Annotated in this window: 42 protein-coding genes (1 of these 42 only partly in view); 25 read left to right on the forward strand and 17 right to left on the reverse strand. The window is 47.3% G+C overall.

All coding sequences use genetic code 11. The annotated features are described in order from the left end of the window. Positions 1-82: 82 nt before the first annotated feature. The 3 genes from FEM33_RS16245 to FEM33_RS26420 form a co-directional block, all read right to left on the reverse strand. Positions 83-970 (reverse strand): sulfite exporter TauE/SafE family protein, encoded by an 888-nt coding sequence (locus FEM33_RS16245; protein ID WP_139013059.1) that lies wholly within the window; start codon positions 968-970, stop codon positions 83-85. A gap of 167 nt (positions 971-1137) precedes the next feature. Beyond that, positions 1138-1593 (reverse strand): RrF2 family transcriptional regulator, encoded by a 456-nt coding sequence (locus FEM33_RS16250; RefSeq protein WP_139013060.1) that lies wholly within the window; start codon positions 1591-1593, stop codon positions 1138-1140. Between the two features lie 20 nt (positions 1594-1613). Continuing rightward, positions 1614-1751 carry a hypothetical protein gene (locus FEM33_RS26420; RefSeq protein ID WP_161597157.1) on the reverse strand — a complete coding sequence of 46 codons (138 nt, stop codon included), beginning with the start codon at positions 1749-1751 and terminating at the stop codon, positions 1614-1616. 94 nt (positions 1752-1845) lie between these two features. Here FEM33_RS26420 and FEM33_RS16255 point away from each other — a divergent pair, with 94 nt between their 5' ends. The 3 genes from FEM33_RS16255 to FEM33_RS16265 all read left to right on the forward strand — a co-directional run bounded on the left by FEM33_RS16255 (position 1846) and on the right by FEM33_RS16265 (position 6455). Continuing rightward, complete coding sequence (locus tag FEM33_RS16255; RefSeq protein ID WP_139013061.1) at positions 1846-2268, forward strand: transposase; 423 nt, start codon at positions 1846-1848, stop codon at positions 2266-2268. A gap of 64 nt (positions 2269-2332) precedes the next feature. Beyond that, a complete protein-coding gene (locus FEM33_RS16260; RefSeq protein WP_229214272.1) occupies positions 2333-4837 on the forward strand; it encodes a PIG-L family deacetylase in 2505 nt (834 codons plus the stop codon). A gap of 73 nt (positions 4838-4910) precedes the next feature. Further along, positions 4911-6455, forward strand: a complete 1545-nt coding sequence (locus tag FEM33_RS16265) for a sulfatase family protein (RefSeq protein ID WP_139013062.1) — start codon at positions 4911-4913, stop codon at positions 6453-6455. 65 nt (positions 6456-6520) lie between these two features. On the opposite strand, the gene FEM33_RS16270 is transcribed toward FEM33_RS16265, so the two are convergent. The 8 genes from FEM33_RS16270 to FEM33_RS16305 all read right to left on the reverse strand — a co-directional run bounded on the left by FEM33_RS16270 (position 6521) and on the right by FEM33_RS16305 (position 16941). Beyond that, a complete protein-coding gene (locus tag FEM33_RS16270; protein WP_139013063.1) occupies positions 6521-7243 on the reverse strand; it encodes a thioredoxin domain-containing protein in 723 nt (240 codons plus the stop codon). Between the two features lie 75 nt (positions 7244-7318). After that, positions 7319-8965, reverse strand: a complete 1647-nt coding sequence (locus FEM33_RS16275; RefSeq protein ID WP_139013064.1) for an arylsulfatase — start codon at positions 8963-8965, stop codon at positions 7319-7321. A 419-nt stretch (positions 8966-9384) separates the two neighbouring features. Further along, positions 9385-10959 (reverse strand): arylsulfatase, encoded by a 1575-nt coding sequence (locus tag FEM33_RS16280; RefSeq protein WP_139013065.1) that lies wholly within the window; start codon positions 10957-10959, stop codon positions 9385-9387. Beyond that, positions 10956-12347 carry a sulfatase family protein gene (locus FEM33_RS16285; RefSeq protein ID WP_139013066.1) on the reverse strand — a complete coding sequence of 464 codons (1392 nt, stop codon included), beginning with the start codon at positions 12345-12347 and terminating at the stop codon, positions 10956-10958. Before FEM33_RS16285 ends, FEM33_RS16280 begins: the two co-directional genes overlap by 4 nt. 12 nt (positions 12348-12359) lie before the next feature. Next, on the reverse strand, positions 12360-13607 hold the full coding sequence (locus FEM33_RS16290) for a mandelate racemase/muconate lactonizing enzyme family protein (protein WP_161597158.1): 1248 nt from the start codon (positions 13605-13607) through the stop codon (positions 12360-12362). Between the two features lie 36 nt (positions 13608-13643). Beyond that, positions 13644-15077: a sulfatase family protein gene (locus FEM33_RS16295; protein WP_139013068.1), complete on the reverse strand. Its 1434-nt coding sequence runs from the start codon at positions 15075-15077 to the stop codon at positions 13644-13646. 39 nt (positions 15078-15116) lie between these two features. Continuing rightward, positions 15117-16544 (reverse strand): sulfatase family protein, encoded by a 1428-nt coding sequence (locus FEM33_RS16300; RefSeq protein WP_139013069.1) that lies wholly within the window; start codon positions 16542-16544, stop codon positions 15117-15119. Between the two features lie 7 nt (positions 16545-16551). Beyond that, on the reverse strand, positions 16552-16941 hold the full coding sequence (locus FEM33_RS16305) for a hypothetical protein (protein ID WP_139013070.1): 390 nt from the start codon (positions 16939-16941) through the stop codon (positions 16552-16554). Between the two features lie 588 nt (positions 16942-17529). Between FEM33_RS16305 and FEM33_RS16310 the strand changes: the two genes are divergently transcribed. The 15 genes from FEM33_RS16310 (at position 17530) to FEM33_RS16380 (ending at position 42298) form a co-directional block, all read left to right on the forward strand. Next, positions 17530-20607: a SusC/RagA family TonB-linked outer membrane protein gene (locus FEM33_RS16310; RefSeq protein ID WP_139013071.1), complete on the forward strand. Its 3078-nt coding sequence runs from the start codon at positions 17530-17532 to the stop codon at positions 20605-20607. A 33-nt stretch (positions 20608-20640) separates the two neighbouring features. Further along, positions 20641-22101: a RagB/SusD family nutrient uptake outer membrane protein gene (locus tag FEM33_RS16315; protein ID WP_139013072.1), complete on the forward strand. Its 1461-nt coding sequence runs from the start codon at positions 20641-20643 to the stop codon at positions 22099-22101. Positions 22102-22175: 74 nt separating this feature from the next. Next, complete coding sequence (locus FEM33_RS16320; protein ID WP_139013073.1) at positions 22176-23711, forward strand: sulfatase family protein; 1536 nt, start codon at positions 22176-22178, stop codon at positions 23709-23711. Between the two features lie 283 nt (positions 23712-23994). Next, positions 23995-24573 carry an RNA polymerase sigma-70 factor gene (locus FEM33_RS16325; RefSeq protein ID WP_138282391.1) on the forward strand — a complete coding sequence of 193 codons (579 nt, stop codon included), beginning with the start codon at positions 23995-23997 and terminating at the stop codon, positions 24571-24573. 104 nt (positions 24574-24677) lie between these two features. Continuing rightward, positions 24678-25661, forward strand: a complete 984-nt coding sequence (locus tag FEM33_RS16330) for a FecR family protein (protein ID WP_139013074.1) — start codon at positions 24678-24680, stop codon at positions 25659-25661. Positions 25662-25898: 237 nt separating this feature from the next. Further along, on the forward strand, positions 25899-29378 hold the full coding sequence (locus FEM33_RS16335) for a TonB-dependent receptor (protein WP_229214273.1): 3480 nt from the start codon (positions 25899-25901) through the stop codon (positions 29376-29378). Positions 29379-29402: 24 nt separating this feature from the next. Then, entirely contained in the window at positions 29403-31187 is a 1785-nt protein-coding gene (locus FEM33_RS16340) for a RagB/SusD family nutrient uptake outer membrane protein (RefSeq protein ID WP_139013075.1), read from the forward strand. A 161-nt stretch (positions 31188-31348) separates the two neighbouring features. Then, entirely contained in the window at positions 31349-32236 is an 888-nt protein-coding gene (locus tag FEM33_RS16345; protein ID WP_139013076.1) for an NmrA family NAD(P)-binding protein, read from the forward strand. Positions 32237-32248: 12 nt separating this feature from the next. Then, a complete protein-coding gene (locus FEM33_RS16350) occupies positions 32249-33163 on the forward strand; it encodes a helix-turn-helix domain-containing protein (protein WP_139013077.1) in 915 nt (304 codons plus the stop codon). Positions 33164-33289: 126 nt separating this feature from the next. Beyond that, a complete protein-coding gene (locus FEM33_RS16355; RefSeq protein WP_229214274.1) occupies positions 33290-33991 on the forward strand; it encodes a type 1 glutamine amidotransferase domain-containing protein in 702 nt (233 codons plus the stop codon). A 285-nt stretch (positions 33992-34276) separates the two neighbouring features. Beyond that, positions 34277-35182, forward strand: a complete 906-nt coding sequence (locus FEM33_RS16360) for an NAD(P)/FAD-dependent oxidoreductase (RefSeq protein WP_139013078.1) — start codon at positions 34277-34279, stop codon at positions 35180-35182. Between the two features lie 208 nt (positions 35183-35390). Continuing rightward, on the forward strand, positions 35391-36212 hold the full coding sequence (locus tag FEM33_RS16365; protein ID WP_139013079.1) for an alpha/beta fold hydrolase: 822 nt from the start codon (positions 35391-35393) through the stop codon (positions 36210-36212). Between the two features lie 146 nt (positions 36213-36358). Beyond that, the gene (locus FEM33_RS16370; RefSeq protein ID WP_139013080.1) at positions 36359-36907 is read left to right on the forward strand and encodes a hypothetical protein; all 549 of its coding nucleotides are present in this window, start codon (positions 36359-36361) and stop codon (positions 36905-36907) included. A 418-nt stretch (positions 36908-37325) separates the two neighbouring features. Continuing rightward, complete coding sequence (locus FEM33_RS16375; protein WP_139013081.1) at positions 37326-38561, forward strand: SGNH/GDSL hydrolase family protein; 1236 nt, start codon at positions 37326-37328, stop codon at positions 38559-38561. 278 nt (positions 38562-38839) lie between these two features. Beyond that, positions 38840-42298, forward strand: coding sequence for a PVC-type heme-binding CxxCH protein (locus FEM33_RS16380; RefSeq protein WP_139013082.1), 3459 nt, complete (start codon positions 38840-38842; stop codon positions 42296-42298). Positions 42299-42440: 142 nt separating this feature from the next. Here FEM33_RS16380 and FEM33_RS16385 read toward each other — a convergent pair whose 3' ends face one another. Then, entirely contained in the window at positions 42441-43364 is a 924-nt protein-coding gene (locus FEM33_RS16385) for a hypothetical protein (RefSeq protein WP_229214275.1), read from the reverse strand. Between the two features lie 274 nt (positions 43365-43638). After that, entirely contained in the window at positions 43639-43992 is a 354-nt protein-coding gene (locus FEM33_RS16390) for a winged helix-turn-helix transcriptional regulator (protein ID WP_139013083.1), read from the reverse strand. A 123-nt stretch (positions 43993-44115) separates the two neighbouring features. Between FEM33_RS16390 and FEM33_RS16395 the strand changes: the two genes are divergently transcribed. The 3 genes from FEM33_RS16395 to FEM33_RS16405 all read left to right on the forward strand — a co-directional run bounded on the left by FEM33_RS16395 (position 44116) and on the right by FEM33_RS16405 (position 46945). After that, on the forward strand, positions 44116-44526 hold the full coding sequence (locus tag FEM33_RS16395; protein ID WP_139013084.1) for a DoxX family protein: 411 nt from the start codon (positions 44116-44118) through the stop codon (positions 44524-44526). Positions 44527-44627: 101 nt separating this feature from the next. After that, complete coding sequence (locus tag FEM33_RS16400; RefSeq protein WP_139013085.1) at positions 44628-46517, forward strand: PAS domain S-box protein; 1890 nt, start codon at positions 44628-44630, stop codon at positions 46515-46517. A gap of 17 nt (positions 46518-46534) precedes the next feature. Continuing rightward, complete coding sequence (locus tag FEM33_RS16405; RefSeq protein WP_139013086.1) at positions 46535-46945, forward strand: response regulator; 411 nt, start codon at positions 46535-46537, stop codon at positions 46943-46945. A gap of 57 nt (positions 46946-47002) precedes the next feature. Here FEM33_RS16405 and FEM33_RS16410 read toward each other — a convergent pair whose 3' ends face one another. Then, entirely contained in the window at positions 47003-47686 is a 684-nt protein-coding gene (locus FEM33_RS16410) for an MCP four helix bundle domain-containing protein (protein ID WP_139013087.1), read from the reverse strand. A gap of 287 nt (positions 47687-47973) precedes the next feature. On the opposite strand from FEM33_RS16410, the gene FEM33_RS16415 reads away from it, so the two are divergent. Further along, a complete protein-coding gene (locus FEM33_RS16415) occupies positions 47974-48948 on the forward strand; it encodes a hypothetical protein (RefSeq protein WP_139013088.1) in 975 nt (324 codons plus the stop codon). A 63-nt stretch (positions 48949-49011) separates the two neighbouring features. Continuing rightward, positions 49012-49380 carry a hypothetical protein gene (locus FEM33_RS16420; protein WP_139013089.1) on the forward strand — a complete coding sequence of 123 codons (369 nt, stop codon included), beginning with the start codon at positions 49012-49014 and terminating at the stop codon, positions 49378-49380. Positions 49381-49852: 472 nt separating this feature from the next. Here FEM33_RS16420 and FEM33_RS16425 read toward each other — a convergent pair whose 3' ends face one another. Further along, positions 49853-52594, reverse strand: a complete 2742-nt coding sequence (locus tag FEM33_RS16425) for a PQQ-dependent sugar dehydrogenase (RefSeq protein WP_229214276.1) — start codon at positions 52592-52594, stop codon at positions 49853-49855. A gap of 610 nt (positions 52595-53204) precedes the next feature. On the opposite strand from FEM33_RS16425, the gene FEM33_RS16430 reads away from it, so the two are divergent. Together FEM33_RS16430 and FEM33_RS16435 are read left to right on the forward strand one after the other, a co-directional pair. Continuing rightward, complete coding sequence (locus FEM33_RS16430) at positions 53205-54461, forward strand: M14 family zinc carboxypeptidase (RefSeq protein WP_139013090.1); 1257 nt, start codon at positions 53205-53207, stop codon at positions 54459-54461. 403 nt (positions 54462-54864) lie between these two features. Beyond that, positions 54865-55815 carry an aldo/keto reductase gene (locus FEM33_RS16435; protein WP_139013091.1) on the forward strand — a complete coding sequence of 317 codons (951 nt, stop codon included), beginning with the start codon at positions 54865-54867 and terminating at the stop codon, positions 55813-55815. A 192-nt stretch (positions 55816-56007) separates the two neighbouring features. Here the strand turns inward: FEM33_RS16435 and FEM33_RS16440 are convergent, their stop codons facing one another. Continuing rightward, on the reverse strand, positions 56008-57144 hold the full coding sequence (locus FEM33_RS16440) for a metallophosphoesterase family protein (protein WP_139013092.1): 1137 nt from the start codon (positions 57142-57144) through the stop codon (positions 56008-56010). Positions 57145-57435: 291 nt separating this feature from the next. Further along, positions 57436-57671, reverse strand: the 3' portion of a protein-coding gene (locus tag FEM33_RS16445; RefSeq protein WP_229214277.1) for a hypothetical protein. Its footprint extends 139 nt past the window's final position; only the last 236 of its 375 coding nucleotides appear in the window; its start codon lies beyond the right edge, outside the window; the stop codon is at positions 57436-57438.

Here is a 57671-nt window from a genome sequence, read left to right on the forward strand (position 1 = left end):
TACCACCAAAACCGGAATGCGGATCAAACCGGCGCGGAAACCGGCTGCATGAATGTAATTTCAAATCAGCGGATCTGAGGTCTTAAATAACGCCCGTGCTTTGAAGGATAGTCCGTAAACTCAGACCAATGACCAGAATTCCGATACTGAGCATCAATGCCTTGCGGTTGATTTTTCCAACCAGAAGTGCTCCAAACGGGGCAGCAATCACGCCGCCGATGATGAGGCCCAGAACGACCTGCCAGCTGTTGATTCCGTTGAAGATCAGAAAGGTAACGCCGCTCGAAAATGTAATAATGAATTCGGCAGCGTTGACGGAGCCAATGGTGTAGCGCGGATCACGGCCCTGGCCCAGCAGTGTGGAAGTGACGATCGGCCCCCAGCCTCCGCCGCCCACAGAATCAAGAAATCCGCCTGCGGCCGCCAGGATGCCTATGCGTCTGGTTTTATTCTTGACCAGTTTTTTCTGAACGGCCTTTCTGATGATTACAATGCCGAGAACAAGCATATAAAAGGCAATATAAGGTTTGATCACATTTCCGTCAATGACATCGGAAAGCAGATAGGCACCGGTAACCGAACCCGCCACGCCGGCAATCAGTAAACTTTTGAATAACTTTTTATTGATGTTTCTGAATTTGAAATGGGAAATCGCGGAAGCGCCTGTCGTAAACATTTCAGCCACATGAACGCTTGTGCTGCTGACCGCCGGGGAAATGCCCATACCCAGCAGAAAAGAGGTGGAAGTAATGCCGTATGCCATTCCCAAAGCCCCGTCAACAAGCTGCGCCGCCAGCCCGACCAGCAGGTACAAAGCAAAGTCACTGTCCAGAAAAGACCTGACCGATTCATTGTCAGTCAGAAAGGCACTATTGAAAAACAGGATACCAAAAGTGATTAAAAGAAGCCCGGCAGGTACTATATACCATAATTTTGAAACGGGCCTGAGCGAAAGGACTTTTGAAAACATGAGTTCTGTATGGCAGATTGTACGTACAAAAGTAACAAAACTATTTAATCTACAAATTTTATAGACTTGCTAGTTGACACAATTTGCTCGTAAACACGTTTTTTATGCAGGCTTCCGGAAAGTACAACACGACTTTCAGAAAGTAAACAGGACCAGAAAAACAGAACTTAACTTACGCTGCTGCTGTCCATGTTCATTCTGGATTCACTCTCCGCTTTCAGCACGTCTGCCAGCGTCGTATTATCAAGAACGGCCAGGTTTGCATCCCGCCATTTTGCCAGTACGCTTCTCAGGCTGCAAGTTTCCTCCTCTTTGCAATCATCGCATTTGCCGTAAAAAAACATGGACACGCATAGTGCCGGTGCAATGGGCCCGTCGATGATCCTCAGCACTTTTGAAAAACTTACTTCTTCGGGCGGAATGCGCAGCATGTATCCACCGCCCTTTCCTTTCTGGCTTTGCAATACTCCGTTGTTCCTCAAATCCAGCAGGATAGCTTCCAGAAACTTTTTAGGAATTCTTTCCTGCATGGCAATTTCAGAAATAAGAACCGGTCCCTTTGCGTATCTTTCTGCCAATACTTTCAGGGCTTTCAATGCGTATTTTGCTTTTTTCGATATCATATATCAAATATATAGGAATTTTAAATTGCTTCATGTACATATCCTGATGCATTTCCGCCTGCATGCACGCCGCTCCCGGCCGGCCTGTTTCCTCGTGTGCCGCTGCCCTGCTTCCTTGCCTGCGTTCCTGCAGGAAACCGGATTACAGCCAAGATCATTCCGCCTTATTATTATACTAATTTGATAGACTTTATATTCTTTATTCCAAAATGTTCGTAATTTCAGGCCTGAGTACTTATAGAAATCAGGCGTATGCTTTCAAATGATGTTTTAGAAATTTACAGGAACGAACAACTGGCGGCTGAAGCATTTAAGGAATACCGGTTAAAAAAAGGAGTAATCTGTAAAAAATGCGGAAGCAGCCACCATTACTGGTTATCGCCAAAACGGCAGTTCCAATGCAAAAGCTGTAAGTTCCGGACCACCCTGCAAAGCGGAACATTACTGGAAGGCAGCAAGTTACCGGTTTCGTATTTTTTCATTGCATTGTATTTGCTGAAAAGCAGCGACAATAACCTGACGGTTGCCCATCTGCAGCAGCAAACCGGCCATAAATACAGCGAGCCTTTGTACGATTTTCTCAGGAAGATAAAAGGCCAGCTGAAAACCGGGGAACAGAACGAGCTACTTGCTGCTTTTTCGGAAGCAGCCGGCAAAATACGCCTGATGCCATGACAACCCTGCATTCCAATCCTATGACAACCGCTTTTACACCATGGCTCCAACCGGTTCGGAATCTATGAAAACACTTTTTTACCGTTATTTTTTACTTGTAACTGTATTGACCGGAATGGCAACTTCTAAAAATATCTGGGCGCAGGTTCCGTCGGGCGCTTCATCTTCAGAAATTCTTCAGGGCATTCAAAAGCTGAAAGTACTCGGAAATATCCTGTACTTCGGAGCGCATCCCGATGATGAAAACCCGACTTTCATCGCCTACATGGCCAATGAAAAACACTATAATACTGCCTACTTTTCACTGACACGCGGCGACGGAGGACAAAATGCAATCGGTACCGAAATCAGGGAAAACCTGGGCATACTTCGAACGCAGGAGCTTTTGCAGGCAAGAAGGATTGACGGCGGGCATCAGTTTTTTTCCAGAGCCATAGACTTCGGATTTTCCAAGAGTGCAGAAGAGGTTTTCACGATCTGGGACAAGGAAAAGCTGCTTTCCGACGCGGTCTGGATCATTCGTAAATTCAGGCCGGATGTGATTGTAACCCGGTTTCCGCCGGATGAAAGAGCAGGCCACGGGCAGCATATTGCTTCGGCAATGCTGGCCGAGGAAGCTTTTGAAGCAGCAGCAGACCCGGATCGTTTTCCCGAACAGCTGAAATACGTAAAGCCCTGGAAAACAACCCGACTGGTATGGAATGCAGGCATGTGGTGGAACCAGCGGCGCGATGAAGTGGATGAAAAAGACGCCAGGGAATGCCTCCGGATTGACCTCGGCACTTTCAATCCGCTGCTTGGAAAATCATACGGAGAAATTGCAGCAGAAAGCAGAAGTGTTCACAAGACACAGGGCTTCGGAACGGTTGGCTTCCGCGGCAGCCTGACCGAATATTTCAAGCATGTGAAAGGTGAAAAAGCAACGGACGATTTGTTCAGCCACATCGACACAAGCTGGGGCAGAGTCAGGAACTCAGGAAAGATAAACGCGCTGGTTACCAAAGCAATCCGTTCTTACAACTGTATCAATCCTTCGGCATCGGTTCCTGCATTGCTGGAAATCAAGTCCGAACTTGAAAAATTGCCGGACGGCTACTGGAAAGCGGAAAAGCTGAAAGATCTGAATAAAGTAATTCAGGAAGCACTGGGATTGTTTTTGTCGGTAAAATCAGACGATTACACCTACACGCCGGGTGAAAAGATCCGCATTACAGTTGAAGCAACAAACCGTTCTCCGGTTCCTGTTATTATCAAAAAAGTGCATTTTCCGTTTGAAGGCAAGGATACTTTAACCAGTATTAAAATCGTAAATAACGAAAAAACCGAACTTTCGGGCACCGCTGTAATTCCGCTGGATACAAAATATTCGCAGCCCTACTGGCTGGAAAAAGAAAGCGGCCCCGGCCTTTTTGACGTCAGGAACCAGCAGGAAATCGGGATGGCGGAAAACAGACCGGTGGCAGAAGTCGGCTTTGAACTCGAAATCAATACGCATCAAATAAGGTATGCCGTTCCGGTTGTATTCCAGAAGACAGACCCGATTCTTGGAGAAATTTATCAGCCGGTTTCTGTAACTCCGCCGGTCTTTGTTGCGCTGGACAACAAAGTTTATGTATTCAATGAAAATAAAAGTAAAAAGGTAAAAGTGAACGTAAAGTCCGGCGCCGAGAATCTGACGGGCACATTACAACTGAAACTGCCGGACGGGTGGCACGCTGAACCCTTTTCCGTTCCGGTAAATCTGAAAGCGAAAGGAGACGAGCAAAATGCTGATTTTGAGCTGTTCCCGCCTGCTTATGCGGACGAAACTGAAATCAGTGCCGTTGTAAATGTGGCGGGCAGGGAATATAATCAAAGCCTCAATGTAATCAGTTACGCCCACATCCCGACGCAGATCAGTTTTCCGAAGGCAAAGGCAAAGGCGGTCAAGGTAGAAATCCATAAAAACGGCCAGCTGATCGGCTACATCAAAGGCGCCGGCGACATGGTCCCGGCAAGTCTGCAGCAGATCGGCTATGAAGTGATCCTTTTGGAAGACCATGATATTGCAGCCGAAAAACTGCAAAGGTATGATGCTGTCATTATAGGCGTAAAAGCGTATAACATGGTGGAAAGACTCAAAATCATTAACCCGATCTTGCTGAAATACGTTGAAAACGGCGGAAATCTGATCGTTCAGTACAATTCGGATCAGGGTTTGTTGATGAAGAATTTCGGCCCCTACCCTTTTACCGTTTCGAGCAAACGGGTTACCGTGGAAGGTTCGGAAGTGCGGTTCCTGAATAAAGAATCCAAGGCACTGAATTATCCCAACAAAATCACGCAGAAAGACTTTGAAGGCTGGGTTCAGGAACGCAGTCTGTACCAGCCCGAAAACTGGTCGGACCAGTACGAAACAGTCATTTCCTGCAACGATCCGGGCTGTGAAAAGCTGGACGGCGGCATACTCATCGCCAAGTACGGCAAAGGCAACTACGTATACACGACCATGAGCTGGTTCCGCCAGTTGCCCGCCGGAGTGCCAGGCGCATACCGCGTATTTTCAAACCTGATTTCATTGGGAAGATAGCTGGCTTTTAGCGATTAGCGGTTAGCTGCTAGCGGTCAGATCAAAAAATCCTTCAACCAAACCCGTTTTATCCATGCATTCAAACAACGTCTTTGCCAGACACGCATTCCTTCTGATTTGCCTGTTTCCTTCATTATTACAAGCCCAAAGCGTCCAAAAAGACCGTCCGAATGTTATTTTTATTTATGCGGATGATCTGGGTTACGGAGATTTGAGTGCATACGGCGCAACCAAAATCAGCACGCCCAACGTAGACCGGCTGGCGCGCGAAGGAATGCTTTTTACCAACGCACATACGACGTCGGGAACCTGTACACCGTCCCGATATGCGTTGATGACTGGCCAGTATCCGTGGCGGAAACCGGGCACAAACATCCTTCCCGGCGACGCGGCATTAATCGTCCCGACAGAAAATGCGACTTTGCCTTCAGTTTTCCAAAAAGCAGGCTACAAAACAGGCGCAGTCGGCAAATGGCATCTGGGATTGGGTGAAAACGGCAAGAAGATCAACTGGAACCAGCCCATAGCAAAAGGCCCGGATGCTGTCGGGTTTGATTATTCTTTTATATTTCCGGCTACCGGCGACAGGGTTCCAACTGTATTTATTGAAAATCAGGAAGTTGTCGGCTTAGAAGCTTCCGATCCGATTGAAGTGAATTACCAGCAGAAAATAGGCACTGAACCCACCGGAAAGGAAAACCCCGAACTGCTGAAACTGCATGCTTCTCCGGATCACGGCCATAACAACACGATCGTGAACGGCATCGGAAGGATCGGATTTATGACCGGCGGGAAAAAAGCGCGCTGGACCGATGAAGAAATCGCGCATGTTTTTGCGGATCGTGCAGAAAATTTTATTGAACAACACAGCAAGCAGCCTTTTTTCCTGTATTTCTCGCTTAATGACATTCACGTGCCGCGCATGCCGAGTACGCAGTTTAAAGGTAAAAGCGGCCTCGGATTACGCGGCGACGCCATTTTGCAGCTGGACTGGACTGTCGGCAGAATCCTGAAAAAACTGGAAGCACTGGGCATTGCCAAAAACACGCTGATCCTTTTTTCAAGTGACAACGGGCCTGTTCTGGACGACGGCTATGACGACGGCGCCGTAACGCAACTGAACGGACATAATCCGCGCGGGCCGCTACGGGGCGGAAAAAGCAGTGCTTTTGAAGCGGGCACAAGGGTTCCTTTTCTTGTAAGATGGCCGGGCGTTGTCAAGCTGGGTACCAGATCGGACGCGCTGGTTTGCCAGATGGATCTTATTGCGTCGTTTGCTTCCTTTTTCAATCAGAAACTGTCGCAGGAAGATGCGCCGGACAGCCAGGATTTGTTTGCCGCTTTTACCGGAAAGTCTGCCAATGGCCGTGAAATACTTGTGGAACAAGGCGGCGGTTTTTCGCTGGTAAAAGGTTCCTGGAAATACATTGAACCATCCGAAGGGCCGAAAGTCCAGAAACTCACCGGAACCGAAACGGGCAGAGATTCGCTGCCGCAACTGTATGATCTGAAAAACGATATCGGTGAAAAAACTAACCTGGCCAAGACGCATCCCGAAATTGTAAAAGAGCTGGCCGCTGCATTGAAAAAGATCAGGGAAGACGGCAGAAGTCGATGATTACGCAAAAAATTCCCCGATCTGAATTACAGGCCGGGGAATGAAAAAGACTGTTTCTGCCTTCATTACAATGCCTGTTCTTTCAGGATCTTCTCAATTTCTGCTTTGCTGGCACCGCCTTTTTTCTCCCAGATGGCCTGATTGTTCCGGTAAAGGATCAGCGTCGGAAGGCCCACTACGCCCAGTTCTTTCACCAGCGATTTGTTCTCGTATGCTTCGATTTTGATGACTTTTACATTTGCCGCCTGTTCCGTTTTAATCGAATCAATCGTTGGGTCCAGACGCTTGCAGCCCGGGCAGTAACGCGATCCGAAATCGACCAGAACCAGTTTGTCGCTTTTTAAGGTGGCCGTGTATTCATCCAGCGAAAGCCCTTTTCCTACGGTGGAAATAACCGGCCGGCCCAGACCGATCCATTTGCTGAGGCCGCCGGGAATTTCAGTAACGTCTTTAAAACCTGCTTTTCTCAGATCCTCAGCCAGTATGCCGCTGCGCCCGTTGCCAATGGAATAGATAAAAACCGGCTTGTCTTTATTCAGTCCGGCACTTTTCTTTTCAAAATCCGCCTGATCGGCAATGTTGAAACTGACGGCACCTTCAAGATGATTCTGTACATACTCTTCCGGCAGGCGTGCATCCAAAATTTGTGCATCCTTGCCGGCCGCTTTCAGCTTGGCTTCAAATGCTTCAAAGGACAGCAATTCTCTTTTTGGTGCTTTTTGTGCAAATCCGGTTGTACTCAGAAACAAGGCAAAAAACAGTACGGATAACAAGGTCAGATTTTTCATTCGCTATGGATTAAAATGTTGGAAAATTATTTTTGGAACATACCTAAACCAATAAACTCACTGGCATATACGTAATCAAAGACCCAGCGCCGCCTGCCGGTTGGGACGCTGGACAGGCGCTCCGATCGGAGTTGCAGGTTTGATCTTTTCATAATCCACAACGCCTGTCTTTTCAGCCCAGCGGAAATAATCGGCTGACAATTCGTTTACAATATCCGTCCTGCCTGCAGCCAGGTTGCTCGTTTCACCCCTGTCGTTTTCCAGATCGTACAATTCCCACGCATAAGAAGGATAACTGGACACGATTTTCCATTTTCCTTTTCTCACTGCCCTGTTTCCCGCACGTTCCCAGAATAACGGCTCGGCCCGTTCCACCTGCTCCGTTTTGCCCGTAAGTACCGGCACAAGGCTTTTTCCCGGAAGCGGGTTCGTGTTCACGCCGGCATTTGTTGCAGGATAGGCAGCTCTCGCCAGCTCATAAAACGTAGGTGCAAGATCGATCAGATGTCCCGTGCCTTTCACAATGCTGTTTGCTTTGATCTGTTTCGGAAACCATGCGATAAATGGTGCACTGATGCCGCCTTCATGCATGTTGTTTTTATAGCTGGAATGCGGCGTATTGGAAACATATGCCCACGGCTGATCCTGATACACATACGAACCGGCTGTTCCGGCAGGACCAGAATTGCGCTGCGGCTTGCGTGGCGAAGCACCCGAATAGCCTCCCTGCGCACCATTGTCAGAAATAAAGACGATCAATGTATTCTGGTCTTTTTGCAGGGCTTTCAGTTTATCACGCAGCTTTCCGATGTTCTGATCCACGCGGTCGACCATAGCAGCATAGATTTCCATTTTGGTTTGCCAAAGCTGTTTTTCGTCATAAGGCACATTTTCCCACGGCACAACTTCGGAATCCCTGCCGGCGACCGACTGTTTCGGATCGGCAATGCCGAGTTCGATTTGCCGCCTGATGCGTTCTTTTCGCAGCGAGTCCCAGCCGATGTTGTAGCGGCCTTTGTATTTGGCAATATCGGCTTCATGCGCCTGCAACGGCCAGTGCGGTGCGTTGAATGCAAGGTACAGAAAGAAAGGCTTTGAAGTTTTGCTTTGCTCGTCCAGGAAAGTAATGGCATGATCCGCAATTTCGTCCGTCAGGTATTTGTCAGGCGGCAAATGGATGCGTTTGTTGTTCTCGACAAGTTCAACCGGAGGTGCCTGGCCGTATTTCCCGATATCAAAATAATTGCTGGCTCCGTTGATAAAACCGTAAAACCGGTCAAATCCCCGCTGGTTTGGCCAGGCCAGACTGTCATTTCCGACGTGCCATTTTCCGCTCAGAAGCGTACTGTAACCCGCATTCCGCAAAACCTCCCCGAAAGTAAGCGACTCTTTATTCAGATATCCCTGATATGCAGGCAGGCCGAGGTTTACATTGAAATAACCCACTCCGGCCTTGTGCGGATACTGGCCGGTAATCAGCGAGGCACGCGTTGGCGCACAAATGGAATTGTTGTAAAATTCACGGAAACGGATGCCCTCAGCCGCCAGCTGATCCAGATTCGGCGTTTTGATCTCGGAACCGTAAGCGCCGATATCCGAGTAACCCAGATCGTCCACCATAATCAGGATGATATTCGGCCGGGAATCATTTGCCTGTTTTTTCTGTGCATGAGCCTCAGAAAAACCCATTAAAGCAAGGAAAGCAGATACATATATTTTCATAGGAAGATTAAGAAAGTTAAAGCCGTAAACAGTCCGGAAGACTGCATGTAGAATGCAGCTGAAAACAGGAAATATGCTGAACGCGGAGCGGCAAAAAGTGCCTTACCGGATCAACAACAGCTATTTTGAGCGAATGGAATAATTGCAGAAGAAGCCACCATAAAATCAGCTGAAGTTATCTTTTCAGAATTGGAATTCATAACCGGAAAAATTTAAAATACCTGAGCATAATCCGCCGGTGGCTGACAGATTACTCTATTAAATTGATAGACAAAGTAAAGACATAGTCGTCATATAAAAAAGGGAATACCGATAATTTTTAAGGCTTTGTTTTATGAATACTTTCTCTCCGTTGACGCTGAGGTTTTCTTACTTGCTGGAACTTCTCTTTTCAGTTAAAAAAAAGTCATGAAAGCGCCTTACTTGATTGAATCCCAATCCGCCACGCCTACTTTCTGCGCCCACATAAGAAATTCCTTTTCCAGTTCTTTTACACGTTCCGGATGCTTTTTTGCAAGGTCCTGCGTTTCGGTCCGGTCGGTTTCAAGGTTGTACAATTCCCATGGCTGATGAATTTCCGAAACCAGCTTCCATTTTCCTTTCCGGACGGCGCGACTGCCTTCATGTTCCCAGAATAAAGTTCTTTCAGCGGATTGGCCCGGGTTCCTGAATGTTTCCAGCAGACTTTTTCCTTCATTCGGAATCAGCGTTTTTCCATGAAAATTCAACGGATAAGTCACTTTTGCAAGGTCCAGGAAAGTAGGCAGAATATCAATCAAATGGCTCGTCTGATCGCTGTATGTTCCGCCTTTGATCAATTTGGGAAACCATGCGATAAACGGCGAAGCAATTCCGCCTTCATGCGTGTTCTTTTTGAAAAGGCGAAAGGGCGTGTTGCTTACATTTCCCCATTCCGGATAATAGCTGTCGATGGAAGCAACCGAGCCCGGCGTTCCGTTTTTCTGCGTCACATAATCCCAATCTTTCACCGTATCCGCACTGCCGCCATTGTCCGAAACAAAAAGGATGAGCGTGTTTTTATCCTTTTTCAATGCTTTCAGTCTGGCAAGCACTTCGCCGATTCCGCGGTCCATCCGGTCGATCATGGCTGCATATATCGCCATCCGTAAATCCCAGCTTTCCTTTTCGGCAGCTGAAAGTGATTCCCATTGGTCTGCCGGTGAATAGGGTTCGGACAGTTTCCAGTCATTTCTGATAACACCGAGCTTTTTCTGTTTTTCAAAACGCTGCTTCCTGATTTCCTTCCAGCCTTTCAGGTACTTTCCTTTATATCTCGCAATATCCTCGGGCAAAGCCTGGATCGGCCAGTGCGGCGCGGTATAAGCCAGATACAAAAAGAACGGATCGGAACTGGTTTTCAGCTCATCGAGCGACTTGATGGCAAAATCCGTGATCGCCTGCGTAAGATAAACCGAAGTATCCTGCCGCTGGATTTCTGTTCCGTTCAGCATGAAAGTTACCTTCCGGCCGTCATTGTAAATCGGCTCCGAGTTGAAATAACTGCTGCCGTTGTTCTGCATGGTAAAAGATTGGTCAAAACCCCGGTTATTCGCAAATGCCGACGGCACAAGCCCGACGTGCCATTTCCCCGATACAATCGTCCGGTACCCTTTTGTTTTCAGAAGCTGTGCAATCGTGACGCTGTTTTCGCTCAGGAAACCCTGATATGCCGGCAGGCCTTTGTCCTGCACCATATCGCCGATCCCGGCCTGATGCGGATACAATCCGGTCAGTAAGGCAGCGCGTGACGGACAGCATCGGCCGCTGTTATAGAACGACGTCAGCCTCAATCCTTCTTTTGCAAGCCGGTCCAGATTGGGCGTACTGATCTCCGAACCAAAACAGCCCAGATCGGAAAAGCCCAGATCATCGGCAAGGATGAGGATGATGTTGGGGCTTTCGTCAGAACTTTGTGCATGAATCTGTCCTGAAAGCAGGAACAGAAACAATGCGTAAAAAGCAGCTTTTCTCATTGTCCGGCCTTTTTTGCCCTTGCGGCACGTTTTGTAATGTGACTGTTGTCGGCAGGCATGCGCTGCACGAGTGCAGTCGGTGTTTCGCCTATGTTCTTTTCATACGCTTTCCATGCAGCAAGCAGTTCTTTTATTTTTTCAGGATTGGTTTTTACGAGATTGTTCTTTTCGCCTGCATCCGTTCTGAGGTTAAAAAGAAGCGTGTCCGTTGCCGGAACCAGTACAACATCGTTTTGCCTGATATCGGCCTGCGGCAAACGCAGCTTCCAGTCGCCTTTTCGGAATGCTTCGATGATGCCGTTGGAATAATATGCAAACTCCGTTCCTTTCCGCTTTCCCGTCCCGAACAAAACCGGGCTGATATCCTCTCCGTCCAGCTGTTTCTGTGTTTGTGTTTTCTGGCTGCCCGTCAGGCTGATGATCGTCGGATATAAATCAAGCTGTGTCGCCAGATCGTCGTAAACGCTTCCCGCTTTGATCTTTCCCGGCCAGTACGCCAAAGTCGGGACGCGCTGCCCGCCTTCGAACGTAGTGCCTTTTCCCTGACGCAACGGACCCGCCGAACCGCCTTCCACATCAAAGATCAGCCAAGGGCCGTTGTCGCTGGTGAAAATGACCAGCGTATTTTCTTCCAGTCCGTTTGCCTTGATGGATTTTACAATTTCACCCACGCTCCAGTCCAGTTCCTCAATGACATCGCCATACAGTCCTCTTTTCGATTTTCCCTCGAATTCCGGTGAAGCGTACAGCGGCACGTGCGGCATATTATGCGTTACATACAGGAAAAAGGGCTGATTTTTATTCTGTGCAATAAACCGCGTTGCTTCTTTCGTGTACGTTCTGGTTATGTATTTCTGATTGACTTTCATGCTGTCCACCTCGTTTCCGCGCAGATAAACCACGCCCTGCATATCGTTGCTGTACGGGATTCCGTAATATTCGTCGAAGCCATTTTGTAATGGTAAAAACTGCCTGTGATGCCCCAGATGCCATTTTCCGAAAATGGCCGTTTTATAGCCATTGCCTTTCAATGCTTCCGCAATCGTTACTTCGTCGGACGGGATTCCGGTAAAGCTTTCAGGAAAAAACACGTGTTCAATGCCCATTCTTTTGGGGTAACGCCCGGTAATCAGCGCAGCCCGCGTGGGGCTGCATACCGGAGACGCTGAGTAAAAGGAAGTAAGTTTCAGACCTTTGGCTGCGAGGTTGTCAATATTCGGCGTGCGGATATCCGTTGCGCCGAATGCGCCTATATCGCCGTAGCCAAGGTCGTCGGCCAGGATTACGACAATATTCGGCTTGCTCTTTTGCTGGCCGGATTGGGCAAAGATTATACCTGCCGTCAGCACCAGCAGGAATGTATTAAAGATAGTAAATATTCTTTTCATGTTTTCAGTTGGTTAAACAGCGTATTTTCTGATCAGCTCGTAATTCAGTTCATGGCCGAGGCCGGGAGTTTCGGGTACATGAATGTATCCGTCCTTGAAATTCTCAACCGGGTTCAGCAGTTCTGCGCGCCACGGCACTTCACCGTATGCATATTCCAGGATGGAAAAATTGGGAATGGCAGCACAAACCTGCACACTCGCTGCCGTCGAAACCGGCCCGCTCGGATTGTGGGGCGCCACGGTGATGTTACCCGCTGTTTCGGCCTGCGCAGCAATAAAACGCAGTTCCTGTATGCCGCCGCAATGCTTTACATCCGGCATAATCATGTCCAGCGCTCTTGTATTGATCAGTTTTTCAAAGCCTTGCCGTCCAAAAATAGATTCTCCGCCTGCCGAAGCCTGCATGATTGCATCGGTGATTTCTTTGGTGTCGCCCGGATACTTTTCCGGATCAACGGCCTCTTCAAACCAGTAAAGATTAGATGGTTGCAGACGTTTTGCCGTGGCAATCGCAAGTTTTTTATCCAAATGGCTATGCACATCAATCAGCAGGTCCGTTTCCGTCCCGATCGTTTTCCTTACGGCCTCAATGCAGTTCACAGCATAATCCAGGTCGGATGCAATCTGTTTTTCATCAGCGGTTTGTAATGGCTTCATTTCGTCGAAAGGTGCCAGCTTCACGGCTTTAAATCCGTTTTTCATGGCACTTTCCGCATTGGACTGAAATGACGAAACGAGCCTTCTGCCATTTGCATCGCGTTCGTTAGTGGCGCGATTTATATTGGCATATACTTTCAGTTTTTCCCTCAGTTTTCCGCCCAGTAGATTATAAACCGGAACGCCGAGCGCTTTGCCGTTCAGGTCCCACAATGCCTGCTCGATTGCGCTGAATGCGGTAATTGCCACTTTTCCTTTTTGCGCCGCTTTCTGCAGACCACGCTGACGGAATTGTTCTACGGCAAACGGAGATTCATTTTTTACCAGTTCAAAAAACGCTTTCAGTTCCGTTTTCAACTGATTTTTCCCGTCCGTAACCGATGCCGAAAATCCATGCGATGCTTCGCCGAGGCCGCTGATTCCTTTATTGGTTTTCAGTTCGATAAAAAACCAGTTACCGCGTGCATTTACCTTGATCTCGTGCACGTCCAGCGCAGTTACGACCAGTTTTTCATCCGATTTGCTTCTGTTTTTAGCAAAAACATCAGTCCATGCCAATGCAGGCAGCAGGCTTGCAGCGTTCAGGAAATTTCTTCTGTTCATCGTTTTGTTTTCGATCATCAGGATAATTTGAAAAGATCAGGGGGCAACGGCTTTCGGTTCAATGGGCAAGGGCAGATAATCGCGGTTCAGGATCATCCATTCCTGCAGAAGTGTTTTCAGCCGGTGTTCCGTTTCACGGATTTCAGGCTTTCCGGCCAGATTGTCGGTTTCATCCGGATCTTTTTCTTCATCATAAATCTCGAACATCGGACGGCGCTCTGCAAAAAGCAGTCTGTCGTATTTTTCTTCCAGTTTGCCTTCGGTGTGTTTCTGTTTCAGGTCAAGCCAGAAAGGCTGTGCGGCAAAATCGACCGGATGATAAGGAATTTGCCAGATGGCGTTGTAAATCAGTTTGTATTTCTTGTTAAAAACCGTCCTGCCCAGATCAAAATCGGCTGAATTATAAGGAAGGTTCTGTCCATGCGCCCCGCGAACGGCATAAATGTAGTCGTGGCCTTCAAATGCAGCGCCCTGAAAGGAAGGCACTAGGCTTTTTCCTGTTATCTCCTTTGGAATGGCAATGCCCGCCATATGCAGTAAAGTAGGCGCAATATCGATACCCGAAACCAGCGCATCGCTTGTTTGTCCGGCTTTGATAAGCTCCGGATGGCGCATGATCAGCGGCACATTCAGGCCCAGATTATAGAGCGTTCCTTTTCCTCTCAGCAATGCACCGCCGTTATCCCCAATAAAGACGACCAGTGTATTTTCAGTCAGCCCGCGCTTCTGCAGATCATCCAGCACACGCCCGACATCTCCGTCCAGCCGCTGGATTTCACCGAGATAGGAAGCAAAATCTTCCCGAAGCTGCCTGGTGTCCGGCCAGTGTTTCGGCAAGGAAATTTCGTTCGGGTTGGGCTCAAATTCCTTTGCATTGAAAACCCGGTGCGGATCGCTGTAACCGACCTGCACAAAAAACGGCTTTCCTTTCGGCGCCTGATCCAGAAATTCCGAGTATTGCTGATAAATGCTGTCGCGGTTTCCTGTTGTTTTCAGGTAATCAACCCGGTTTTTAAAGGTTTCCAGATCGTATTTTTCAAGAATATCCACCGTCTCGGGTACACGGCGGTTGCCGTCCAGATGAAAGTTGCGGCCCAGAATTCCCGTATGATACCCGGCTTTCCGGAGCAGCTCCGGATATGCCATAACGGATTTATCAAGCGGTGCCGAAAAGCGTGTCATCTGAATGTCCAGTGTATTGCGGCCGGTCATGATCGCTGCACGGGACAGCACGCATTGCGGCGCGGTCGTGTAGGCACGGCGGTACAGAATGCCTTCTTTTGCCAGCTTGTCGATATTCGGCGTTTTGATTTCGGGGTAACCATAACTGCCCAGAAAAGGCGCACTATGGTCGTCGGACACAATCAGGACAATGTTCGGAGGCTGCGGCTTTTTCTTCTGCGCCTGAACGGCCGGCGCAAAAACGGCCAGCAGCGATAAAGCCGTAACGGTACTTTTAAAGATGTTCATTTTTGTAGAATGGTAAATTGGACACTGGATTTGAAGTCTTTATTTCGACTCTTGTTTTTTGGCATACACTTTGTCAATGGCTGCGCCTTCATCACCTTGCTGCTTCATCCATGCTTCCAGTTCTTTTCTGAATTTCGTGATCATTTGCCTGTATGCAGGATCACCGGCAAGATTGTCCAGCTCAAAAGGATCTTTTTGTATATCGTAAAATTCCTCGGGCGGACGGTTGACAAAGCGGTTTGTCAGCTTTCCGGAAGTTGAATCCGTTTCGGCTTTTTCAGTCCAGGAAAACCATACCGTATTGCGGTCCGGCTTTTCACGGTTCATCATAAAGCGATTATAATACGCAGCGCCCGGCGACAGGTTAAGGATCAGTTTGTAGCGGTTGTCACGAATGCTCCTGATCGGGTACGGATCGCCTTCGGGAATGTTGTTATGGATGCCGAAAGCATAGTTTCTGGCCACTTTGCTTTTTCCCGAGAGTACAGGCAAAAAGCTTTTTCCATCCAGCCCTGGCATTGCTTTGCCGCCTGCCATTTCGATCAGCGTCGGTGTAATGTCTTCATACTGAACCATAACGCTTGTTTCCGAAGAGGCTTTTACTTTTCCCGGCCATTTCACGATCATCGAACTTTTTTGTCCCGAATCCCAAAGGTTCCATTTCGCACCGGGAAACTGGGCGCCTTGTTCGCCCAGAAAAATAACAATTGTGTTCTTGTCCTGACCCGTTTCGCGCAGCAGACCGGTTATTTCACCCACCTGGTTATCCAGCCGCCGGACTTCCGCAAGGTACTTGACGTACTGACTTCTTGTAACGGGCGTATCCACCCAGTCGGCGGGCAATTGCAGCTTGTTCTTGTCAAGCTCGGTCGTATCGCCAGATGTCCACGGCGTATGCGGGTTAATGCTCATAACAAAAAGGCAATAAGGTTTTTCACTAGCCGTCATGTACTTTTTCACATCGTCCAGCCGGTAATCGTCCGTCGGCGATACGCAGTTTGGCTCGAACCCTTCGATGATGTCAAACGGAAAAACGCTTTTGGGCTTTGTAACATGATCTTTTCCCGTCAAACCGACGCGGTAACCCAGATCAGCCAGATAATGGCCGACGCTTTTCAGATGGTCATAAACGGGTTTGTGGTTTTGAAAAGAACCGTGGCGCACCGGATAAAGCCCGGTGAAAAGCGACGCACGCGTCGGTACGCACATGGCTTCCGAAGCATACATATTGCTGAATTTCAAACCTTGTGCTGCAAGATTATCAATGTGCGTCGTTTTGAGATTTTGTCCGCCATAGCAGCTCAGTTGCCTGCTGTCGAGGTCATCGGCCATGATGATGACCATGTTTGGCTTTGCGGGATTTTGCTGTATTTCAGCCACCGGCTTTTGAGAAATACGGAACGCAAGCAAAGCAAAAGCCGGCAAAAGAACGGGTAACGACTTTCTGGCAATCGGAAGAAAATGCATATCGGATTTAAGCTACTTGTGATATTCGCCGGCTCAATGCGGTTGTACGCATTCCTTTCAGGTATTTTGTCTTCTCTTCAATCGGGATTTTGAAAGATACATCTACATCCGCTCCTACCTGCACTTTGAATGCTGAAATGGCTTCCCTGAGTTGCTTGCGGGAAATTCCGCTGTATTCGAGCTGTAATAACCGGGACCTTCCGGAATCGGATTTTTTAAGTTTCCAGTACTTCGGATGATTTTCGCCGATCGGCTGCCGGAAATCCGTATCGTTTTTTTCTTTGATCAGAAACTCAAAATCCAGCGCTACTTCATTTCGGCTCCTGGTAAACCTTCCCCGGACAATAATTTTGGCGACTCTGCCCCCGCCCACGTAAAATGCTTTTTCTAAAACCATAGGACTCCTGCTAATGGAATATCATGTTTAAAACGGCATTCCGGCAAATGGGTGGTTCAATGCGGAACATTAATCTATTAAACTTATAGACAAAATAAATTTAAAGAGTTTGAAATTGCAAAAGGAAAGTGGGAATGCAGTGGAATTATGTTTTTGGGGATTGTCATGAATTGTTATTTATAGTCATGAATTGTCATGAATTGTCATGAATTGTCATGGGTAGTTATGTATTGTCATTTTTTGTTGGGATTGTTATTTGTGGTGGAGGATTGTCATGAATGTCATGAATTGTATTTATAGTCATGAATTGTCATGGGTAGTTATGTATTGTCGTTTTTTGTTGGGATTGTTATTTGTGGTGAAGGGCTTTTTCTGATGGATGGGTTTTGATTTTGGGTTATTTTCAATAGCTGCAAACAATAAGCTGAATATCAGTTTTTTATATCAAAACATATTGAAATCCGGATAAACAGTTATTTACAGATTTGGATTGTTTGCGTGAAATCTCTTTACTTTGTCTATATAATTAATAGAGTTAATAGTTTATATCACCACAATCATTCATGTATTCAACCCTGTTATAAAACCATGTTGAAAATAACTTTACGACGATTTGACGGAACTGGTTTTCGATGGTCCTTACTTCTATCTGTAATCGTTTCCCTTTATGGCTACGGACAATCCGTAACTGTTACCGGTCTGGTAAAATCCCAAAATGAACAGGCAGCGATTCCCGGGATTAACATTCTGGTAAAAAACACGTTAACCGGAACTGCAACGGATGCGCAGGGAAAGTTTACGATCAATGTATCGCCGGACGCTGTGCTTGTCTTTTCAGGAATCGGTTTTCTTTCGCAGGAAGTGCCGGTAAATAACCGGAGCACTATTGATGTGACTTTGCAGGAAGACACCAAACAGCTTAACGAACTGGTTGTCATTGGCTACGGCGTGCAGAAAAAAAGTGACCTGACCGGCTCCGTATCTTCCATCTCGGAAGCGCAGTTCAAGAAAACGCCGGTTGCTTCGCTGGATAACGGCTTGCGCGGACGGGCTGCGGGCGTGCAGGTTACAAGTACTTCCAATCAGCCCGGCGGCGCTACGAGCATCCGCATACGCGGCAGCAATTCGGTCAATACCGGCAGCGAACCGTTGTATGTGATCGACGGGTTTCCGGTTTTTAATGACAACAGCGCCACAGCGGGCGGCGCCACGGTCGGCCCGAAGCTGAATGCACTTTCGCTCATCAACCCGAATGATATCGTATCGATTGAAGTTCTGAAAGACGCTTCTGCTGCCGCCATTTACGGTGCACGCGGTGCAAACGGCGTGGTGCTGATCACCACTAAAAAAGGTCAGGAAGGTAAAATGAAAATCGACCTGAATGCATATTACGGCGTCCAGAAAGTTTCCAAAACGCTGCCGCTCCTGAATGCAACTGAATACGCGCAACTGGTGAATGATGCCAACGGAAAAGTTATTTACACGCCGGAGCAAATCGCTTCTTTCGGCGAAGGCACCAACTGGCAGGATGAAATTTTCAGGTCTGCGCCGATGCAGAATTACCAAGTTACGGCTTCGGGCGGCGATGCAAAAACAAAGTATTCGCTATCGCTCAACTATTTTGACCAGGCCGGGATCATCATCAACTCCAATTTTAAGCGTTACTCGGCCCGCTTCAATTTTGAAAAGCAGGCTAATACCAAATTGACGCTCGGCTCCAATCTGAGTATCGCCAATACCAATGCCAATCAGGCGCTGAGCAGCACGGGCGGTGGCGAAGGAACGCAGGGCGTGATCGTTTCTGCTCTGGATTTTAACCCGATCCTGAAAGTACGGAATCCGGACGGTACGTATGTCTTGGAAAATGACCGCGGCATACCCATCGGAAATCCGGTTGCAACGGCGCTGGAACTCACCAACAAATCGGTCAGCACGCGTTTTCTTGGAAATGTTTTTGCCAACTACAAAATTCTGGACGGTCTGGAATTCAGGACGAGCGTCGGTGCGGATATTACCAATACGGGAGAAAAATACTATGCGCCGCGCACGATTCTTGCGGGTGCAAGTGCGCAGGGCATCGGTCGTGCCTCGACGGCAAGCGGCACTTCCTGGCTGAACGAAAACACGCTTACGTACAACAAGTCATTCGACAAACATGCCCTTACGGTTCTTGCCGGTTTTTCGGCGCAGAAGTACACGCGCAATCTGCTGACTTCCGCTGCGTCGGGTTTTGTCAATGATTTGCTGGGCGCAGACAATCTGGGTTCGGGTGCGATCATCAGCTCACCCGTAACCAACGTGCTGGACTGGAGCCTGATTTCCTACATCGGCCGCATCAATTACGGTTTTAATGACAAGTATTTGCTGACCTTAACCGGCCGCGCAGACGGTTCTTCCAAATTCGGGAACAACAACAAATACGGATTTTTCCCTTCCGGTTCCGTTGCATGGAAATTGTCCGAGGAGGAATTTATCAAAAACATCAGCGCCATTGACGAACTGAAACTGCGTCTGAGCTATGGAAAAATCGGTAATCAGGAAATTAACAGTTATCAGTCACTCGCCGGCCTGGCGGGTGCGAGTTACATCATCGGCGACAAGGTTATGAAAGGGTTTCTGCCGGGCAACATTTCCAATCCGAACCTGAAATGGGAAACGACGGCACAAACGGACCTGGGTCTGGACCTTGGCCTTTTCCGGAACCGTCTGAACCTGACTTTTGATGCCTATTACAAAAAAACAACCGACATGCTCCTGAACATCAATGTTCCGTGGTCAACCGGATTTTCGACGGCACTGCAGAATATCGGAAGCATTGAAAACAAAGGAATCGAGTTAGGCATTCAGGCCAATGTGCTGACCAAAGACCTGAAATGGAACATCAACTTCAACATTGCGGCCAATAAAAACAAAGTGCTGGACCTTGGCCCAGTTTCGCAGATCCTGACGGGTGAAATCAACGGTTATCTGAAAATCAATGATCCCGTAGTGATTGTGCCGGGCAGGCCGCTCAACTCGTTTTACGGTTATGTAAGCGACGGCATTTTCCAGAATGGTGAAAACATTGCAGCCAGTGCACAGAAAACAGCCGTTCCCGGCGACAGGAAATACAAAGACCTGAACGGCGACGGCGTGCTCGATGCAAAAGACCGCACGTTTATCGGCAATGCACAGCCCAAATTCTTCGGCGGCTTCACCAACGATTTCAGTTACAAAGGTTTTGATCTGAGCGCATCGTTTAATTATGTTTACGGAAATAAAATCCTGAACAGCACGCGTGCAGACCTCGATTTGCCAACGGGACAAAAGAACAGTTCGGCACGCGTAAAAGACCGCTGGACGCCGACAAACCCGAGTAACACAATCCCGAGAGCGACATTGAACCGCGCATTTCTGTTCTCCGACGCACAGATTGAAGACGGTTCGTTCCTGAGATTAGGCTCGCTTTCGCTCGGATATAATTTCCCGTCTTCATGGCTGTCAAAAACCGGCATAAGCAATGCAAAACTGTATGTTTCAGGTCAAAACCTGTTTATAATCACCCATTATACCGGCTTTGATCCGGAAACAAACCAGTCGGGGCAAAACAACATCCTGCGCGGGATTGATTCTGATTCCTATCCCAATTCAAGATCCTTTCTGGTGGGTGTAAACCTCAGCTTTTAAGTAAAGCACATCATTATTCTATCCATTTATCCGATGAAAAAAATCATATATCTTCTCATTTCACTGCTGGCTACAACATCCTGCAAAGACTTCCTTCAGGAAGACCCTGCTTCGCTGATGGTGGACAACAGCTTTTACAAAACAGAAGCCGACGCTGATGCCGCAATTGTAGCCGTTTACGACGGTCTGAACGATCAGTCAAGCATATTTTACCGGGGCATTTACCTCCTGGCCGAACTGCCGACCGACAATGCGGAATGCGGACAGGGCGTTGCCAATGCTAATATTTTTGCACTTAAAAACTATACATACGGACCCGTAAACGACCGTATTTACGTGCTGTATACCGCGGTTTACAAAACCATAGCCAGCGCCAATGTCGCCATCGACAAAATTCCGTCCATACCTTTTGCCGATGCCAAGAAAAACAGGCTGGTCGCGGAAGCAAGGTTTGTACGCGCATTGTTGTATTTCAATATGGTGCGGTTATTCGGCGATGTTCCGCTGGTTCTGAATCAGGTTACGTCACTGGATGAAGTGAATACGCCGAGAACGCCTGCTGCAAAAGTTTACGAACAGATCATCGCCGATCTTGAATTTGCTGAACAGAACCTGGATGCAACCAATGCAACGGGAAATCAGGGAAGGGCTACCAAAGCAGCTGCATCGGGCTTACTTGCCAAAGTTTATCTGACGTTGAAAGATTATCCGAAAGCTCGGGACAAAGCGAAACTGGTCCTTGATGACGCCCAGTTCGGACTGCTGGAAAGCTATTTTGACATTTTTACACCGCAGAACCGGTTTAACAAAGAGCTGATTTTCGCCATTCAGAACAAGGGAAATACGGGAACATCCAACGGTTTTGCGATGGCATTGTTCCTGCCGAGATCGACCATTCCGCTTGCAGGCGGCGGAACCGTTGCGGGTAACAGCGCGGACGTTCCTACGGAAGAATTTTACAACAGTTTTAAAGCGGGTGATTTAAGAAAAGACCGTACTTTTTTCACGGAATACGATGCAGGCGGCGGAAAAGTGACTTTCAGGCCGCATTGGTACAAGTTCTTTGATCCATCGTCTATCGCCAACCTTTCCGAAGGAACGCTGAACTTCCCGATTCTCCGCTATTCCGACATGCTGCTGACTTACGCCGAAGCATTGAACGAAATAGACGGGCCTTCCGCTGAATCGCTGGAAGCTGTCAACAAGGTGCGCCGCAGAGCGTACGGTAAACCGTTGGCTACTGCCAATGCGGCTGTTGATTTGAAAGGTTTGACCAAAAAAGCCTTGCAGGACGCCATTCTCGAAGAACGCCGATGGGAATTCGGCTTTGAAAATCACCGCTGGTTTGATCTGGTACGGACCGAAAAATTGCTGAACATATTAAAGGAAAAAGGCTACACGGCCATCAAGGATTACAATATTCTGTACCCGCTGCCGCAGCGTGAACTGGATGTGAATAAAAACCTTGTGCAGAATCAGGGTTATACCAATTAGTATTTTTTGGAGCAATGCGTTTCTGAGTTTATTCAGAACGCATTGCTTATTATCTGAAATCCATTTTTTTATCCATGAAAAAACTGACCTTCATCGCGTTCTGTTTGCTGAGCCTGTCTTCCGGCATTTTCGCGCAGACCAAGGAACGTCCCAACATCATTTTCATTTTCTCGGACGATCATGCTTATCAGGCAATCGGCGCTTACGGAAACAAACTTGCAAAAACGCCGAACATTGACCGCATTGCCAGAGAAGGCGCTTTGCTGACGAACAATCTCGTTACAAATTCCATATGCGGGCCCAGCCGCGCCACGTTGCTGACCGGAAAATACAGCCATATCAACGGGTACAGAAATAACGACCGAACCAAATTTGACATCACGCAGCTACTGTTTCCTGACCTGCTGCAAAAAGGCGGTTATCAAACCGCGTGGATCGGAAAACTGCATCTGAACAGCCTTCCTACGGGTTTTGATTACTGGAATATTCTGCCCGGACAAGGAATTTATTACAATCCCGAATTCATCACTGCCCCGAACGATACCGTCAGAAAACAGGGCTATGTAGCGGATATTATCACGGAATCTTCATTGGACTGGATCAACAAACGCGATCAGAAAAAGCCGTTTTTTCTGGTGGTCGGCCAGAAATCGGTTCACCGCGAGTGGCACCCGGATTTGCAGGATCTCGGCGCATACGACGACATTGACTTTCCGCTTCCTGAAACGTTTTACGATAATTACGCCGGCCGGTCAGCAGCAAAAGATCAGGATATGAGCATTGAAAAAACGATGCGCCTGAAAGAAGACCTGAAAGTGCATCTGGATTATGAAAAAGTGCCGGGTTACAAGTTTTTCTCCGATGAAAAAAAGAAAATCTTCAAAGATTATTACGACAAGATCACCAAAGAATTTGACGATAAAAAACTGACCGGCAAAGCCTTGACCGAATGGAAATACCAGCGTTACATCAAGGATTATCTCGCGACGGCAAACGGTCTGGACCGGAACATCGGCAAAATCCTGGATTATCTGGATAAAACCGGTTTGTCTAAAAACACAGTTGTCATTTACGCTTCCGATCAGGGTTTTTACATGGGCGAACACGGCTGGTTTGACAAGCGTTTTATTTATGAGGAATCGCTCAAAACGCCTTTTGTAATCCGTTATCCGGGCGTTATCAAGCCGGGCACGAAAGTGGATCAGCTCGTTTCAAACATCGACTGGGCGCCGACGGTTCTTGATCTGGCCGGAGCCAAAATTCCGGCCGAGATTCAGGGAAAATCGTTCCTGCCTTTGCTGGATAAAAATGCCAAACCAAATACGCCGTGGCGGGAAGCTGCTTATTATCATTATTACGAATTTCCTTTCCCGCACCACGTTTACCCGCATTTCGGCGTAAGGACGAAGCGCTACAAACTGGTGAGATTTTACGGCGGAAACGATTCATGGGAATTGTTTGATCTGGAAAAAGATCCGCGCGAGCTCAAAAATGTTTATGCCGACAAGTCCAGTGAAGCCATTGTAAAAACGCTTAAACAACAGCTAAAATCGCTGATCATAGAGTACAAAGACGATGAAGCGCTGAAACTTTTCGACAGCCCGATTTGAAGCTGCCGAATTGCTGCCAGCTTGCGGCAATCAATCGGCAATAAATGCCCGCCTGATTAAGCCCATCAAACAGAAAGCTTTTTATACAAACCGAAGTCCGCTTCCATTGTATCGAAAGCTTTTCTTTTTTAATCTATCTTACCTTTCACTTCTTACAAATCTCATTTTACATACTAAATCCTGACCTGAATTATTTCTAATTTGATCATTATATAGTTCGGCACGCTGTCTTTTGCTGATGTAAGGATAATTATTTCATTCAATAATCCTAAAAACCGCCACAATGCACTTGTACAGCACTTATTCCGAAGAAGCTTTGATGAAGCTGATTTGTCAATGCGACGAAGAACTTGCTTTTCGTGAGCTGTACCGGCGTAACGTGCGGTTACTTGTACATACCGCCATCCGCAAAACGGGCCTGAAATCAACGGCGGAAGACCTTGTGCAGGAAACTTTTGTGAAGTTCTGGCTGGGCCGGCATAAGTTCGACATTCAGAAAAATATTCAGGCTTACCTGAACGGCATGCTGAAAAACAATATCATCAATTATTTCCATCAGGAACAAAAGAAAAAAACCATCGCTTTTCACGACGATGAAGAAGTGCTCGACAATGAAACCAGTGAATATCTGGAATTCAATAACCTGCACGAATTCTATGAACAGTCGCTGCTCAAACTTCCCCAGAAATGCCGCGAGGTTTTCATCCTGAGCCGCAAAGGTTACTCGCTGAAGGAAATCTCGGCTTCCATGCAGATTTCCGAAAAAACCGTGGAAGCGCACATCAGCAAAGCGTTGAAAATACTCCGTGTGGAAATGAAGGATTACATTGCATTTGCCGTGCTGTTTCTTCCTGCGATTTGAGTTATACAATTTTTTAAAAAAATATTCACATTAGACTAAGGGTTCGGAAGCAATTTTGCAGACTGTATTGTTGAAACTGATTATAAGTGTAAAACCTACACCTAATGAAGCACCCGATACCGTCACCCGAAACGCTGCATAGATACCTTTCCGGTACATGCACCGAAACCGAGCGTCAGCTTGTCAATGAATGGTACCGGCAACTGGAATCCGAACATGCAGCGGAGGCGGATACGGACGAGGAAGATTTGTACGGCCGTATCCAGAATCGTATTGCTGAACAGGAAAGCGGAGAAAGCAGAGTCGAGCTGTTTGTCGTATTCCGTAACTATGCACTCCGAGTCGCAGCGGCACTTTTCATCGGATTGGGAATCCTTTATTTTTTCTATTACAAGCCTTCTGAAAATCTTTCTTACATTCAAAATACAGTTCCAAACCAGGTTAGCTTTCACAATCAGGACAAAAAAATCATACGCTATATTTTGCCGGACAGCACGCTGGTCTGGCTCAATCCCGGTGCAAGGATTTCTTATCAAAAATCCTTTTCCGTACGTAATGTGCAGTTTTCCGGAGAAGCTTTTTTTGACGTGAAGCCCGACAAATCCCGGCCGTTTACGATTTATTCCGGCGAGCTGAAAACGCGTGTGCTGGGCACCAGCTTCCATGTCCGTGCCAATGCCAATGATAAAACATGCAGTGTTACCGTAGCCACGGGCATGGTCGAAGTGGGCACTGTGAAAAAAGGCAAACCGGTTATTCTGCGCCCCCGACAGCAAGCGGTTTTTGCAAAAAAAGACCAGAAAATGACCGTTCAGACGCTTCCTGAAAAGCCGTTTTACAATGAAAGCTGGGAAGCGGTATCGCTTGTTTTTGACGAAATACTCATGTCGGAAGTGGCGGAAAAGCTCAACCGCATTTTCCAAGTAAACATTGAATTTGAAGATCCCGCTATAAAAAAGTGCCGCCTGAAAGTGGATTTTAATAACCAGCGGTTGCCGGAAATCCTGGAAATGATCGATGCCTTGCTGGGGACAACTTATCAGATGGAAGGCGGAAAAATTACGCTTCGTGGTGAAGGCTGCCACTAGATCCGGCCTTGCTGTAACAATACAAAACCTGTTATTTACACCTAATTCCTAGCTCCGATGGTTACCTGAAACGCCGATTAGAAGACTTTTTTAATCAAAAATAAAATCAGGAGCGGGCAAACACTCCTGACGTAAACGGATTAAAAAATATCCCGGAACATGCAGTTCATTAACTCGCTGGCAGGCAGTTAAGCAGGATCGCTATTGCTAACATTTTAACCAATTCACTGTAAACTTATGAAAAAACATTATCATCCACGGCATGGATTGCTACCCAAAATCATGCGTCTGACATTTTACCAGCTAATGTGCATAGGTCTGTTCTCGGCAATGGCTTTTGCACGCAATTCGCCGGCACAGGAGCTTCTGAACAAAGATGTTACGATGGAGCTGAAAAATGTAACCCTGAACAGGGCATTACAGAAAATCGAACAGGAAGCGAAGGTGAAATTTGCTTACAGCAGCAACTTGCTGAGCCTTAAACAAACCGTAAGCATTGAAGCGCGTCAGGAAAAACTTGAAAAAGTGCTCAACAAACTGCTTACGCCGCTTGAAATCGGTTACAGCGTCCGGAATAACCAGATTCTTTTATCCAAAACTTCCAGAAAAACCAGCGCGCAGGAAACACCCTCGGAACCCGCCGCAACGCAGGCTCATGCCGAGCTGACCATCAAAGGAACCGTGACAACGCCGGAAACCAGCGAACCGCTGCCGGGCGTAAGCATCATCCTGAAAGGAACACAGCGCGGAACCACAACGGACGTATCGGGCAATTTCCAGCTCGATGTTCCGGATGGCAGCGCCGTGCTGATCTTTTCGTTTGTGGGTTATTTGTCTCAGGAAATTACAGTCGGCAACCGTACTTCGCTGAATGTGGCGCTGCAGCTGGATACAAAAGCTTTGGACGAAGTCGTGGTGGTTGGCTACGGAACGCAGAAAAAATCCACGCTGACCGGCTCGATTGCTTCGGTAAAAGGAAGTGAAATCGCAGAAAATCCGGTTCCCAATATTTCCAATTCTATTGCAGGCCGCGTGGCTGGCGTAAGCATGCGTCCAAACGGAGGCCAGCCCGGAAGCGACTCGCCGCAGATCTACATCCGCGGCATCGGCACCACGGGAAACAACAAGCCGCTCGTGGTTGTGGACGGCATTATCCGCGACAATATCGGCCAGATCGACCCGGGTTCGATTGAGACGGTGACGGTACTGAAAGATGCAGCCGCAGTGGCGCCTTACGGTCTGGGCGGCGCAAACGGCGTGCTTCTGATTACCACCAAAAAAGGCGCAGCAGGCGCTCCTACCCTGTCTTTCAGCAACTATTACGGCACGCAGACGCCCACTTATTATCCCAAGCTGCTGAGTGCGCAGGATTACATGCGGCTGAAAAACGAAGCTTATCTGAACGAAAACCCGGCGGGCACGGAACTTCCTTTTGCACCGGATATGGTCGAAAATTACATCAACCTCAACCGCGAAGATCCCGACCGGTACCCGATCAGCAATACGAAGGAACTGGTGAACATGAAAGCGCCCATGCAGAATTACACGCTGCAGCTGAGCGGCGGAAGCGAACGCATCCGGTATCAGGCCGGACTGGGTTTTCTGAAACAGAACGGTATGTTTGATCCGGTGAAATATGCGCGTTACAGCTACAATATGAACATCACGGCGGAAGCAACCAAAACGACCTCTGTTTCCCTTTCGCTGATCGGATCAGTGGAACGTGTTTCTTCGGTGGATACCGCGGTTTCCGCAGGCAATCTTTTCAGGAACGGCTTCAAGTATATTCCGATCCGAAGTTTGTATTACAGCAACGGGCTATGGGGAGAATTTGCAGGCAATTCGCCGGTGGGCATCCTCAATGCGGGTTACACGCGCAATACGAGCAACACGCTGCTCACGACTATCGCCATTGAACAAAAGCTGCCGTTTATCAAAGGACTTAGTATAAAAGGAACATTCAGCTACGACCCCAACCAGCGCACAAAGAAGGGTTATCACAAACCTTTTTACTACTACACGCAGGACCTGAACACAACGCCTTACACGTACAAACGGGAAATTTCCACTTCCGAAGGCGGTGCGGCGGCATTTTCCTGGCTTGCGCAGCAGTTTATCAAAACTCAGACGTTTACATATCAGGGTTACCTTAATTACCATAACACATTCGGCAAACATGACGTTACCGGCTTGCTGGTTGCCGAGGCGCGGAACAATACGTACGAGCTGTTTACGGCACGCCGCAACAACTTTGCCGTGGATGTGGACGAGCTGAACATGGGCAGTTCCAACAAAAACGATTTTGACAACGGCGGAACCTCTTCCACCGGCAGCCAGATCGGATATGTGTACCGCATCGGCTATGCGTATGCAGGCAAGTACTTGCTGGAAGCATCGGGCCGGTACGATGGCCATTACTACTTTGCGCCGGGCAAAAGATGGGGTTATTTCCCGGCATTCTCGGCAGGCTGGGTTTTATCGGAAGAAGGTTTTATCAAACAGATCAACTGGATCGACAACCTGAAAATGCGAGGCTCATGGGGAAAATCCGGGAACCTTGCCGGAACCGCTTTTCAGTATCTGACTGGTTACAACCTCAACGGAAATGCCTATGCTTTCGGCACGGGTTCCATGGTGCAGGGCGCCGTTGTCCCGAACGAACCCAATACCAATATCACCTGGGAAATCGCCACAAAAACAGACATCGGTATGGAAGCATCTTTCTGGCGCGGACTGCTGACGCTCGAAGCCGATTACTTTCATGAAAAACGGACGGACATGCTGCTGCCTCCGGCCGTGAGCGTGCCGGTGGAATACGGACTGGCGCTTGCAGATGAAAATGGCGGGATTATGGAAAACAACGGTTTTGAAGTCAGTGCGGGTACTAACTACAATTTCCAGAACAATCTGCGGCTCGGGATTACGGCAAATGTGAGTTTTGCCAAAAACAAAATGATCAAGGTATATGAAACAGCCGCGACCCGCAACAACCCGAACAGGAGCCGCACGGGACGTCCGCTCGGAACACAGTTTGGTTATAAAACGCTCGGGATTTTCAGTACTGAAGATGACACCAATGACGACGGCATCATCAATTCCGCCGACGGTTACAACATCACGCAGTTCGGAACGCTGCATCCCGGCGATATCCGCTATGCCGACATCAGCGGGCCGGCCGGCGTTCCCGACGGCAAAATTGATTCCAATGATGAAACCGTGATCGGAAATCCGGTTTATCCGTTCCTCAGCTACGGACTGAATGCCAATGCAGGCTGGAAGGGATTTGACCTGAACCTGTTTTTTCAGGGATCGTCCATGGCCGATCTGGATATCCGCCAGTTCCAGACGATTCCGTTCAACAACAACAACAGCAATTCCAGCTACGAATATTACGACAACCGCTGGACGCCGGCTACACAGGATGCGCGTTACCCGCGTGCTACGCAGGCACCTTATGCGAACAACACGCAGCTTTCCGATTTCTGGATGCAGAACATGAATCATATCCGGCTTAAAACGGCCATTATCGGCTACACGCTTCCGTCCCGTCTGACCAAATCGATCAAAATCCAGAACGTGCGGGTTTATGCTTCGGGACAAAACCTTTTTACGCTCAGCAAAATGAAGTTTATGGACCCGGAAGTGGGTTATACCGATCGTGAAACCGCTTATCCAAACCAGAAAATCTATGTTTTCGGGCTTAACGTGACATTCTGATTTATCAAAAGCATTGAACAAACTATGAAAAATATCAAACAGCTCATTTTTGCCACGGCACTGGGAATCTGCTTTTTTACCACTTCCTGCAAAGAGGATTTCCTGGATAATCAGATCAAAAGCCGGCTGACGGATGACATTCAGTGGGCATCGGAAGGGAATGCGGACCTTTTCCTGAACGACATTTACAGTGCGCTTTCCAATAAATGGAATTCACCCGATAATCTCGACAACTTTACCGACAATAACGACGCAGGATTTTACTGGAAATCGTACAGCTGGCGGCAGGGAATCGTGGACCCGGCCGTAAACCTCGGCACGCCGATGGACCATGCAAACGGCAATGCTACGGATTACGCAACGTGGAGCGCAGGCTTTCTGAAAATCAGAAAATGCAACCTGTTTATCCAGAAAGTGACCGAAAACAAAGCCAATTTCTCCGAAGCCTACATGAAAAAACGCTTTGACGAAGTCCGGTTTCTTCGCGCTTATTATTACTCCGAAATGTTCATGCATCTGGGCGGTCTGCCGATTATCACGGATGTGCTGGACAGAAATACGATGACAGAAGATGAACTGTACCGCGAGCGGAGCACGTTTGAGGAAACTTTCAATTTTATCATCAAAGAACTGGATGAAATCGTAAACAATAATGCACTGGCAGTAAAATACAACGCCGGCGATGCCGATGCAGGCAGGGCAACGCTCGGTGCTGCACTGGCTTTGAAAGGATGGCTGGAACTGTATACGGCGAGCCCGGCATTCAATACGGCGACACCGCCGGTAGGAAGCGATCCCAACAAACTGGTCGCATTCGGCAATTTTGATCCGAAAAGATGGGAAAATGCAGCGGCTACGAACAAAAAGTTTATGGATACGTTTGGCGGGCAGTACGGTCTGTTCCCGGACATCAATGCGCTTTGGTGGGAGAAAAATGAATACAACCCGGAAATCATCTGGGACAGACAAATCGTTCCGGTGATTATGGGTTCCAACTATGAACAATATGGCGGCCCGGTATGGATTGACGGGGTATATTACACGTGGGGAAATTACTGTCCGACGCAGGAACTCGTGGATCAGTTTGCCATGGCCAACGGAAAACCCATTTCAGATCCGACTTCGGGATACGATCCGCAAAACCCTTATAAAAACCGGGAAAAGCGTTTCTATGATTTTATTGTGTACGACGGCGCACCTTACAAACAGGACTGGATGGCGAAAGTGGATACCATTTATACGCGGATTGACAAGGTGAGGCCTTCCAAAAACCAGATTGATTTCGGAACGGACGATGTCGGAAATACGGGTTATTATTTCAAGAAAAAGATCAATCCGCTGAAACCGAGAGGCGGTGCGGCGAGCGGACAGAATTATGTTTACTACCGTTATGCCGAGGTTTTACTCAATTACGCCGAAGCCCAGAATGAAGCCAAAGGCCCGGACGCAAGCGTCTATGCAGCGATCAACGCCATCCGCAAGCGCTCGAACCTGCCCGATCTGCCGGCCGGCCTGACCAAGGATACCATGCGTACCGCCATTCGTCGCGAAAGGCGTGTGGAGCTTTGCTTTGAAACCAAAAGATTTTACGACATCATCCGCTGGGCTATTGCGGAAGACGTCATGAACAAGGATTTCCACGGCATGAAAATCACCAACAGTTCGCCGAATGACAACAAAGGCAAATGGATTTATGAAGTCGTCGGGCTGAATCACCCGCACGTTTTTACCAAGAAAATGTACATGAACCCGATCCCGCAGCCGGTTATTGACCAGAACAAGAAGATTCTGCAGAACCCGGGTTACTGATTTCCAAAGCTTATTTTTCATTAAAAAAGCTTGTTGTGCTTCCGGTCATGACAAGCTTTTTTATTTTCAGTTTATAACAAACCACATTTGGCTACAGCAATCATTGATCAGACTAAAGGCAATTGTCCGGCGCTGCGCAACTTTGCATAAAAAACAGAAAAATGAAAATCATAATAACAGGTTCATTGGGAAATATAAGCAGGCCGCTCACCGAAGCACTGGTGCAAAAAGGACATGCCGTTACGGTAATCAGCAGCAAGCCCGAAAAGCAGAAAGACATTGAGGCAATGGGTGCAACAGCCGCAATCGGCTCGCTGGAAAATGAAGGGTTTCTTGCCGGTACCTTTGCGGATGCGGATGCCGTTTATTGCATGGTTCCGCCCAATTATACCGCTCCCGATCAACTGGCCTATTACCGCCTGATCGGCAATTGCTATGCGGAAGCCATCACGCAGAGCGGCGTGAAGCGTGTCATTCATTTAAGCAGTTACGGCGCGCATCTGGAAAAAGGCAGCGGCATAATCCTTGGCTCGCATCAGGTTGAAAACATTCTGAACGCCGTTCCGGAATTGGATATCACGCATATGCGGCCCGGCTATTTTAACTATAACCTGTTCAGCTTCATTGGAATGATTAAGCATGCCGGCATGATGGCGGCCAATTACGGAGGCAACGACCGGATCATTCTGGTTTCCCCGGCTGACATTGCTACGGCCATTGCGGACGAACTGGAAACGCCGGTTACGGGCATGAAAGTACGCTATGTAGTAAGTGAAGAGCTTACGGGAAATGAAATTGCTGGAATTTTGGGCGAAGCCATTGGAAAGCCGGATTTAAAATGGGAAATTATATCCGACGAACAGATGCTCAACAACCTGCTTTCACACGGCATGCCGGAAACGCTTGCCGGAAAAATGGTGGAAATGTTTGCCAGCATCCACAGCGGCGCATTGTCGGAAGATTATTTCCGGAACAAACCGGCCGAAACGGGAAAAGTAAAGCTGAAAGATTTTGCCCGTGAATTTGCCGCAGCCTTTGAACAAAAATAAAGTGATTTTGCCATGACCAACATGCAGCCGTATACGATCCGGACGATCCGTGAATTTCATCAGTTCAGAAGATTGCCGAAGCCCGAACATCCGCTGATCAGCCTGATCAATTTTGCGGACATGAAGATGCTGAAAAAGGACGAACCGAAAAGTTTTGTAAACAACTTTTACTCCATTGCGCTGAAACGGAATTTCAATGCAAAGATGAAATACGGCCAGCAGGAATATGACTTTGACGAAGGCATCATGATCTTTATTTCGCCCGGACAGGTTATTTCAATCGAGGCGGATGAAGAAATCCGGCATTCGGGTTGGCTGCTGCTCGTTCATCCCGATTTCCTCTGGAACACGCCTTTGGCCAATGCCATGCGGCGCTACGAATATTTCAGCTACTCGGTAAGCGAAGGTCTGCATTTGTCGGAAAAAGAGGAAAACACGATTATCGGCATCATGCAGAACATCGAGCAGGAATATCATGCCAGTATCGACCAGTTCAGCCAGACGGTCATGATTGCCCAGCTTGAACTGCTGCTGACTTATTCGGAGCGGTTTTATCACCGGCAGTTTATTACCAGAAGAGTCGCCAATCATCAGATCCTGAACCGTCTGGAAACCAACCTTGCAGATTATTTCAACAACGGATCGCTGGTAAATAAAGGTTTGCCTACGGTTCAGTTCATTGCTGATGCGCTGAACGTTTCGCCCAATTACCTGAGCAGCCTGCTGAAAGTACTGACGGGCCGGAGCACGCAGCAGCATATTCACGACAAACTGATTGAGAGCGCCAAGCAAAAATTATCGACTACGAATCGGACGGTCAGTGAAATCGCCTACGAACTGGGTTTCGAACATCCGCAGTCGTTCAGCAAGTTGTTCAAGACAAAAACGAATGTATCGCCGCTGGAATTCCGGCAGTCGTTCAATTGAGAAAAGGGATAAGGGAAACAGGAGAAAGGAATAAGGGAAGATTTGGAATGATGATGGGCATTTGGGCTGGAATGATATTTTTCCGCCAGCATCAGACTTTAACATGTTCATTAAAATTTCAAGGTTATGAAAAATATACTGATGATTCTGACTTCGCACGAGGATATGGAAAATACGGACAGTAAAACCGGTGTCTGGCTGGGGGAATTTACTGATCCTTATTACGAGTTCATCGATCAGGGTTACAAAATAGAGCTGGCAAGTCCGCAGGGTGGCAAGCCGCCGGTTGATCCGATGAGCCTGCTTACTGAAAATATTACGGCTTCCAACCGCAGGTTTCAGGATGACCAAGCGGCACAGCATGCATTTAACAGCACAAAGCGGCTGGAAGAAGTGGATGCTTCGGCGTTTGATGCCATTTTTTATCCCGGCGGCCACGGCCCGATCTGGGATCTGGCGACCAATCATACAAGCGGACGTATGATACTGAATACATTGGATGCGGGAAAGCCTGTGGCTGCTGTTTGCCACGGCCCGGCCGCACTGCTCGCTGCCGAATTGCTGAGACCAAGTTTTCTTGCCGGCAAAAGGGTTACCGGTTTCACCAATACAGAAGAAACGTTATCGCTTCGGGCCAGCAATGTGCCTTATGAACTGGAAACCCGTTTGAAAGATAACAATGCCGATTTTCATTCTGCAACCATTCCGTTTACAGCGCACGTTGAAGTGGACGGACTTCTTGTAACCGGGCAGAATCCGTTATCCGCTGGTCCGGCAGCCAAAGCTTTGATTAAAATCCTGGAAGGCCAGCCGGTCGGAGTAAGCTGATCAAAACAAAGCATATGAAGCATTTCAGCAGAAAGCAGCCATCCGGCTGCTTTTCTGTTTTGTATTAAAATCCATCGATAAATAAAATGACGCATGACAGATTTCAGATTTTGGTACAGTAAACCGATTCTGCCAGCATGCCGGAATGAACGGAAAAACACGTCCGAAGCAACTGCTTTTCTTTAAATGCAACAATGTTGCAAATAAAAAAACTTTCATTAATTTTACGGCATTACATAAAAGCTGGCGGCCTTCTGCTGCCTGCCGGATTAAAGCAGTAAGAAAATGAACAGAACAGATTTTGAAGTGATTATTGTCGGCGGAAGTTATGCCGGCCTTTCCGCTGCCATGAGCCTCGGCAGGTCACTCAGACAAGCATTGGTGATCGACAGCGGAAAACCGTGCAATGCGCAGACACCGCATTCACATAATTTCCTGACGCATGACGGTGAAACACCGAAACAGATTGCAGCTTCCGGCAAATCGCAGGTAGAGAAATATCCGACCGTGCATTTTTATGACGGAATGGCTGTAACCGGAAACCAGACGGAAAACGGGTTTGAAATTACAACTGCCAGAGGGGACCGTTTTACTTCCAGAAAACTCATTTTCACAACCGGGCTGAAAGATCGGATGCCTGAGCTGGAAGGTTTTGCGGATTGCTGGGGAATTTCCATTCTGCATTGTCCGTATTGTCATGGTTACGAGGTTAAAAATGAAAAAACCGGCATTATCGGAAATGGTGATGCGGGGTTTGAAACAGCCAAAATGATCCTGAACTGGACCAAAGACCTGACCGTATTCACCAACGGAAAATCAACATTCACGCAGCAGCAGGCTGAAAAACTTGCCAGGCACGGAATCGGCATTGTTGAAAATGAAATAGCTGCTTTATCGCACGAAAAGGGAAAAATCCGGCGCATTGTTTTTAAGGATAACAGCGAGTCCGCCGTTTCCGCCATCTATGCAAGGCCGCCGTTTGCACAGCATTGTGACATTCCGGAACAGCTTGGCTGCGAACTTTCTGAAAATGGCTTGCTTAAAGTAGACCTGTTCCAGCAAACCACCGTGCCCGGCGTTTATGCAGCAGGTGACAATTCCAGTTTCGGAAGAGCTGTTTCCGTATCAGTTTCGTCCGGAGCCATGGTTGGCGCTTTTGTCAATAAGGCGTTAATTGATGAGGCATTCTGAGTAACGCCGCCGTAAAACATAGCAAAAAATAGCCTGTTTCAGCCATAGAGCCCAGCCTGAACGCGGACTTTGAAGTTACGGTATCCGGGTCGGGTGTGGAAATGACAAAGAATGAAATGCATTATACGCAGACGGTATTTTTTGGTTTGGGACAAAAGCATATCTTTAAAAGTTTAGTAACAGACCACCATCAAAAAACCCAAACAACATGAGCAAGATCACTGTAAAAGACGGCACCGAGATTTATTACAAAGACTGGGGAACAGGACAGCCCATTGTTTTTCATCACGGCTGGCCATTGTCCGGAGACGACTGGGATGCACAAATGATGTTTTTCCTGAAAGAAGGATTCCGGGTTATTGCGCATGATCGCCGGGGACACGGACGGTCCGGCCAGAGCGCGGAAGGACATGAAATGGAAACCTACGCAGCAGACGTTGCCGAGCTTGCAGAAGCACTTGATCTGAAAGATGCCATTCATGTCGGACATTCCACCGGCGGTGGCGAAGTGATCCGGTATGTTGCCAAATACGGACAGGGCCGCGTTGCAAAAGCCGTGCTGGTCAGTGCAGTTACGCCTGTAATGGCACAATCCGAAAGTAATCCGGACGGCATTCCGATGTCCGTTTTTGATGAAATCCGCGAAGGTACCGCCACGCAGCGGCCCCAATATTTCCAGGATTTTACAATGGCTTTTTACGGCTATAACCGCGAGGGTGCGAAAGTTTCGGAAGGCATCAGACATAACTGGTGGCGCCAGGGAATGATGGGCTCCATCAAAGCACATTACGATTGTGTCAAGGCTTTTTCGGAAACGGATTTCACCGAAGACCTTAAAAGCGTGGATGTGCCGGTGCTGATTTTGCACGGCGAAGACGATCAGATCGTACCGTTTGAGCTTACGGCAGTAAAAGCGGCAAAACTGGTCAAAAACGGCAAGCTGATCTCCTACCCCGGCTTCCCGCACGGCATGCCGACCACGGAAGCGGCAACCATCAATGCGGATATTCTGGCATTTATTAAATCGTAACAAGAAAACATGAATTAAACCTAATAATCAGAAAGCTGTCATCTATATTGACAGCTTTCTTTATAAATAAACAGTCTAATTCGGCTTTTAACATGACGTCTGATCATAAAAGGTATTCAGGAAAAAAAACGGTTCTGCAGTCCTACATGGATGAATACCTTGTGGAATGTCCGAAATGTAAACAGGCGGCATTTGTAAGGACAGACAAATCTTATCATTATAAAGATGCGAAGCTGACCTGCTACCATTGTCATTTTGTTGAAAAACGAAGTGAAAGAATCAGGTATCAAGTAATCGTGAAAAGAAATTGTGACAATTGCGGAAATGCCATTGAGGAACATATCCCGAATAATAATCAGAAAGTAAGTAGCATCCTTATCTCATGTCCACATTGCGGCATTGTCAGAACTTTGCAGCCGCGCAATGAGGAATATTTTATCAAATACAACAGTTGCGGCGTATCCGATCCGATTTTCGGATTACCGTTATGGCTGCAATGTGAAGTCAAGGGAAATGCTTTTTGGGCATTGAACAGAAGGCATCTGAATGAAATCCAAGATTACGTGTCATCGACATTGAGGGAACGGCTTACAACGAATTACACGACCATGGTTAAAAAGCTGCCCAACTTCATCAAAGACCGCAAAAACAGAGCAGCAATCCTGAAAGCGATCGGCAAACTTTCCGTAAAATAGAACGCTCGCATCCAATAACAGTTCCCGGTTTAACAATCTCGTTTTCTGAAATACATGCGCATTCAAATCCCGGCCTGAATCCGGAATTTAAACAGGATCAGATTTTCAGACTAAATTTTTCCTGCCAGAATATTTATTTCTCCTGCACATCCCGCTCTTCCCGGTTCAGGAAACTTTATACAAATGTAATTCCATGAATGCAGCCCAGCTTCACTCCGGAAATAATCAACTAGATAACGAACAGTAAAAATAACCGAATAATCCTTTTTTTACTGTAATCCTTGTTTGCAGCCCGGTTACGCCTGCTTATGCGCACAAAGGAATTTGACGGATAAGAAAATCAGTTTGCGCATGTAAGCAACAGTTCAGTAAACGGGCTGCCAACGATCAGTAAAATCATTACCTAAACCCAAAATGCATGAGAAAGTTACCGGCTATGTATAGCCTCGTTTTATTGTTGTTCATTACATTCCTTTGCAATCCGGCCCGGGCCCAGAACCAGCCGGCAAGTACATCCGTCGACAAAGCCGGATTTGATTTAAAAAATGGCGACCGTGTTGTGTTTCTCGGCAATTCGCTGTTTGAAAACGACTTCCAGTTTGGTTATCTGGAACTTGCACTGACTACGCGTTTTCCTGACCGCAATGTAACCTTTCGCAACCTTGGCTGGTCGGGAGATAATGTCTGGGGCGATGCCCGCAGCACGTTCACCAATCCGCCTACTGCCTATCAGCATCTGATGCGGAACATTGCCGATGCCAAACCCACCGTCGTTTTTCTCGGTTACGGCGGCATTGAAGCGCAGGAAGGAGAAGCCGGCCTGGCCAATTTCAGGAACGGCCTGAACAGCCTGCTCAATAAAATAGATTCGCTGGGTGCGAAAACCATTTTGCTGTCAACAATCCCGGTATTTTCGGAAGACACATCCATTAATCTTTCGAAGCGCAACGCCGATCTGGAACTGTACAGCAATGCCATTTCCAAAATCGCAGCCGAACGCGGCAAGCAGTTTATTGACATTTACAAACCTGTTCAGGAAATCAGTAAAAAGGAAAATATCATTGAAAACGGCGTTCACCTGAATGAAACCGGATATTATTATCTGGCCAATGTGCTGGAAAAAGGATTGGGCCTGAAAGCAGAGAAAGAAACAGCCGCCATCACTGTTTCCAAAAAGGAAACAGTTGCTTCCGGCAATGCCAAAATGCTTGGCTCGGGCAATGATCTGAAATTTACGATCCATGAAAAGTTCCTTCCGCTTCCGGCTCCGGCATCAGCTGCCAAAATGCCTGATGATGCGCCGGTACTAAAAGTTACCGGTTTGAAAAAAGGCTTTTACACGCTCACTGCCAACGGCATCCAGATTGCCACAGCTTCTGCCGGTGACTGGGAAAAAGGGGTCGAAATAAAGCAGGGCCCGTCTTATACACAAGCGACTGAAATCCGGGAAATGATCAATCAGAAAAACGAGCTTCATTTTTTTCAGTACCGGCCCATTAATGAAACATACATCATCGGATTCCGTTCCTACGAGCAAGGCAAACACGTTAAAGATCTTGAAGATCAGAGTATTCTGATTAAATATCTCGAAGGGCAAATTGCTCTGAACCGCATGCCGAAGGAGACAGTTTACCAGCTTAGTGTTTTGAAGTGAAAAAAGGGACATGAGATGGTCATGGATTGCCATGGTCAGGTGATAAGTGACGTGAATTGGTTATGGGTTGTGATGGCCCGTATGACTATAAGCGTGAGTGGAGTTGGATTATTGGGCAGTGTAAAGTTTGATTTTGCTTGATTTGACAGTCATTAACACACATCAGGCAAGGTTAAATTAAATTTCAAGAACAAAACGGAAAGAAAAACATCATTTAATAACAAAGCAAACTGCTAAAAGCTAAAAGCCAATAGCTAGCAGCCAACCGCAAGACAAACATGAAAGCAATAAATCTATTTTACGGAACCCTGATTTTGCCGCTGATCGTGCTGATGACCTCATCGGTAAACCAGCGAAATGTATATGAAGATCCGGATCCTGCCAAGGAACTTGCTTCCTTCAAGGTGGCCGAAGGTTTTGAAGTGTCGCTTTGGGCAGCAGAGCCTTTGGTGGCAAAACCGATCCAGATGAACTGGGACGCCGATGGCCGCCTCTGGGTGGTAAGCAGTACCGCCTATCCGCACCTTAAAACCGGTGAAGTGGCCAATGACAAAATATTTGTCATTGAAGATACGGATAACGACGGCAAGGCCGACAAGACGACCATTTTTGCAGAAGGCCTGACCACACCGACCGGCATCCTTCCGGGCGATGGCGGCGTATATGTTGCCAACTCAACCGAAATACTGCATTTTGCCGATACCGACGGTGATGGAAAAGCGGATAAAAGACGCCGTATCCTGAGCGGCTTCGGTACCGGCGATGCGCACCATCTGATCCATACTTTCAGATGGGGGCCGGAAGGAAAGTTGTATTTCAACCAGTCCATTTACATTTTCAGCCATGTGGAAACGCCTTTCGGCATTAAAAGACTGGAAGCAGGCGGCGCCTGGCAGCTGAACCCGAAAACGCTGGAACTGGACGTGTATTCCAGAGGACTTGTGAACCCGTGGGGACTTCAGTTTGATCAGTGGGGACAATCTTTCATGACAGATGGCGCCGGCGGAGAAGGCATCAACTATGCATTTCCGGGTGCTACATTTGTGACTGCACAGGGTGCCGAAAGGATTATCCGCGGCCTCAATCCCGGCCAGCCGAAGCACAGCGGACTGGATGTGGTTTCGGGCAGGCATTTGCCGGATGCATGGCAGGGAAGAATGATCACCAATGATTTCCGGGCAAACCGGGTGAACAGTTTCAAGCTGAGCGAACAGGGAAGCGGCTTTTCATCCAAACAAATGGAAGACCTGATCTGGACAGATGATGTTGCATTCAGGCCGGTTGACATTAATGTAGGCCCGGACGGTGCCATTTATATTGCCGACTGGTACAATCCGATTATCCAGCACGGAGAAGTGGACTTTTTTGATCCGCGCCGCGATCAGGAACACGGGCGAATCTGGAAAGTAGTGGCTAAAAACCGTCCTCTCGTAAAAACGCCGAAACTGAACAAGGCTCCTGTCAGCGAGCTGCTCGAATCTTTGAAAGTACCGGAAGACCTTACACGCGCCAATGCAAGACAGGTGCTGAAAGAACGCGGCTCGAAGGAAGTAATTCCGGCATTGCAGGCCTGGGTTGGCAGTCTGGACAAAAAGGATAAAAACTATGAACACCATCTGCTGGAAGCACTTTGGGTATATCAGGCACTGGATGTTGTGAATGAGCCGCTGTTACTGAACGTGATCAACGCTGAAAGTCACAATGCGCGTGCAGCCGGCTTGCGTGCGCTGGAATTCTGGCATACCCGAATTGCCAATGTACCGGCTATTCTTGCCAAAGCCGTGAAAGACAAACATGCGCAGGTCAGGCTGGAAGCGGTTATTGCACTTCGTAAAACCAAAACGCCGGAAGCAGCACGCGAAGCACTTTCTGTTCTTGACTCCCAAATGGACGAGTTTCTGGACTTCGCGCTTTGGCAGACTGTCCGTGAACTGGAACCGGTATGGGTATCGCGCGTGAAAACACAGCCTGATTTTCTGGGCGATGCCAGAAAGACGGTTTATGCTCTGAAATCTGTGAGTTCGCCAGATGCAGTTTCACAACTGATTAGTTTATACGGGAAAAACCAGGTTCCGGAAGAATATCAGAAAGATGTGCTCAGTTCCATTGCCAAATATGGCCAGACTGCAGACCTGAACATGCTGCTTGACCTGACGGTACAGAACAAGGACAAAAATGTGAATGCACAACTGGCAACCTTGGTGGATGCAGCCAGCCAGCGGAAAGTAAATCCGGACAAAAACCCTGAACGCATTGCTGAATTTATCGGAAACGAAGATGAAACGACGAGTTTCAGCGCCATTCGCCTGGCCGGTTTATGGAAACTGCAACAATTGAACGGCCGCCTGACCAGCCTTGTCCAGACCGGAACACCCGGCACCAAAAAAGCGGCATTGGGCGCGCTGGGCATGATCGACAGGGAAAAAGCAATAAAGCTCATAACCGAAATGACAGGCCCGAAAAACACGCCTGAAGTACGCATCATTGCAGCTTCGCAGCTAGCCGCTTACAATCCCGCCGAAGGCGCTCGCATTGCCACGGAACTGATGCGGACTTTGCCGGCGGATACCGATATGCGTGATCTTTTCATGGCATTCATCCCAAGCAATCCGGCAGCAGCGGCATTGGCTGACGCGATTGCAGCCAATAAAATCCCGGAAGCAACCGCAAAAATCGGAAGACAGCTAGTACAGACGCGCGCGGGCTGGACACGTCAGCGAATTACGGAAATTACGGCACTCAACAAAGCACTGGAAGCTTCCGGCGGAACGCTGCCTGTTCAGAACATGCCTCAGGAACTCAGTGACAGGGATATTGCAAGCCTGGCCGCAGTAGTGGCGGATAAAGCGGACCCTGCAAAAGGCGAACTCATTTTCCGCAGAGCCGGCACAAGCTGTACAACATGCCACGCCATCGGCGGCGCGGGCGGACGTATCGGCCCCGATTTGAGCAGCCTCGGCACCAGTTCACCGGCAGAAACCATTATCCGTTCCATTCTTTATCCAAACCTTTCCATCAAAGAAGGGTACGACCTGAAACGGGTAGTCAAGAAGGATGGCTCCGAATTGATGGGTTATCTCATCAGCGACGGTAATTCGGAAATCACTATACGCGACGTTACCGGCAAGGAAGTTTCCGTTGCCAAAAGTCAGGTTCAGGTGATGGAAAAAGTTCCGGGATCGCTGATGCCTCCGGGACTGACTGCCAGCCTGAGCAAGCAGGAATTTGTGGATCTTGTCGGGTTTCTTTCCAAAATGGGAGAATCGGGCGACTTTCGAGTGTCAAATACACGCTTTGTAAGAAACTGGGAATATGTAAGTGCTGATAAACAAACGGCTGCCAAAATGCTGAGCACCGGATCTTTCATGACCGGAAAGGGAGCAAAAGTAACTACGCAGCCGATTTACAGTAAAGTAGCCGGCACGTTGCCGATGGACGAAATCCCGGAAATGGTAAATGAAAACGGCAAACGTTTCAGCATGGTCCGGTTTGAAATTGAAATTTTGACCAAAGGAAATGTAAACCTCGGCTTTAACTCGACAGACGGCATTACGGCCTGGATTGACAAAAAACCGGTCAAGCTAAGCGAAAACGGCATCGTTGCTGATCTTCCGCAAGGAATTCATGTTTTTACCCTGGCCATTGACCGGCAGTTGTTCAGGCAGAATGCGCTGAGCGTGCAACTGCAGGATGCAGAGAACGGAGGTGCGCAAACGCGTCTGGTTATGGGAAGATAAACTGAAAACGGAAGTATTCTTTAAAAAAACAGCCCTGACAAAGCAGCATGCAACCCGTTTGCTGCCATGTCAGGGCTATTTTTATATTGTTATTTTGTAGCTGTTAAATTTAAGCTGTCAGCTGATCGCTTAAAGCTAACAGCTACTTCTTCCTTTTGAATTTGGGCGGCTGAATGTACAGGTCGAAAGTCATGGCGAAGCCGGAAGTGCGGAGCGGAACAGCGCCTTCAATCAGTCTGGTACTTAAATTTTTTCTATACCCGGCCGAAACTTCCATTCCGATCAGACTGCCCAGTTTTCTGTTATAGGTTATGCCCATATCCACATCCACCCGCCTGCACACGTCAGGAACTTCGCTTGCCCAGTGATTTGTATAATACGTTCTTGTAACGGATTCAGCTTTCAGATAAAGAATATCGTTTGCCGAAAGATTTCTCCGCCAGGCTATTTTCTTTGGAAGCATGATTTCAAGACCGGCGTTTTCAGCATAGTTATGATTATAGATCAGAACAGGCAGAATAGTCAGTTTATAACTTTGATTAAACAAAATACCAAAACCCAGTTCCTTGTTCAGCGACTTTTTCCGGAGATAGGAAGCGGACAACGTATAATTGACCGGAATTTGTTTCAGAGACAATTCGGCTGTATTTCCGCTTTTATTGAAGTGCGAAGTTGCAATCAGCCATGAGCTGCTGTCCAGTCTGATCACCGAATTAATGTCCACCGCGTAAGAACGCAGGTTCCAGTTACTCATCCTGCTGATCGGGTTTTCACCCGTTGTTTTCAGTTCAAACTGCTCGGTACGATAGCTTGGGCCCATCAAAACCGTCACCTTTTCGCTGTGTACAACCGGCAGCCATACTCTTGCGAAATATTCCTCATGCGTGTACCGCCGGGAACCGGCATTCGGGAAACTGTATACTTTTCCCGGAGCATGCGTATTCCTGAAAGTCAGCCATTTGGACGGCGCCATGCCGGACAGTCCGGGTTTCAGTGCCTGGCAAAAAGCGTCAGCATGCAACAGGCAGCAGCAAACGGCGGCCGCTTTCCAGTAGCGAAACAGCATAAGGTTATGTATTGAATGGAAAATTCTTTAAAAATGTACGCGCATTTCAAAAAACCCCGAACTTTGAACGGAACCAATGAGATTATGCAGCCTGATTTTATCTGCCAATGATCTTTCCGGTATGCTGCGTGAACATTGTTTGTTTGCAATTAAGTTCCTGACAACAAGCGTCTGAACCCAAGCAAAATTCGCAACGTTCATCCGGGTACACGGAACTGTACAAAATCCTGCATGCTGACTAACCGGCATAAACTTTTTGACAGACCATCATTCGTTAATCTGCCTTTACAGGCTTTCCGATGATCAGATTGCGGTGTGCCAGTCCCCAGAAGTGCAGTTCTTCCATTACCTTTTCAAGCGACATTCCATGTTCCGTAATGGCGTACTCCACGGTAGGCGGAAAAGTATCATAAACATTTCTCGTGATCAGCTTATTGGCTTCCAGATTTTTCAGTTCTTTCGACAGCGTTTTATCGGTTATACCCGGAACCGCCTTTGAAATCTGCCCGAAGCGTTTTTTACCCGTCGATAACGCAAACAGGATCAGCAGCTTCCACCTTCCTTCCAGTACTTCCAGCGCATCTTTGATGGAAAGCGCATTTTTCGGACATCCGCCTTTGGTCAACATTCTTGCTTCTTGAATATAAGGTTTTTACGATACTATCCAACTGGATAGTGCTATCCGGAATGGAAGTACTACCGGGCGGAAAGCAAAGATAAATACGTTTGCATGACAAAAATTTATACTGACATGACCAAACAAAAAAAATCTTCAGGAACAATGCATTATGCGCTTTGGACAGCACAGGTATTACTTGCCGGCAGCCTGGCCTGGGGAGGCATGATGAAACTCTTTTATCCCGCTGAAAAATTATCTATCATGTGGCCGTGGACCGGCGAGGTCTCTGCCGCGCTGCTGAATTTCACCGGAGTCATTGATCTCCTGGCAGCAACCGGACTGATACTGCCTGCGCTGATCCGTATCCAGCCGAAACTGACGCCGGTTACAGCATGCGGGGTTATTATACTGATGGTATGCGCAAGTACTTTTCATATCCTGAGAAATGAAAGTCAGGTCATCGGGGCGAATGTTTTCTTTGCCATTACTGCCGCATTTATTGCCTGGGGAAGATTCAGGAAAGTCCCCGTTTTACCCAAATAACAGATTGTAAATGGTGGATTGTAAAAACTGTAAAAATGGCTGTTTGGTAGAAAGCACGCCTTTATTAATTTTGGCTGATTAATTACAGCTGAAAATAGCCGATGTTCACGAAATGGAATTTGTTGCTTGATAGTATCGCGGATGGCATTCTGATGCTCGACAAAGATGGCTATATCACCTACTGTAACCCGATGGTTACGCATATTACTGGCTATGAGCAACATCAACTGCTTAATCAATCATTTTCAAAGTTAAACGATGAAGAAGCCGACAGCATCAAAACGGAATATGTGCTGAACATGGCTTTCAAAACGGGCCGGTTCGTATCAGAAGGCTGGAAATCCCAAAAAGAGCATGGCCGTTTCTGGGGACAGGCGATTCTGGCGCCTATGTTTGACGATGCACGGGAATTTCAGGGCTACAGTTGTGTTTTGCGTGACAACAACGAGAAGAAAAAAGAAGAAATAAGCCTGCGGCAAAGTGAAGAGCGCTACCGCCTCATGGTGGAAGGCGTAAAGGATTACTCCATATTCATGCTCGATACGGAAGGCCATATTGTTACCTGGAACGATGGAGGCAGGTACATTCAGGGCTATTCTGCCGGCGAAATCACAGGCAAGCATTTTTCGGTTTTTTATACTTCGGATGACCTTGCCAGTAAAAAGCCGGAAATGGAACTCCGGATTGCCAGAGAATCCGGTATGTATCAGGAAGAAGGCTGGCGGGTAAAAAAGAACGGTTCTGTTTTCTGGGCAAGTATCGTACTCACTGCGCTCTATAATGAGCATAATGCACTGATCGGCTTTTCGAAAGTAACCCGCGACTTGTCCGAACGCCAGCGGAATGCCGAATCGCTGCGGGAAAGTGAAGAGCGCTATCGTTCCATTGTAGAGCAGGTCAGCGACTATGGAATTTTTATGATGGACGAAAAAGGCAGGATCGTGAGCTGGAACGAAGGTGCAAAAAGGATCAAAGGATATGACGCGCAGGAAATTATAGGCAAGTATTTTTCTATATTTTATCAGGAAGAAGATATTCTCAACGGCAAGCCGGCTTATGAACTTACCGTGGCAAGAGCTGTTGGCAAATATGAGGAAGAAGGCTGGAGGCTGAGAAAAGACGGAGAACGTTTCTGGGCGAACATTGTCATTACGGCCATTTACAATACGGACAAAAACCTGATAGGCTTTTCAAAAGTTACAAGGGACCTGACCGAAAGAAAAAAAACGGAACAGGCACTTAAGGAAAGTTACCAGAGTTCTCGCCAGCTGGCCAGAGAGCTGACTGCCACCAACGCCGAGTTGTCGGCTGCCAATCAGGAACTCGAACAGTTTACTTCCATTGTTTCCCATGATCTTCAGGAGCCGGTCCGGACGCTGAAAAGCTTTCTGCAGCTGATGAACATGAAGCTGGATCAAGGAAAGTTTCAGGACCTGAAAACGTATCTTGAAAAGTCGATCAATGCTGCAAACAGGATGAAGGACCTGATTGCCAATCTGCTGGATTATTCACAGATCAGTAAAAATGAACTGGTTAAAGAAAAAATAAGTGTAACCAATCTCATCGATCATGCGCTGCAGAACCTGAAAGGTTCCATTGATGCCTCAGATGCCAGGATTACAGTGGCAATTGATCCGGCAATCCGGGATATCGAGGCTGACCGCATCCAGCTTGTTCAGCTTCTTCAAAACCTGCTGAGCAATGCGCTGAAGTACACCGACGACAAGGTGCCGCAGATAACAATCCGGTGCAAGGCGGAAAACGGATATGTCAAATTTGAAGTAGCCGATAACGGAATCGGGATCGAACATCATGATCTGAGCAAAGTGTTTGATGTTTTCAGAAGGCTGCATACCGTAAAGGATTATCCGGGAACCGGAATGGGACTGGCCATTTCCAAAAAGGTAGTGGAACGTCATCAGGGGCAAATCTGGCTCGAATCGGAACCGGGACAAGGAACGACTTTCTATTTTACAATCAGGGAAAGCTAGGATAAACGATTTGGAATATGCGAAAATACAGGATATTGATTGTGGAAAATGATGAGGACGAGCTGTTCTTTATGAAGGAGTCTTTTAATGAGTCCGGTTTGTTTGATATCATCGGCGATGTAAAAAACGGAAATACATTGTTCGAATGGCTTTCGGGCAAGCCAGCCGAGGCTTTGCCCGATCTTATTTTGTCAGACCTGAACATGCCGGGCAAAAACGGCTATGATATTCTTGCCGAAATCAGGGAAAATGAACACTATGCCCATATTCCTGTTGTAATTACTTCCACTTCCTCCATAAAGTCAGTAATGGAAAAATGTCTTCAGATGGGTGCTTCGGATTACCTTGTAAAGCCGGAAAGCTTTATTGACTATTCATCCTATGCAAAAGATTTGTACTACAGGTGCAGTTTGAAGGTCCCGGACTGACCTTTGCATTTTTGATTTAGATATTTATAACCAAACAATAGATATCAAATACGCACTTTAATTCAAATGGAACAGCTCTGATTTGCGGTCGATCAACGTTTCATTTTTAATCAGTCCCAGAATAACCAGTCCGACAACCACACATACAGCAATGAGCAGCATGAAAATAATGAATCCGCCGGCCGCCTGGCGATGTGCGCTCTTGACGGCTTTTCTTCCGATATCCGACTGAATGTCTGCAATGGCGTGCAGTGTGGAAACGCCATCCTGAAAAATTTTCCCGCCCTGGTTTTCAAACAGCACAATGGCCTCTTTACGCCTGCTGGTTTGTTCCAGCTGCAGAACCGAATTTTCCAGCTTTACATACGCCGTCATATCCGCCTTGAACACATCCAGTTTTTCTTCCTCTGCACCGATCAGCCGGGTCTTTTCAAAACTGCTGATCAGGCTGTCGCTTTGCGCATTGTCTTTTACAAGCTCCATTTTCAGCTCCTGAATCATTAAGGGAGACTGTCCGGTCAGAAAACTTTGCATCAGCAGCCTTTTGCGGTGAAAAAGTTCGCTCAGATGGACAAGGTCCACAGCCGGCTTCAGCCTGTCTGCATACACCGATTCTATGCTTTGCTCCATGTACTGAATAGCCTGGATCATACTCAGCGAAGCCAGCGCAACAACAACCAGAATACCGGTCAGCAGTGCGGCTGCTTTAACTTTCTGACGGATGAAGTAAGACCATTTCATAGCTTCGGTTCATTTAAAAAGAGTAATGGATTGATACTGAATCAGGTTAATAAATTTTATAACAACTTCATAAACAAGTGAACATCATATTAAAAGCTTCAAGCTGACTGCCAACAGCTGTTTGATGTTTATGCAAACGGGAAAAGATCCGAACGGTGAAAACCGGGAATAAAGTAACCGGCCCGGGCACGGATACTTTCGGCCTGCTTTCACTCTTTCTTCCATAAAGTTTGTTAATTATCTTTATAATTGTAAATTTACAACTGTAAAAATTAGAAAACAAAGGTATGACCTATATAAGTGCTCAGCCGCAACTCAGTAATTCCTGGGATGACATCTGTTATCCGGTTCATCCGGTTTGGCTTGCCGACATCCTGCCTGATTATGACATTATGGCTACGGATCGCCAGCAGCTGATTGTCGGGGAACCTCATCACGGAAGAAAAACGGTTTTTGGCATCCAGAGCGCCGATTACGCCATTATTCCCAACATACTGATCCGCGAAGTAGTTGACAAACTGTTTTCAGATTACTCCCTGCAGATCAAACACACCACGACAGGCGAATTCAGCATCAGCATTATATTTCCTCAGGAACTTTCAATCGGCGGTGAACGCCTTCAGCGAAGCATGATCCTGACCAACAGCTACAATGGAAAAACGCCGTTCAGCATACAGGGACAAACCATGACGACCATGCTGGACGATGACTTTGTACCTGGCAGCAGCATGTACAGGGATATTTGCAAAAACGGCTTGATGGGCTGGGCGGATATATTTGTCGAGTTGCCGGCTTACCGCCAATGGTTGCTACAGGGAAAACAGGGAAAAGCAAAAAAGCAGGCGCCGAAAAGCCGTCCGCTGATCCGGCAGGTTCAGAAAGACCCGAAGATCCGCAAGATTCATCACAGCCGCCTGACGCCTGAATTGTTTAAGGAGCAGCTATACGACATACTTGTTGCTCAGAAGGAAACAAAGCCCACGCTTACGGCCACTGTTTATGAGCATTTTCAAAGGAAACCTGTAACAAAGGCTGATGAAAATCTGCTGAAAGCACTGCCGATCCCGGTTCAGCTTGCCAAACAGGCACAGGAGCGCTTGCGGCTTGAAGAACGTCTGCTGGGTTCCAGCCCGTCTTACTGGCTTATGTACAATGCTGTGAATCACGCACTTTTCAATGCCCGCAGCAGTCTCACGCTCAATGACCGCTACAAGCTTGATGAACAGGTTTTTCACCAGCTGGCAGCCAGTTCTTTTGCCTGAAAAGTTTTTTAACACGTGTGCACTGCAGCACCGGACATGTTTTAACTCGTAAAAAGAAATTCAATGTATTCGCCTCAAATCGACCTGAAATCAGCAGCAATTGCAAGCGCCCTTTCACGGATGGAAGGTATTTTCCAAAATGAAGAAACCCCTGACATCAAACTGCATTACACCAGCGAAAAAGATTCCGAATTGTCGGTGTACGCCAATTTCATTCAGGAGAATACAATTTTATCCGGACAAATACTGAATGTTGCCCCGAAACAGGAACCAGCCAAAAAGTTGTCAGCTTTCAATGAAATGTCCAGAAAAAGGTTTTTCAACATACTAAGACGTGCAGCAAAGGCGCAGGACGGCATATCAAGACAAGAACGCCTGTTTGTTCAGCAATTCTGGTCCGGAATGACGGAAATGGATGACAGGAAGATATAAGTTGTGAAATGTGAAATGTAAAATGTGAGAAGTGAAAGACAGGTTGGATGATTAAAAACAAGAACAGATCATGAAAAGGACAGTAACAGAACATCATGAGAAGAGACCGGGTGAAGAATTACTTTCTGCAATGCTCTGCGCCTTTGCCCTGATTGTCGTGTACATTGTTTTTTGTCTGATCACATCAGCGATATAAAATTGCCATCAAACCCTTAACCAATAAGTTCATAACCTGTTCGTAAACCCCTCCTTTATCAAACCCTTAACCACTCACTTTTCACTATTTACTTTTTACTTTTTACATTTCACTTTTCACTTTTCACTTTTTACTTTTTACTTTTCACAAACCAGAAAGCTGTTCCATACGAGAAGACAAGCGCCCGGCAGCCCGACATTCAGTTCAAGGTTCAGAATAATCTTGATTGGATCTGGAATAATTGATCAAAAGTATGTTGTCTTTTTCAACAGTTCATTACTGATTTTCAAAATACATCCAGTCTACATGGAACAAAGGGCCTTTTTGATTTTCATTTCTGAATACAAAAAATAAATCATGCATTCCCGTTGCAGCACGAAGTGGCAGCAGAAGCTCTTTCCAGTCCGTTTTGGGATCGGTTACTTTTCCTGCTGCCACATGTAGGCTGCCGAGCAAAGCGCCGTCTTTTGCATCCTGCCTTACTTCAATGATCCCGCCGGCACCCTGCTCCTGGACACGCAGGCGGATGGCCTTGATCCGGTTGAGATCAATGGCGTGGAAACGGGTAAATTTCCCGTCCGTAATGCTGGCGATGTACGAAATATAGCCCGTGTTCCGGGTTGCGGGCACGACACTCACATTGCCTTCATGATAATCTTCCAGTTGTATCAAAGGATTTCGGAGCACGATATGACGGCCGGTTTTTAAAGGTTCAATACCGTTTGCGCCTTTATCGGCGTAGGAAGCCTGCAGAATGTAAGCGCCTTCATTTCCCTTTCCGATATGTTCCGTAAGCGCAATACTGCCGGCAAGCGGCGTTTTTTCCTGCTCCGTTCCCAGGGATAAAATATAGCCGGCAATTTCCCTAGCATCTTTTTCAGAAAGGTCCGCGTGCGGCGGCATCGGGTAAGAGCCCCAGTTGCCGCTGCCGCCTGTAATGATCTTCCGGCCGAGCATTGCTTCCGCACCTTCCTTGCCTGCGTACCTTTTGGCTACATCCTTCAGTGCCGGGCCAATGGATTTGGTTTCGATCGTATGGCAGGCTTTGCAATCCAGCGAAGCATACAACTTTGCTGTGCCGGCAAACCGGAGATCCGTTTCACCGCCAGCAGTAAGTGCACCCGCAAGATCTTTCCCGAAAGGCAGGTAATCAAAGCTAACTTTGATTTTTTCCGGGTCAATTTTCCCGTCTTCCTTGTCCGTCACCTTGATATTGTAGTCCAGTGTGGCATTGTCCCAGTAAAAACTGCGGTTCGCTTTGGTTTCAATAATCACGTCGGGCGGCGTATTGCCTACTTTCACCTGAGTCGTTGCCGTTCCTTTTCCGCCGTGCTGATCCGCAACCGTAAGTACGACATTGTAAACGCCCGGCTTGGTGAAAGTATGCTTGATGTCTTTTCCGGCCACTGATCTGGTCCCGATTTTCCAGACATACGAAAGCTTGTCGCCGGCATCATAATCCCTGGAATCTCCGGCTGAAAGTGCAACAGTCAACGGCGCTGCGCCAATCGTCTTTTCAATTTTCAGCGAAGCAACCGGGTTGCGGTTCCCTTCCGAATACTCGACCCGGATAATTCCCGAATCCGTATTTCTGGCAAACCAGTTGGTTCCGTAAGCCAAAAGGTAAACAGCACCATCGGGAGCAATTTGCATGTCCATCGGAGCCACTACTTTAAGCTGCGGCAAAAAAGGCTCCATACTCACATAATTCCCGTCTTTATCCAGCGTGACAGCCATGATCCATTTTCGTATCCAGTCAAAAATAAACAGCTTTCCATGGTAATATCCGGGCAGTTTGTACGGGGCGTCCGGGTAAAGGTCGCTGTAATAAACCGGACCGGCCATGGCGCTGGCACCGCCTTTTCCTACTTCCGGCCATTTTCCGGAAGGTCCTTTTCCATACCAGATAAAGGCAGGCTGCGCCGGCGGCAGTTCTTTAACACCGGTATTATTGGGCGAATCGTTAATCGGACGTTTCGGATCTTTCCCCGGGCCTTCCTTCTTGGTTTCAAAATCATAATCCGGAAACACTTCATTGTCTCCCAGAAAATAGGGATATCCGAAAAAGCCCGGCTTCCGTGCCTGATTAATTTCATCGTAGCTCAGTTTTCCTTCGCTGGCTGCAATTTCGGTGTCCGGGCCTACATCTCCCCAGTATACGTATTTAGTTTTGGGGTCAACCGAAATCCTGAACGGGTTCCGCAGACCCATTGCAAAGATTTCGGGCCGGCCGACTGATCCGTCTTTTGGAAACAGATTGCCATCCGGAATACTGTAAGTTCCGTCTGCCTCGGGGCGGATGCGCAATATTTTGCCGCGCAGGTCATTGCTGTTTGCCGTTGCAGCCTGATCATCCGCCAGTTCCCTTCCGGGCCTTTCATCAGTCGGATTGTGGCCTTCAATTTCCTCCGCATTCGTGTTGTCACCAATTGACAGATATAAAAGACCGTCCGAATCAAAAGTAATGTAACCGGCTGAATGACAGCAGTACTGGCGCTGCGTGGGAACTTCCAGCAATACTTTTCCGGATGACTGGATTATTTTCCGGTCTTTCAGCTCAAAACGTGTCAGATGACTTACATTTTTGTCCCCCGCAACGCCGTAGTAAAAGTATATCCAGTTATTGTTTTTAAAATCAGGGTCAGCAGCTACGCCCAGCAGACCGTCCTCAATCCCGCTGAAAACATTGAACTGCGAAATGGTGGACAGCTCTTTCGTGCTGTTATCAAAGTAGCGGACGGCTCCTTTCCTTTCTGCTACAACAATGTCGTAATTGGGTAAAACAGCCATTTCCATCGGCTCGTCCAGCCCGGAAACCAGTGTACTGTATGTAAACCGGCTCGAATCCGGTCCTTTGCCCAAAGCGGCAGTATGACCTGAACCCGAATTATTCTGCTGAATTTCTGCCTGCCATCCATGATCCACAGCTCTGAACAACGGCTTTTCATACCTTGAAACAGTAGCAATGTAGCACGTGCCGATCAGCAGAAGTCCGATAAAAGATCTGATTTTTTCCACCTGATACACTTAAAAAATTGATTTTACTTTATAAAAGCATCTATTCAATAGATTTTACTAAGTAATCAAAAACAGGCTTGCAGACTCCGGAACTCGGCAAATCTGCCCTTATCCGTAATTTGGATTTTTGGCAACGGAGTCGCCTGAACAATCGATTTCACCGTTTGCAGGATTGAAAAAACTTCATTTCTCACCTGTGAACAGCTTCCACCTCTTATTCCGGACTATCCGAATATCATCTTTTACAATCCGGTTTTATCAAAAATTGCCGGAAACGCCGGCGTGCACAAAACAGTAGAATACAAAAACCGGATTCTTATGTTATAATCTCCAAAACGGCCAGATTTTAGTATAAAACCCTGTTTCAACACTTTCTGCAATGTTTTACCTTACGGCCATGCATCATGAAAGTGAAACTTTACAGCAGTTTCTCCAGAGGAATGAAAAGGCATTTGCGGCACCTTTCAATCATGATCCTCCGCGGATTTATCCGAATCCGATTTCACATTGGCATTCAGGCATAAACGGCAGGCAATGCTGCCTCAAACCGCACCGTATCAGGCAAATCCGGATTATCCTTTCTGATTTTATAATTAAAAATTGACAACTCATGAACAGTAATGCATTTTTGCGCACGTTTCTTGTCCTTTTCATTTCAATCAATTTCGGTTATTCCAAAGCAGTAAAAGCCTGCACTGCCGAGCAAAACCTAAAAACGGACAGCCTTGTTGCGCCGAAGGTTTTTGTCAATACCGGCTTCGAAAATGCTTCGCCCATGAACTGGGAAATCGATTCGGCCGGAAGGATCATCGCCAGTCTGGTTTACGATCATGAACGGTTTTCACAAAACCGCGCCAACGGCCACTGGCATTTCAAGGTAGAAGCACCGGCAGGAACAGACGTTACGATTATTCTTCAGAATTTTGACAACATCTGGAACAACACGCATGCAAGCCAGGTTTCCAAACATACGCCTTATGTAATTTCCTTCGACAATAAAACATGGGAAAGCCGTCCCGCCGAGCTGCTGCCGGGCAATCGTCTGCAGATCAGGCTGAAAATGACCGGCCCAAACGCTTACTTTGCCGGCGTGGAACCCTACCGGATCAGCGATCTGGCCAAATTTCTGACTGATATAAAAACTAGTAAACTCGTTGCGGTAACCCAGATCGGTAAAACTTCCGAAGGACGCTCACTGGAAATCATCAGGATCGGGAATGAGAAAGCGCCTAAACGGATTTTTCTCAGGGCGCGGGCGCATGCGTTTGAATCCGGCGGTAACTGGACCGTCGAGGGACTGGTGCAGCGTTTGATTCAGAATGACGAGCAGTCAAAAACCTGGCTGAAAAGATATTGTGTGTACATTTTGCCTATGGCCAACAAGGATGGCGTTGCACGCGGAAAAACACGTTTCAACAGCAACGGCTACGACCTCAACCGCAAATGGGACAAAGAAGCCGACTCACTGATTGCTCCTGAAAATTATTATCTCGAAAAATGGATGCGCAGGATGATCGCTGAAAACAGGAAACCCGATTTGGGCCTCGACCTGCATAATGACGCAGGCGGGAATCTGCATATAAGCCGTCCGGACGGCGACATTCGCGCTTATCTGGCGAACATGGAAAAGCTGGAAATGCTTTTAAGAAAACACACCTGGTTCACGGAAGGCTCCACGCGGCCCGGGTTCCGGAACCCGGGTACGCTCGGTGAAGGATTCATGGAGCGGTTCGGTATTGAAGCTGCCGTATACGAGCTGAATTACGAATGGGTGGAAGGATTGAAAAAGGCGCCGCTTGCAGCAGACTGGATTTCCCTCGGAGGCATGCTGCCGAAAGTATTTTACGATTATTTTGAAAATCCGTAAGCCACGATCACAGGCGAGTACATTGTTTTCATTATAAAATCGGCAGGCTGCGCGTTGCGTGCGCTTTGCCGGTTTTTTATTTATGGGGCCCTGTGAAAATCCACGACTTATTTCTTTGGCACAGTATAATTTACCGGTTTAGCCCTGCTCAACATTTTCCGTTTCTTTCAGAAAATCCACGACATCCGGCACGGTTATTTTTCACGCCAACAGCATTGAAAATGGCATTGAAATTTACAGGATACAATTCACGGACAATTATTTACCGGTTTTATAAAAAGTACGATTCATTTGCCGGATTGTAAAAGTTTATCAGCATTAAACAAAGTGTTTTATATAAAATAAGGGATCGACGTTTGGACATCCTGGACAAACAGAACGAAATCAGCAAAAGCATAAAGTTATGGAAAAAAGAAAGTTAGGAAGCTCGGATATTGAAATTGCGCCATTGGTTTTCGGTGGAAACGTGTTTGGCTGGACGATTGATGATAACAAAACGTTTGAATTGCTGGACGCTTTTGTGGATGCAGGTTTTAATGCCATCGATACGGCCGATGTATATTCGGTGTGGGTTCCGGGCAACAAAGGCGGAGAATCGGAGACGGCAATCGGAAAATGGTTCAGAAAAAGCGGTAAAAGAGACAAAGTTGTGCTTGCTACCAAAGTAGGCGGTGAAATGGGTCCCGGCCAGAAAGGATTAAGCAGGAAATACATTATTTCCCAGGTGGAAACTTCGCTGCAAAGGCTGCAAACCGATTACATTGACCTTTACCAATCGCATTACGACGACCCTGAAACGCCGGTCGAAGAAACGATGGAAGCTTATGACCAGCTCATTCAGGAAGGTAAAGTGAGGATTATAGGGGTTTCAAACTTTGAGATTCCGCGGCTTGAAGAAGCGATCAAATTCAGTCTTAAGCACGAAATGCCAAGTTACCAGACTTTCCAGCCGGAATTCAACCTGTTCGACAGACAGGTTTTCGAGGAAGAAATTGCTCCGTTCACCATGGGAATTAACCTCAGCGTAATCAGCTATTTTTCGTTGGCAAGCGGGTTTCTGACCGGAAAATACCGCTCAAAAGACGATCTTCAGGGCAGCAAAAGAAGCGGCATGGTTGAAAAATACCTGAATGACAGAGGTTTCAGAATCCTGGCTGCACTCGACGAGCTTGCTGCAGAATATAATGTTACTCCGGCAACCATATCGCTGGCCTGGCTCATGGCACATCCGGCTGTTGCCGCGCCTATTGCCAGCGCCACCAGTCTTGAACAGCTTCACGAACTGATGCAGGCCGCAACGATTACACTGGAAGATGCCGCCATTGAAAAACTGGACGAAGCGAGTGCGTATTAAATGGCTGTTGGCTATTAGCTTTTAGCTGTTGGCTTTAAAATGATAATATTTTGATAGAAAGCAGCATACAGAAAGCGACAATTTCTAATCTTTCTAATCACAAAATTTACATTTAACAAAAATCAGCTGATATACATGAAGTGTATCAGCTGATTTCTATGGGGTGAAAACCGGAATATCGCCGTCCTTGATTCAGTTTATTTCAATTTCAAAACGGTCCCATAAAGACGAAATTCGCTCCTCTTCGTTACCGACATCAATGTGATGGGAAATGGCGTAATACGAACCGGTGAGTGTAAGTCTGTTATCCTTTTTCTCGATGCTAATTTTCAGAAAACCGTGCTGGTTATCGCAAAAGCATTCCAGTGTTACGTCTTTCAGCAAAGGATTCTCGGTATAAAAATTTTCATCGTTTATGTGAACTATTTCGTGCAAGCCATCATACCCACCTGCTCCGGCTACAACAAAAGGAATTTCTTTTCCGTCTGCGTATTTTTTGATAAACCTTTGGTAATTATGCACATGCCCGCTGAATACAATATCCGGGCGAATTCCGGTTTCTTCAAAAACACCTTCCAGCATTTCAATCATCGGCAGGCTGGAACCGTGGTTGATATCGGCGGAATAAGGCGCATGGTGCAGACAAATGATCAGCGCTTTTCGGGGCAATTCCTGCCGGGCGGCCTTTAATTCTTCCACCAGCCAGTTTCGCTGCTCAGCAGTAATGATGCCGTATTTAGGCACATTGCTGTGAGGTCCGATTATAGTAGCCAAAGGCGTTTCAAGTGTCCAGAATACATTGGGCTGGATCATACTTTTCCTGCGGGAATTTCCGCTGAACGGCACGGTCCTTGGCTCGGTATCACAAAAAACGGCTTTGAATGCGCTCAGACTGTCGTATGGCTCGGAACTGTCCGGATTGACGTCACTGTCATGGTTGCCGGCAATCGCAAATATGGAAGACGGATAATTCTCAAACGGTTCGAAAAATTGCCTTGCATATTGTGTCGCCTCGCCATGATTATAAACGATATCACCCAGATGGTACAGAAATCCTGGCTTGTCTTCATCGCTTTCCGAATTTTCAAACTGCCTGACCATTTCAGCCGCAACCTCACGCAGGAAATCAGCATGATGGATGCTTCCGGTATCGCCCAGCATATGGAATACCATCTTTTTTTCCAGGTTTCCGGTTGGCTGAACATCCTGCAGGTTCAGATGAAACGGATAGGTACCGCTGGGCTCCGGTGCCATTCTGAACTTGTAATTTTCATCCGGCTGGTTCTTTTTCAGTACCGGGATATTATATTTCTGAACCTTGTCTGACATACCTGATTATCAATTTCTGTAATGTTTCGGTCAACAGCAATTCCTGCACCAATCCTGCGAAATATAGAAGAATAGGCTGCCTTTAACAAAATTCAGGAAAATGGGAATGTAAGAAGTGAAATGTGAGAAGTGAAAATAACATGTAAGGTGCGTCTTGGGCGGGATTTGCTTTTTCCAATCCGGAAGAATCTTAATCGGCTTGCTGCTAATGCAATATGGCTGCACATGTGGCAGCCATATTGCGTCAGAAAACATACCTTACAGCGTATTTCCGGATGAATTCGGAACGGATTATTTTTTCGCTTCCTTCACAGCCACAATCGGGAAATCTCCGTACTGCGTTGAAACGGAACCGCTGAGCGAATCCCCTTTTTGCGTCAGGCTGTACTTGATCAATCCGCCTTCGAAATCGGTTGCAAAAGAAACTTTTCCCTGATCAACAGTGAGTTCCTTCATTTCTTTCTTGTCGGTTTGTCCCATGTACCCCACCATTTTGTTATCTTTTTGCTCAAAGGTCATATACCCGG

Source organism: Dyadobacter flavalbus, from assembly GCF_006149045.1.
GTDB lineage: Bacteria > Bacteroidota > Bacteroidia > Cytophagales > Spirosomataceae > Dyadobacter > Dyadobacter flavalbus.

Excerpts from the sequence above, each read along its gene's own strand:
- FEM33_RS16400 (WP_139013085.1), top strand. The coding sequence starts at position 44,628 with ATGTTCACGAAATGGAATTTGTTGCTTGATAGTATCGCGGATGGCATT.
- FEM33_RS16245 (WP_139013059.1), bottom strand. The coding sequence starts at position 970 with ATGTTTTCAAAAGTCCTTTCGCTCAGGCCCGTTTCAAAATTATGGTAT.
- FEM33_RS16420 (WP_139013089.1), top strand. The coding sequence starts at position 49,012 with ATGTATTCGCCTCAAATCGACCTGAAATCAGCAGCAATTGCAAGCGCC.
- FEM33_RS16270 (WP_139013063.1), bottom strand. The coding sequence starts at position 7,243 with ATGAAAAATCTGACCTTGTTATCCGTACTGTTTTTTGCCTTGTTTCTG.
- FEM33_RS16430 (WP_139013090.1), top strand. The coding sequence starts at position 53,205 with ATGAACAGTAATGCATTTTTGCGCACGTTTCTTGTCCTTTTCATTTCA.
- FEM33_RS16300 (WP_139013069.1), bottom strand. The coding sequence starts at position 16,544 with ATGCATTTTCTTCCGATTGCCAGAAAGTCGTTACCCGTTCTTTTGCCG.
- FEM33_RS16360 (WP_139013078.1), top strand. The coding sequence starts at position 34,277 with ATGAACAGAACAGATTTTGAAGTGATTATTGTCGGCGGAAGTTATGCC.
- FEM33_RS16365 (WP_139013079.1), top strand. The coding sequence starts at position 35,391 with ATGAGCAAGATCACTGTAAAAGACGGCACCGAGATTTATTACAAAGAC.
- FEM33_RS16320 (WP_139013073.1), top strand. The coding sequence starts at position 22,176 with ATGAAAAAACTGACCTTCATCGCGTTCTGTTTGCTGAGCCTGTCTTCC.
- FEM33_RS16335 (WP_229214273.1), top strand. The coding sequence starts at position 25,899 with ATGAAAAAACATTATCATCCACGGCATGGATTGCTACCCAAAATCATG.
- FEM33_RS16330 (WP_139013074.1), top strand. The coding sequence starts at position 24,678 with ATGAAGCACCCGATACCGTCACCCGAAACGCTGCATAGATACCTTTCC.
- FEM33_RS16295 (WP_139013068.1), bottom strand. The coding sequence starts at position 15,077 with ATGAACATCTTTAAAAGTACCGTTACGGCTTTATCGCTGCTGGCCGTT.
- FEM33_RS16250 (WP_139013060.1), bottom strand. The coding sequence starts at position 1,593 with ATGATATCGAAAAAAGCAAAATACGCATTGAAAGCCCTGAAAGTATTG.
- FEM33_RS16405 (WP_139013086.1), top strand. The coding sequence starts at position 46,535 with ATGCGAAAATACAGGATATTGATTGTGGAAAATGATGAGGACGAGCTG.
- FEM33_RS16285 (WP_139013066.1), bottom strand. The coding sequence starts at position 12,347 with ATGAAAAGAATATTTACTATCTTTAATACATTCCTGCTGGTGCTGACG.
- FEM33_RS16410 (WP_139013087.1), bottom strand. The coding sequence starts at position 47,686 with ATGAAATGGTCTTACTTCATCCGTCAGAAAGTTAAAGCAGCCGCACTG.
- FEM33_RS16255 (WP_139013061.1), top strand. The coding sequence starts at position 1,846 with ATGCTTTCAAATGATGTTTTAGAAATTTACAGGAACGAACAACTGGCG.
- FEM33_RS16290 (WP_161597158.1), bottom strand. The coding sequence starts at position 13,607 with ATGAACAGAAGAAATTTCCTGAACGCTGCAAGCCTGCTGCCTGCATTG.
- FEM33_RS16340 (WP_139013075.1), top strand. The coding sequence starts at position 29,403 with ATGAAAAATATCAAACAGCTCATTTTTGCCACGGCACTGGGAATCTGC.
- FEM33_RS16310 (WP_139013071.1), top strand. The coding sequence starts at position 17,530 with ATGTTGAAAATAACTTTACGACGATTTGACGGAACTGGTTTTCGATGG.
- FEM33_RS16280 (WP_139013065.1), bottom strand. The coding sequence starts at position 10,959 with ATGAGAAAAGCTGCTTTTTACGCATTGTTTCTGTTCCTGCTTTCAGGA.
- FEM33_RS16345 (WP_139013076.1), top strand. The coding sequence starts at position 31,349 with ATGAAAATCATAATAACAGGTTCATTGGGAAATATAAGCAGGCCGCTC.
- FEM33_RS26420 (WP_161597157.1), bottom strand. The coding sequence starts at position 1,751 with ATGATCTTGGCTGTAATCCGGTTTCCTGCAGGAACGCAGGCAAGGAAG.
- FEM33_RS16305 (WP_139013070.1), bottom strand. The coding sequence starts at position 16,941 with ATGGTTTTAGAAAAAGCATTTTACGTGGGCGGGGGCAGAGTCGCCAAA.
- FEM33_RS16260 (WP_229214272.1), top strand. The coding sequence starts at position 2,333 with ATGAAAACACTTTTTTACCGTTATTTTTTACTTGTAACTGTATTGACC.
- FEM33_RS16355 (WP_229214274.1), top strand. The coding sequence starts at position 33,290 with ATGAAAAATATACTGATGATTCTGACTTCGCACGAGGATATGGAAAAT.
- FEM33_RS16325 (WP_138282391.1), top strand. The coding sequence starts at position 23,995 with ATGCACTTGTACAGCACTTATTCCGAAGAAGCTTTGATGAAGCTGATT.
- FEM33_RS16385 (WP_229214275.1), bottom strand. The coding sequence starts at position 43,364 with ATGCTGTTTCGCTACTGGAAAGCGGCCGCCGTTTGCTGCTGCCTGTTG.
- FEM33_RS16370 (WP_139013080.1), top strand. The coding sequence starts at position 36,359 with ATGGATGAATACCTTGTGGAATGTCCGAAATGTAAACAGGCGGCATTT.
- FEM33_RS16375 (WP_139013081.1), top strand. The coding sequence starts at position 37,326 with ATGAGAAAGTTACCGGCTATGTATAGCCTCGTTTTATTGTTGTTCATT.
- FEM33_RS16350 (WP_139013077.1), top strand. The coding sequence starts at position 32,249 with ATGACCAACATGCAGCCGTATACGATCCGGACGATCCGTGAATTTCAT.
- FEM33_RS16315 (WP_139013072.1), top strand. The coding sequence starts at position 20,641 with ATGAAAAAAATCATATATCTTCTCATTTCACTGCTGGCTACAACATCC.
- FEM33_RS16390 (WP_139013083.1), bottom strand. The coding sequence starts at position 43,992 with ATGTTGACCAAAGGCGGATGTCCGAAAAATGCGCTTTCCATCAAAGAT.
- FEM33_RS16440 (WP_139013092.1), bottom strand. The coding sequence starts at position 57,144 with ATGTCAGACAAGGTTCAGAAATATAATATCCCGGTACTGAAAAAGAAC.
- FEM33_RS16265 (WP_139013062.1), top strand. The coding sequence starts at position 4,911 with ATGCATTCAAACAACGTCTTTGCCAGACACGCATTCCTTCTGATTTGC.
- FEM33_RS16415 (WP_139013088.1), top strand. The coding sequence starts at position 47,974 with ATGACCTATATAAGTGCTCAGCCGCAACTCAGTAATTCCTGGGATGAC.
- FEM33_RS16380 (WP_139013082.1), top strand. The coding sequence starts at position 38,840 with ATGAAAGCAATAAATCTATTTTACGGAACCCTGATTTTGCCGCTGATC.
- FEM33_RS16435 (WP_139013091.1), top strand. The coding sequence starts at position 54,865 with ATGGAAAAAAGAAAGTTAGGAAGCTCGGATATTGAAATTGCGCCATTG.
- FEM33_RS16395 (WP_139013084.1), top strand. The coding sequence starts at position 44,116 with ATGACCAAACAAAAAAAATCTTCAGGAACAATGCATTATGCGCTTTGG.
- FEM33_RS16275 (WP_139013064.1), bottom strand. The coding sequence starts at position 8,965 with ATGAAAATATATGTATCTGCTTTCCTTGCTTTAATGGGTTTTTCTGAG.